42 protein-coding genes and 4 pseudogenes are annotated in these 51792 nt (G+C 64.9%); 21 read left to right on the top strand and 25 right to left on the bottom strand.

Going from position 1 to position 51792, the window contains the following annotated elements; translation table 11 throughout:
- Positions 1-1648, bottom strand: a 1648-nt coding sequence (gene cydD / locus ACVBD7_RS25895) for a thiol reductant ABC exporter subunit CydD (protein ID WP_458098348.1), incomplete at its 3' end; no start/stop codon positions are given.
- A 138-nt stretch (positions 1649-1786) separates the two neighbouring features.
- Between cydD and ACVBD7_RS25890 the strand changes: the two genes are divergently transcribed.
- The 5 genes from ACVBD7_RS25890 to hemN all read left to right on the top strand — a co-directional run bounded on the left by ACVBD7_RS25890 (position 1787) and on the right by hemN (position 6906).
- Entirely contained in the window at positions 1787-3358 is a 1572-nt protein-coding gene (locus ACVBD7_RS25890; protein ID WP_458098347.1) for a cytochrome ubiquinol oxidase subunit I, read from the top strand.
- A gap of 14 nt (positions 3359-3372) precedes the next feature.
- Entirely contained in the window at positions 3373-4521 is a 1149-nt protein-coding gene (gene cydB, locus ACVBD7_RS25885) for a cytochrome d ubiquinol oxidase subunit II (RefSeq protein ID WP_458098346.1), read from the top strand.
- Between the two features lie 16 nt (positions 4522-4537).
- A complete protein-coding gene (gene cydX, locus ACVBD7_RS25880) occupies positions 4538-4654 on the top strand; it encodes a cytochrome bd-I oxidase subunit CydX (protein WP_257718981.1) in 117 nt (38 codons plus the stop codon).
- Between the two features lie 141 nt (positions 4655-4795).
- A complete protein-coding gene (locus ACVBD7_RS25875) occupies positions 4796-5470 on the top strand; it encodes a Crp/Fnr family transcriptional regulator (protein ID WP_458098345.1) in 675 nt (224 codons plus the stop codon).
- A gap of 74 nt (positions 5471-5544) precedes the next feature.
- Entirely contained in the window at positions 5545-6906 is a 1362-nt protein-coding gene (gene hemN, locus ACVBD7_RS25870; protein ID WP_458098344.1) for an oxygen-independent coproporphyrinogen III oxidase, read from the top strand.
- Between the two features lie 313 nt (positions 6907-7219).
- Here the strand turns inward: hemN and ACVBD7_RS25865 are convergent, their stop codons facing one another.
- Together ACVBD7_RS25865 and ACVBD7_RS25860 are read right to left on the bottom strand one after the other, a co-directional pair.
- Complete coding sequence (locus tag ACVBD7_RS25865) at positions 7220-9655, bottom strand: diguanylate cyclase (RefSeq protein WP_458098343.1); 2436 nt, start codon at positions 9653-9655, stop codon at positions 7220-7222.
- A 492-nt stretch (positions 9656-10147) separates the two neighbouring features.
- Positions 10148-10258 (bottom strand): annotated as a pseudogene (locus ACVBD7_RS25860) (IS6 family transposase); the annotation flags it as partial.
- Here ACVBD7_RS25860 and ACVBD7_RS25855 point away from each other — a divergent pair.
- The 3 genes from ACVBD7_RS25855 (at position 10236) to ACVBD7_RS25845 (ending at position 13249) form a co-directional block, all read left to right on the top strand.
- Positions 10236-10415, top strand: a complete 180-nt coding sequence (locus ACVBD7_RS25855) for a hypothetical protein (protein ID WP_458098399.1) — start codon at positions 10236-10238, stop codon at positions 10413-10415. The pseudogene ACVBD7_RS25860 and the gene ACVBD7_RS25855 overlap by 23 nt on opposite strands.
- Positions 10416-10564: 149 nt before the next feature.
- Entirely contained in the window at positions 10565-12223 is a 1659-nt protein-coding gene (locus ACVBD7_RS25850) for a hypothetical protein (RefSeq protein ID WP_458098342.1), read from the top strand.
- A gap of 12 nt (positions 12224-12235) precedes the next feature.
- Positions 12236-13249, top strand: a complete 1014-nt coding sequence (locus tag ACVBD7_RS25845; protein ID WP_458098341.1) for a TAXI family TRAP transporter solute-binding subunit — start codon at positions 12236-12238, stop codon at positions 13247-13249.
- Between the two features lie 9 nt (positions 13250-13258).
- Here ACVBD7_RS25845 and ACVBD7_RS25840 read toward each other — a convergent pair whose 3' ends face one another.
- Positions 13259-13438: a hypothetical protein gene (locus tag ACVBD7_RS25840; RefSeq protein WP_458098340.1), complete on the bottom strand. Its 180-nt coding sequence runs from the start codon at positions 13436-13438 to the stop codon at positions 13259-13261.
- Between ACVBD7_RS25840 and ACVBD7_RS25835 the strand changes: the two are divergent.
- Positions 13422-14018: pseudogene (locus tag ACVBD7_RS25835) on the top strand (IS6 family transposase); the annotation flags it as partial. The gene ACVBD7_RS25840 and the pseudogene ACVBD7_RS25835 sit on opposite strands and share 17 nt — an antisense overlap.
- A gap of 184 nt (positions 14019-14202) precedes the next feature.
- Here the strand turns inward: ACVBD7_RS25835 and ACVBD7_RS25830 are convergent.
- Positions 14203-14787, bottom strand: a complete 585-nt coding sequence (locus ACVBD7_RS25830) for a glutathione binding-like protein (RefSeq protein ID WP_458098339.1) — start codon at positions 14785-14787, stop codon at positions 14203-14205.
- Positions 14788-15685: 898 nt separating this feature from the next.
- On the opposite strand from ACVBD7_RS25830, the gene ACVBD7_RS25825 reads away from it, so the two are divergent.
- From ACVBD7_RS25825 to ACVBD7_RS25810, 4 genes are all read left to right on the top strand, one after another.
- Positions 15686-17215: an nSTAND3 domain-containing NTPase gene (locus ACVBD7_RS25825; RefSeq protein WP_458098338.1), complete on the top strand. Its 1530-nt coding sequence runs from the start codon at positions 15686-15688 to the stop codon at positions 17213-17215.
- Between the two features lie 855 nt (positions 17216-18070).
- Positions 18071-18397, top strand: a complete 327-nt coding sequence (tnpB, locus tag ACVBD7_RS25820; RefSeq protein ID WP_458098337.1) for an IS66 family insertion sequence element accessory protein TnpB — start codon at positions 18071-18073, stop codon at positions 18395-18397.
- Positions 18398-18609: 212 nt separating this feature from the next.
- Positions 18610-19263: a PEP-CTERM sorting domain-containing protein gene (locus ACVBD7_RS25815; RefSeq protein WP_458098336.1), complete on the top strand. Its 654-nt coding sequence runs from the start codon at positions 18610-18612 to the stop codon at positions 19261-19263.
- 506 nt (positions 19264-19769) lie between these two features.
- The gene (locus ACVBD7_RS25810) at positions 19770-20651 is read left to right on the top strand and encodes a DUF305 domain-containing protein (protein WP_458098335.1); all 882 of its coding nucleotides are present in this window, start codon (positions 19770-19772) and stop codon (positions 20649-20651) included.
- Positions 20652-20821: 170 nt separating this feature from the next.
- Here ACVBD7_RS25810 and ACVBD7_RS25805 read toward each other — a convergent pair whose 3' ends face one another.
- From ACVBD7_RS25805 to ACVBD7_RS25780, 6 genes are all read right to left on the bottom strand, one after another.
- On the bottom strand, positions 20822-21814 hold the full coding sequence (locus tag ACVBD7_RS25805) for an alpha/beta hydrolase (RefSeq protein WP_458098394.1): 993 nt from the start codon (positions 21812-21814) through the stop codon (positions 20822-20824).
- A 165-nt stretch (positions 21815-21979) separates the two neighbouring features.
- On the bottom strand, positions 21980-22348 hold the full coding sequence (locus ACVBD7_RS25800) for a c-type cytochrome (protein ID WP_458098334.1): 369 nt from the start codon (positions 22346-22348) through the stop codon (positions 21980-21982).
- Positions 22349-22407: 59 nt separating this feature from the next.
- Positions 22408-24531: a molybdopterin cofactor-binding domain-containing protein gene (locus tag ACVBD7_RS25795; protein ID WP_458098333.1), complete on the bottom strand. Its 2124-nt coding sequence runs from the start codon at positions 24529-24531 to the stop codon at positions 22408-22410.
- 8 nt (positions 24532-24539) lie between these two features.
- Positions 24540-25019 carry a (2Fe-2S)-binding protein gene (locus ACVBD7_RS25790; RefSeq protein ID WP_458098332.1) on the bottom strand — a complete coding sequence of 160 codons (480 nt, stop codon included), beginning with the start codon at positions 25017-25019 and terminating at the stop codon, positions 24540-24542.
- A gap of 553 nt (positions 25020-25572) precedes the next feature.
- On the bottom strand, positions 25573-26649 hold the full coding sequence (locus tag ACVBD7_RS25785; RefSeq protein ID WP_458098331.1) for an alkene reductase: 1077 nt from the start codon (positions 26647-26649) through the stop codon (positions 25573-25575).
- 37 nt (positions 26650-26686) lie between these two features.
- The gene (locus ACVBD7_RS25780) at positions 26687-27448 is read right to left on the bottom strand and encodes an SDR family oxidoreductase (RefSeq protein ID WP_458098330.1); all 762 of its coding nucleotides are present in this window, start codon (positions 27446-27448) and stop codon (positions 26687-26689) included.
- 102 nt (positions 27449-27550) lie between these two features.
- Between ACVBD7_RS25780 and ACVBD7_RS25775 the strand changes: the two genes are divergently transcribed.
- From ACVBD7_RS25775 to ACVBD7_RS25760, 4 genes are all read left to right on the top strand, one after another.
- Positions 27551-28495 carry a LysR substrate-binding domain-containing protein gene (locus ACVBD7_RS25775; protein ID WP_458098329.1) on the top strand — a complete coding sequence of 315 codons (945 nt, stop codon included), beginning with the start codon at positions 27551-27553 and terminating at the stop codon, positions 28493-28495.
- 662 nt (positions 28496-29157) lie between these two features.
- The gene (locus ACVBD7_RS25770) at positions 29158-29823 is read left to right on the top strand and encodes a hydrolase (RefSeq protein ID WP_458098328.1); all 666 of its coding nucleotides are present in this window, start codon (positions 29158-29160) and stop codon (positions 29821-29823) included.
- Positions 29824-29906: 83 nt separating this feature from the next.
- Positions 29907-30635 (top strand): isochorismatase family protein, encoded by a 729-nt coding sequence (locus ACVBD7_RS25765; RefSeq protein ID WP_458098327.1) that lies wholly within the window; start codon positions 29907-29909, stop codon positions 30633-30635.
- Between the two features lie 165 nt (positions 30636-30800).
- Positions 30801-31166 (top strand): nuclear transport factor 2 family protein, encoded by a 366-nt coding sequence (locus ACVBD7_RS25760; RefSeq protein ID WP_458098326.1) that lies wholly within the window; start codon positions 30801-30803, stop codon positions 31164-31166.
- Between the two features lie 108 nt (positions 31167-31274).
- Here ACVBD7_RS25760 and ACVBD7_RS25755 read toward each other — a convergent pair whose 3' ends face one another.
- The 3 genes from ACVBD7_RS25755 to ACVBD7_RS25745 all read right to left on the bottom strand — a co-directional run bounded on the left by ACVBD7_RS25755 (position 31275) and on the right by ACVBD7_RS25745 (position 34349).
- Positions 31275-31964: a MarC family protein gene (locus ACVBD7_RS25755; RefSeq protein WP_458098325.1), complete on the bottom strand. Its 690-nt coding sequence runs from the start codon at positions 31962-31964 to the stop codon at positions 31275-31277.
- Positions 31965-32802: 838 nt separating this feature from the next.
- Entirely contained in the window at positions 32803-33441 is a 639-nt protein-coding gene (locus tag ACVBD7_RS25750; RefSeq protein ID WP_458098324.1) for a response regulator transcription factor, read from the bottom strand.
- On the bottom strand, positions 33438-34349 hold the full coding sequence (locus tag ACVBD7_RS25745) for a helix-turn-helix domain-containing protein (protein WP_458098323.1): 912 nt from the start codon (positions 34347-34349) through the stop codon (positions 33438-33440). The genes ACVBD7_RS25750 and ACVBD7_RS25745 overlap by 4 nt, the downstream gene beginning before the upstream one ends.
- A gap of 359 nt (positions 34350-34708) precedes the next feature.
- On the opposite strand from ACVBD7_RS25745, the gene ACVBD7_RS25740 reads away from it, so the two are divergent.
- Positions 34709-36385 carry a PAS domain-containing sensor histidine kinase gene (locus ACVBD7_RS25740; protein ID WP_458098322.1) on the top strand — a complete coding sequence of 559 codons (1677 nt, stop codon included), beginning with the start codon at positions 34709-34711 and terminating at the stop codon, positions 36383-36385.
- Here ACVBD7_RS25740 and ACVBD7_RS25735 read toward each other — a convergent pair.
- From ACVBD7_RS25735 to ACVBD7_RS25725, 3 genes are all read right to left on the bottom strand, one after another.
- Positions 36369-37961, bottom strand: coding sequence for an ABC transporter substrate-binding protein (locus ACVBD7_RS25735; RefSeq protein WP_458098321.1), 1593 nt, complete (start codon positions 37959-37961; stop codon positions 36369-36371). The two genes, ACVBD7_RS25740 and ACVBD7_RS25735, sit on opposite strands and share 17 nt — an antisense overlap.
- 124 nt (positions 37962-38085) lie before the next feature.
- On the bottom strand, positions 38086-38688 hold the full coding sequence (locus ACVBD7_RS25730; RefSeq protein ID WP_458098393.1) for an NADPH-dependent F420 reductase: 603 nt from the start codon (positions 38686-38688) through the stop codon (positions 38086-38088).
- A 29-nt stretch (positions 38689-38717) separates the two neighbouring features.
- On the bottom strand, positions 38718-39476 hold the full coding sequence (locus tag ACVBD7_RS25725) for an SDR family oxidoreductase (protein ID WP_458098392.1): 759 nt from the start codon (positions 39474-39476) through the stop codon (positions 38718-38720).
- 107 nt (positions 39477-39583) lie between these two features.
- Between ACVBD7_RS25725 and ACVBD7_RS25720 the strand changes: the two genes are divergently transcribed.
- Positions 39584-40513 (top strand): LysR family transcriptional regulator, encoded by a 930-nt coding sequence (locus tag ACVBD7_RS25720; RefSeq protein WP_458098320.1) that lies wholly within the window; start codon positions 39584-39586, stop codon positions 40511-40513.
- A 252-nt stretch (positions 40514-40765) separates the two neighbouring features.
- A complete protein-coding gene (locus tag ACVBD7_RS25715; RefSeq protein WP_458098319.1) occupies positions 40766-41134 on the top strand; it encodes a response regulator transcription factor in 369 nt (122 codons plus the stop codon).
- 54 nt (positions 41135-41188) lie between these two features.
- On the opposite strand, the gene ACVBD7_RS25710 is transcribed toward ACVBD7_RS25715, so the two are convergent.
- The 7 genes from ACVBD7_RS25710 to ACVBD7_RS25680 all read right to left on the bottom strand — a co-directional run bounded on the left by ACVBD7_RS25710 (position 41189) and on the right by ACVBD7_RS25680 (position 49545).
- Complete coding sequence (locus tag ACVBD7_RS25710) at positions 41189-42442, bottom strand: epoxide hydrolase family protein (protein ID WP_458098318.1); 1254 nt, start codon at positions 42440-42442, stop codon at positions 41189-41191.
- 90 nt (positions 42443-42532) lie between these two features.
- Positions 42533-43108, bottom strand: coding sequence for a hypothetical protein (locus ACVBD7_RS25705; protein WP_458098317.1), 576 nt, complete (start codon positions 43106-43108; stop codon positions 42533-42535).
- 58 nt (positions 43109-43166) lie between these two features.
- Complete coding sequence (locus ACVBD7_RS25700; RefSeq protein ID WP_458098316.1) at positions 43167-44612, bottom strand: YncE family protein; 1446 nt, start codon at positions 44610-44612, stop codon at positions 43167-43169.
- Between the two features lie 10 nt (positions 44613-44622).
- Positions 44623-45012: a DUF305 domain-containing protein gene (locus ACVBD7_RS25695; protein WP_458098391.1), complete on the bottom strand. Its 390-nt coding sequence runs from the start codon at positions 45010-45012 to the stop codon at positions 44623-44625.
- Between the two features lie 223 nt (positions 45013-45235).
- Positions 45236-46069 carry an alpha/beta fold hydrolase gene (locus tag ACVBD7_RS25690; protein ID WP_458098315.1) on the bottom strand — a complete coding sequence of 278 codons (834 nt, stop codon included), beginning with the start codon at positions 46067-46069 and terminating at the stop codon, positions 45236-45238.
- 362 nt (positions 46070-46431) lie between these two features.
- The gene (locus ACVBD7_RS25685) at positions 46432-47718 is read right to left on the bottom strand and encodes an epoxide hydrolase family protein (protein ID WP_458098314.1); all 1287 of its coding nucleotides are present in this window, start codon (positions 47716-47718) and stop codon (positions 46432-46434) included.
- Between the two features lie 381 nt (positions 47719-48099).
- Positions 48100-49545, bottom strand: a complete 1446-nt coding sequence (locus ACVBD7_RS25680) for an MATE family efflux transporter (protein WP_458098313.1) — start codon at positions 49543-49545, stop codon at positions 48100-48102.
- Between the two features lie 428 nt (positions 49546-49973).
- Here ACVBD7_RS25680 and ACVBD7_RS25675 point away from each other — a divergent pair.
- A pseudogene (locus ACVBD7_RS25675) lies at positions 49974-50234 on the top strand (DUF3489 domain-containing protein); the annotation flags it as partial.
- A gap of 430 nt (positions 50235-50664) precedes the next feature.
- Here the strand turns inward: ACVBD7_RS25675 and ACVBD7_RS25670 are convergent.
- A pseudogene (locus tag ACVBD7_RS25670) lies at positions 50665-51645 on the bottom strand (IS3 family transposase); the annotation flags it as partial.
- Positions 51646-51792: the final 147 nt, after the last annotated feature.

Raw genomic sequence — 51792 nt, 5'->3', positions numbered from 1 at the left:
TGACGCGGTCGGCCATCGCGGCCAGCCGCTCGGAATGGGTGGCGATGATTGTGGTGCGGCTCCTTGCACCCTCACGGATCACCCCAATCAGCGCCGCTTCCGCCGCCTCGTCGAGATGAGCGGTCGGTTCGTCCAGCAGCAGGATTGGCGCGTCCTTCAGCAGGGCACGGGCCAGGGCGACGCGGCGGCGCTCACCGCCCGACAGACCGCCTCCGCGCTCGTTCACCAGGGCGTCCATCCCGCTAGGCCGCGCGCGTAACACGGCATCCAGCCCGGCTTGGGCGGCTGCCCGCGCGAGTTCCCCCACCGGCGCGTCCCTGCGGGAAAGCGCGATGTTGTCGGCGATGCTGCCGGGCATGATCAGCGGCGCCTGCCCCAGCCAGGCGATGGAGGGCGCGAAGGAACCGGCCTCCGACAGCGCAAGGCCGTCGACCAGCACGTCGCCCCCACTCAGCGGCGCCAGGCCGAGCAGGACGTTCAGAAGGCTCGTCTTGCCCGAGCCGCTGGGCCCGAGAAGAGCCACCATCTCGCCCGGGGCAACATCCAGCCAGAAGCCCTCCACTGCTGCGCGGTCTTCGCCGGGGTAGCGGATGGCTACGCCCTGAAAGCGGATGGCAGGGGATTGGGAGATGAGCCGGGCGGCGCCCGCCGGCACACGCGCCATGGCCTCCAGGGCCCCCAGCCGGTCCGCGGCGGTCTCGGCGGCCTGCTTGTCATGGTAGGCGGCGGCCAGGCGCCGCATCGGAGCGTAGAATTCGGGCGCCAGGGCCAGCACAAAGAATGCACACGATAGGTCCAGCGTCTCCGGCGCTGGGAAGGGCAGTAGGCCCAGCAGGCTGAAACCGGCATAGGCGGCCACGAGCGCCACCGAGAGCGCCGCGAAGAACTCCAGCGCGCCGGAGGACAGGAAGGCAACACGCAGCACGCTCAAAGTACGGCGGCGCAGCTCGTCGGCCGCCCCGGCCAGCCGCGCGGTCTCCGTCTCCTCGGCCTGGAAGGCGAGGACCGTGGGAAGGCTTCGCACGCGGTCTGCGAAGAGGGCAGAAAGACGGGACAGAGCGCTGAACTGCCGCTGCGCGCCGTCCGCCGCTGCCCCGCCTGCCAAGGCGAGCGCCAGGACGAAGGGAATGAAGGTGAAGGCCAGGATGCCCGCACTGAACGGGCTAGCGATGGCCGTGGCGCCCAGGACCAGGAAGGGCACCAGCGCCGCAGCCCGACGTGCTGGCAGAAACCGGGCAATGTAGCCGTCCAGAGCCTCGACCTCGTCAACGGCAGAGGTCATCAGGCTGCCCACGGGAGGCCTCTCCCCGGCGGGAATGGCCAGGCTGGCCACCACCACGCGGCGGCGTAGCGCCGCCTTGGCCAGGCTGGCGGCCTCGCCGCCCGCGCGTAGGGAGAGGCTGCTGAACACCCCGCGCCCGGTAGCTGCTACCACGCCAAGCGCCAGCATGGGCCAGGCCGCGCCCACTCCCTGCCCGTGGGAGGTCAGCCCACCCGCCAGCGCGGCTGCGAAGCCGATGGCGGCTACGCCGTCGAGGCACAGGAGGCCGGTGGCCGCGCTGTTCCAACGGCCGCCGGGGCGAGTGGCCTCCAAGAGCCAGGCCGTGCGGCTGGCCTTGTGTTGATTGTCCGGCGAGAGGTTCGACATGCCCCTTCTTCGCCCGGGCGTTCCTTCGCTTCGTTGATCGAGATCAAAGCGCCACAAATGGCGCTGTGGCTTCTGGAGCCATCCCCGGGCCGAGCCGCACCCGCGATGTGCGGCGGCCCGGATGGGCGGAGCAAACCAATGGACCCCGGTGTCGTCGACCTGTCGCGGCTGCAATTTGCGCTGACCGCGCTGTACCACTTCCTCTTCGTGCCGCTGACCCTCGGCCTTTCCTTCATGCTTGTCATCATGGAGAGCGTGTACGTGATGACCGGGCGCCCGATCTGGCGCCAGATCACCCAGTTCTGGGGCCTCATCTTCGGCATCAACTTCGTGCTGGGTGTCGCCACCGGGCTGACCATGGAATTCCAGTTCGGCACGAACTGGTCCTACTTCTCCCACTACGTGGGCGACATCTTCGGCGCGCCGCTGGCCATCGAGGGCCTGATGGCCTTCTTCCTGGAGGCCACCTTCGTCGGACTGATGTTCTTCGGATGGGAGAGGCTTTCCAAGCACGGCCACCTCTTCGCGACCTTCATGGTGGCGCTGGGCACGAACCTCTCCGCGCTCTGGATCCTGATCGCCAACGGCTGGATGCAGAACCCCGTAGGCGCAGCGTTCAACCCGGACACGATGCGCATGGAGGTGACCGACTTCGCCGCTGTGCTGTTCAATCCGATTGCGCAGGCGAAGTCCGTCCACACCGTTTCGGCGGGCTACGTCATCGCTTCCGTGCTCGTGCTGGGCATCTCCGCATTGTATTTGCTGCAGGGCAGGTGGCAGGGCTTCGCGCGCCGCTCCATGACGGTGGCGGCCGCATTCGGCCTTGCTGCCTCTCTCTCCGTCGTCGTGCTGGGCGACGAGAGCGGCTACGCCTTGACCGACAACCAGAAGATGAAGCTCGCCGCCATCGAGGCCGCCTGGCACACCGAGGCAGCGCCCGCCGGGCTGACGCTGTTCGGCCTACCCAACAGCACGACACGCGAGACCGAATACGCCGTGAACATCCCCTGGGTGCTCGGCGTCATCGCCACCCGCAGCCTCGACAAGCAAGTGACGGGCATGTCGGAGCTGGTGCTGCTCGCGCAGGAACGCATCGAGAGCGGCCGGATTGCCTTCGGCGCGCTGGAAGCCCTGAAGGCCGATCCACAGGACGCCGCCGCTCGTGAGGTCTTCGCCCGTCACGGCCGTGACCTCGGCTACGGGCTGCTGCTGACCCGCTACGTCGCCGACCCCCGGAACGCCACGCCGGAGCAGATTCAGCAGGCGGCATGGGACACCGTCCCGAATGTGCCCCTGATGTTCTGGAGCTTCCGCATCATGGCCTCAATTGGCTTCGCCATGATCGCGCTCTTCGCCACAGCTTTCCTGCTCTGTAGCCTGCGCAGATTTGACCAACGCTGGTTCCTGCGCCTGGCCGTCCTCGCCATCCCCCTTCCATGGATCGCGACAGAGCTGGGCTGGGTGCTGGCGGAAATGGGCCGCCAGCCCTGGGCGATCGAGGGCGTGCTGCCGACCTTTCTCGGCGTCTCTTCGCTCAGCCGCACCGAGCTCTGGCTGACGCTGGCGGGCTTCACCCTCGTCTACGGCGTGCTCGCGGTGATCGAGGTAGGGCTGATCGTCCGCACTGTGAAGAAGGGCCCCTTCGCCGGGCACGAGGATCCCAACCCTGTCCCCGGTCCGCTGCCCGCCAGCGCCGCGATGGCCGGCTAGAGAGGAGAAAGGTCATGGATCTCGCATACGACTACGCCACCCTCAGGGTGGTCTGGTGGGGCCTGATGGGTTTGCTGCTCATCGGCTTCGCCCTTACCGACGGATGGGATCTCGGCGTCGCGGCCATGCTGCCCTTCGTCGGCAAAACCGATCTGGAGCGGCGGATGGTGATCAACGCCATCGGCCCGACCTGGGAGGGAAACCAGGTTTGGTTTATCCTCGGCGGCGGCGCGATCTTCGCCGCCTGGCCTTTTGTTTACGCCGTCAGCTTCTCCGGCTTCTACCTCGCCATGTTCGTGGTGCTGGCCTCGCTGATACTGCGCCCGGTAGGCTTCAAGTACCGTTCCAAGAAGCCCGATCCGGCTTGGCGCACGCGCTGGGACTGGGCTCTGTTCGTCGGCGGCTTCGTGCCTTCCCTCGTTTTCGGCGTGGCGGTGGGCAACGTCCTCCAGGGCGTGCCCTTTCGGCTGGATGGCAACCTGCGCGCCTTCTACGAGGGGAGCTTCTTCGGTCTCTTCACGCCCTTCAGCCTGCTCTGCGGCCTGCTCTCGGTATCGATGGTCGTGCTGCACGGCGCGGCCTTCCTCTCGGTGCGGATCGAGCGCGGGCCGGTGCTTGATCGTGCCAGGCGCTTCGGCACCTGGGCGGCGCTCGCCTCCCTGGCGCTGTTCGCGCTGGGCTGGGCATACGTGGCCTGGGGCGGGATCGGCTTCCGGATCACCAGCGCCATCGATCAAGTTGGCCCTTCCAACCCGCTGCGCACCACCTCCGTGCAGGAGGCAGGAGCCTGGCTGGCGAACTACAGGGCTCATCCCTGGATGATGATCGCCCCCGCTTTAGGCCTCCTGGGCGCGGCCCTTGCCCTGCTGGGCATACGGGCGAAGTGGGAGGTTCCAGCCTTCACGGGCTCGGCCCTCTCGGGGTTTGGCATCATCGCGACCGTTGGCCTGTCAATGTTCCCCTACATCCTGCCCAGCTCCATCGACCCGACCTCCAGCCTGACCGTCTGGAACGCCTCCTCCTCGCAGAGGACGCTGTTCATCATGGTCGTCGTGACCGTCGTCCTCCTGCCCCTCGTCCTCACCTACACCGCCTGGGTCTACAGGGTCCTCTGGGGCCGGGTGACCACCGAGGATGTGGGTCGCAACCCCCACTTCTACTGAGAGAGGGATCCCCGCCATGTGGTATTTCGCCTGGGTCCTCGGCCTCGGTCTGGCCGTCGCCTTCGGGGTGCTGAACGGTATCTGGCACGAGTTCCACCTGCCCACCGACGACCGGGATCACCCAGCCGCCTGACCCCGTCGCCGCGCCGCCTGCTATTCCGGCGGCGCGACCCCTCCATCCTGTCAGAGCGATCCCCTTCCCGGGCCGGGCAACCTATACTCGCAGCCTGTCACGGGGAGGGTCGTCGCCATCACCCAGGTCTGTTCCGACTGCATGGTTCGCGATCGCACGCTCTGCGGCAGCCTCACCGACAACGAGCTGGCCAGCCTCAACCGCCTGGGCCGGAAGCGACACCTGGCGCGTGGCGAGACCCTCGCCTGGGCCGGGGACGAGGCCGTGCTCTGTGCCAACCTCCTCTCCGGTGTGCTGAAGCTCAGCGCCTCCACTGCGGACGGGCGGGAGCAGATCGTCGGCTTGCTCTACCCCTCCGACTTCGTCGGCCGGCCCTTCGCGCAGGAGGTGGAGCATAGCGTCACAGCGCTGACCGACGCCGAGCTATGCGTCTTCCCGCGCAAGCCCTTCGAGGATGTGCTGGAGAACCACGTCCGCATGGAGCGCCTTCTGTTACGCCGCACCCTCGCCGCGCTCGACGAGGCCCGGGCACGTATGCTGATGCTCGGTCGCAAGACGGCCGAGGAGAAGGTGGCGAGCTTCCTGCTCGACATGGCCGGGCACCTCGCGGGACGGGCCCTCCGCTCCACGGACGAAGTCACCTTCGACCTGCCCCTGACTCGCATGCAGATCGCCGATGTCCTCGGGCTGACCATCGAGACGGTCAGCCGCCAGATGACGAAGCTCAAGCGAGAAGGACTGATCAATCTGCCCTCCGGCCGCACGGTGACGATCCGGAACCGCGGGAGCCTGCAGGACCGCACCGAGGCGGCCTGAGCCTCGCCACCGCGTCCAGCGGGCTTTGACCCTGATCAAGGCTGGGCTCCCGGGCTCAAGGCGAGGATGACGGCATGACGAACCAGGCCGCCCCTTTGTCCCGCACCATGCTCGCGCTCGCTGAGGCTCGAGTGCCGCGCTACACCAGCTACCCCACCGCGGCACAGTTCGGCCCGGTGAACGAGGCCACCTATCGCGGCTGGCTTCGCGAGGGGGTCCGTCCGTCCGACCCCCTGTCCCTCTACGTCCACGTTCCTTTCTGCCGCGATCTCTGCTGGTACTGCGCCTGCCACGCCAGGCCCACGCGCTCGGCGGAGCGGGTGCGCGATTATGCCGCCGCCCTGCACACTGAGGCTGCGCTGCTGGCAGCTGCCCTGCCTGCCCATGCCGGGGTCTCCCACCTGCATCTCGGCGGTGGCACGCCCTCCATCCTCGGCCCGGACGGGCTGCGGGATCTGATCGGTGTCCTGCGCCGCGAGTTCACCATCCGCCCAGGCGCCGAGATCGCGATCGAGTTGGACCCGCGCGTGCTTGACGAGGTGACGGCGGAGGCACTCGGCGAGCTCGGCTTCACCCGGGCCAGCCTCGGTGTGCAGGACATCGACCCGGCCGTGCAGGCCCGCATCGGCCGCCCGCAGCCCGCGGCCTTGGTGGAATTGTCGTTCGAACGCCTGCGCCGGGCCGGGATAGGCGGCATCAACATCGACCTGATGTACGGGCTGCCCACCCAGACCGCCGCGCATGCGGCGGCCAGCGCGCGCTTTGCAGCCGGGCTCGGCGCCGACCGCCTGGCGGTGTTCGGCTTCGCCCACGTCCCGTTGATGAAGCCGCACCAGAAGGTCATCAACACCTCCACCCTGCCCGATGCCGTGGCACGGCTTGAGCAAGCCGAGGCCGCCGAAGAGGTGCTGGCTGGCATGGGTTACGTGGCGCTCGGCCTGCACCACTTTGCGCGGCCGGGCGACCCGCTGGCCCGGGCGGCCGCAGCGGGTCGGCTGCGGCGTAACTTCCAGGGCTACACGACGGATGAGGCCCCGGTGCTTCTCGGCCTCGGCGCTTCCTCCATCGGCAGCCTGCCGGGCGGCCACGCCGGGAACGCGGTGGACGAGAGGCGCTACGCCGAGGCCGTCATGTCAGGGCACCTGCCCGTGGTGCGGGGTATCGCCGTCACCGAGGAGGACAGGCTCCGCGCCCGACTGATCGAACGGCTAATGTGTGACTTCTCGCTGGACATGAGCGTCACGGATCCGATGGTACAGCATGTCCTGCGGCAGGCGCTCGTCCGGATGGCACCCCTGGAACGGGCGGGGCTGGTGCGGCGGGATGCTGGACGCCTGCGCGTCAACCCGGAGGGCCGCCGCTTCGTGCGGCAGGTCGCGGCCTGCTTCGACGTGCACCAGTACTCATTGGCTGGCCAGCGAACCGCAAAACCGTGACCAGACCACAGTGACACGTGCATGCACGTTGTGACAAAGCTCTTCGCTAAAGAAGCTTTCGCTCGCTGGATTAAGGAAGTGATCGACACGCGCCAGTACTAGGGAGCGGCTGGTCACCTGAGCTGGCTGGGGACGCCGCTCGAAGATCCACTCGGCGATTACCCGCTTTGCAGGTCGGCCTTCCTGCCCGGCAGGTGTCGAGCAGGAATGCGCCGTTGACGTTCATCAGTACCGGCAACAGCATTCAAACATCGCGAAGAAGGTGCTCGTGCTTCGTTAACGAACAACCACTGACGCGGTGGTGAACTCGGCATCACGCGTTCTGGACCGACGTCCGGCGGCGCTGCTCAATGCGACTTATGGCAAGCGCGGCCAAGTCCTTGAGCACCTCTTCCTGGAGCACATCCAGGCCTGTGCGCGGCTTCCGGTCGATCAGACAAAGCATCCCAAGCCGATGGTCCGTTCCAGGAGCCGTAAGCGGCGCTCCGGCATAGAAGCGGACGCCCGTCGCTCCGGTCACCAGCGGGTTAGCTGCGAAACGCGCATCCGCCGCAGCGTCCGGTACAATGAAGAGGTCGTCGCTGGAGTGCAGGGCATGAGCACAGAAGGAAGTGTCGCGAGATGTCTCCTGAGCCTCCAGGCCGACTCTCGAAACGAAGGTCTGATGATCCCGTCCGACGAGCGAGAGGAGGGCAACAGGGACATCAAACATCCGCGCGGCCAGGCGCGTGATACGGTCGAGCTCGGGGTCGTCCGGTTGCAGGGCGCCGGATGTCTCGTATGCATGGAGCACGGCGAGCCGCGCCTCCTCGTTCGCATGCGCCGGAGCCGGTTGTGCAGGCGGGGGCACCGCGGCCGCGAGGATGACCCGGTTGCGCCCCTTGCTCTTGGCCGCGTAGAGCGCACTGTCAGCCGCGGCCACCAAGGCCTCTGCACCGAAGTCGAGGTCGACCCTGGGCGTGATGCCCGCGACGCCGGTGCTCGCCGTCACGACGCGTAAGGGAGGGTTTCCTTGATGCGGAATCTGCTTGGCTTCCAGGGCGGCCCGTAGCGCCTCCGCTATGTCCATCGCACCAGCAGTGGTCGTATTCGGCAGCAACAAGGCGAGTTCCTCGCCACCGTAGCGAGCTGCCAGGTCGGCAGGCCGCCGCGCCGCGGACTTCGCCACCTCAGCGACGGCTCTCAGGCAGCTATCGCCTCCCTGGTGTCCATAGGTGTCGTTGAAGACCTTGAACCGGTCGATATCAAGCAGGAGGAGGCAGAGCGGCTCCCCACTCCTCACGGCCCGTCTCCATTCCTTCTCAAGGGTCTCGTCGAAGACGCGCCGGTTTGCGAGGCCGGTCAGTCCGTCCTGGGTTGCGAGGATTGCCATTTTCTCCTCGCTTCGGCGCCGTTCCGTCACGTCTCGAGTCACGGCCACGACGCCGTTGCGCTCACCACTTTCCGGGTCGTGCGTCACTCGAACCGAGCTCTCCAGCCAGACCTCCTGCCCGTTTGGCCCGACGGCACGGTAGGTCACCGTCACCTCCTGCGCCTCGCCCGCACTTAGTCGGGCGATCGCTGCCTGCATGCCGGGCCGATCCTGGGTATGGACATCCTCATCGGCCGGGCGACCCACGAGTTCGGAGGGGGCACGGCCGAGCAGACGCTCCGCTGCCGGAGAGACATAACGACGAATGCCGTCCAGTCCGATGCGCGTGACCATGTCGCTGGAATTTTCAGCCAGCAGGCGGAAGTTTGCCTCACTGTCAGTCAATGCTCGCTCAGCGCTGTGACGTCGCTGAGCGTGGCGCGCGAGCCGCAATCCCAGGACAGCCAAAAGACCCGCCAGGATGAGAGCGACGGCAAGACGGACCGCAACCTCACGATACCACGGCGCGAGAGCTTCCCGCTCGCTTACCGCTGCGGCGATGACGATCGGGTAACGGCTCGCCCTCTGGTAGGACGTGCGCCGCACCACACCGTCGAATGGAGAGGTGACACGATAGCTGCCCACGTCGGAGCTTGGGAGCCAGAACTGGAAGAGCTGCTGATCGGCAAAGCTCTGACCGGCCTGGCTCTCGCTGAATGGCTGGCGAGCGAGGAGGACCCCGTCGGTGCGGAACAGCGCTGCGGCGCCTTGGTCGCCCAAATTGAAGCCCGCGAAGTACCGCGCGAAATACGTGGCATCGATTGTCGCAAGCGCCACGCCTGCGAAGCGGCCATCGCCAGCCTCTAACCGCCGCGAAATCGTTACGATCCAGGCGTTCCGGCTGCGGCTGCGGACGAGGGGGCCGACAAATGGGCCGAGGTCCGCGCTCTGCCGGTGATGCCGGAAATAATCCCGATCGGCATTGTTCATGCTGTTCGGTGTCTGAGGTAGCGAACTGGCCAGCCATCGCCCATCCGCGTCATAGACGAAGAACGCCGTGGCTCCTGGTGGGCGGGTCGCTTCACCTCGCAATAGCCTGTTGAGCCGGTCCAGGGCAGCAGAACCCTTGCCGTCTGTGTTCACTCGCTCGGCCAACTCGCCAAGGACAGTGTCAGCCCGATCCAGCATGTCTTCGGTGTGCTGGACCAAGCTTCTTGTTGTGTTGGTCGTTACCGCCTCGATGGTCTGGAGGCGGGCATTCCGGTCCGCCCAGATATTCCAGCCCTCAAGGCCAAGAAGGGCAGCGCATGCCACCCCAGCGTACACGGCCGAACGAAACCCGAGAGATGATAAGGCGCCATCGGAACGTGCTCTCAGCCTCCTCCTCAGGTCACGCATACCCTGCTCCCGTTACCCAAGATCGCCTGTCGATCTTTTCAGACACTAAAGCTGTTTTCGCACTGAGGTTGCAATACGATCCACCAACTCTCCTTTTGGGAGAAAGATCCCGGCGATGCTCGCCTCAGCTTTCTGACAATGTCCCTAGTGGCACACTTCCTCATCGGCTTTCTCGCCAAGTCGATTAGCCGATCCCGAAGATGAGGTGTTGCTCGGCACCGTCAACTTCTCGTCCGTGCCGCGACGAGCCTTACTCGTCGAAAGCGGGATCAACGGCCATCAAGCCCGTGCGGCGAAACTGCTCATAACGGACCAGACCTTGAAAGCGCGTGCCCGTGCGGCGCGGTACTCCCTGGCAGTGACGTGGTCGCGGCGGAGATGAAAGAGGTTGTTGATCCCTTCATGGGCGGAGAGGAGGCGCTACGCTTGGTCTGCTGACTTGTACCGCTGCATCTGCCGCTCTCGTCACCGCGTCGGCTGATGCGAGTTCTACCTACAGTTGTTCAGCCCCTTGTGCTGCAGGTGCTCGACAGAAGGCATCACGTCCTTCCTCGCGGCGCCGTAGTGCGCCAGCTTGTCGGTGCTTATAACCCGCGGTGGCAGCACGCCGGATCAGATGGTGGAGGCGGTGCGCGCGGCGGATGGGGCGGTGGTCGGCTCGTCGCTGCTCGACATTTTGGTGGGGACGCTGGATGCGGAAGGGTGCGCGACCAAAGGGAGCTTGCGCGCAATGCTGGACGGCGTGCGGGCCTTGGCTTAAGGGGGTGCGTGGCGCGCAGGGCTGAACTTCCGCTGTATTAACATGAATTAGAGGCCTTCTAGTTGCGGCATGATTAAGTTCTGCATCGGCACTCGTGACTCCCTCCGCCGTTCGATCGGTCCGCCAACCCTGTCGGATGATGAGCGCTCATGATCGCTGTCCACCCCCGACCGGAGACGCCACCCGACGCGCTTCTCGAAGAGTGGGGTGGTGAGATTTTTCGGCGAGTCCTCCTGCCGAGTGAGCGGGCCTACTCGGCCGGGATCATCGCCTTCGGCTTGCTGCACCGGGATTACGGCGTCGCGCTGATCGATCTGGCGCCGGATGAGATGCCGGATGCCGTAGCCCGCTTCCGGAGCACGTACCGGCTGCTGGACCCGGCACGGTCAGTGCCGCCGCCCGTGGTGTACCTATCCCTCTCCGTCGCGGATTTCTGGCGGCTGACCATCCTGCTTGATTCGGCTTTTGCGCTGGAAGCTTCGCCAGATGCGGGCAGCGATGACTGGGTTGGGCGAGCGCGGGCGTTGCTGCTGTGCCAGCCGGACGAGCTGCAACGGCTGGACGGGGTGGCACCGAGCCCGCCCGAGGTCGTGGCAAGCGCGCCCGAGGTGACGCCGCCGCTGCCGGTTGCCCCGGCCGCAGCGCTGGAGGTGATGGCGGAAACAAGTGAGGCTGAGAGGCCGTCTGGTGCTCGACGTCGCGCCCCCTGGTTGCTCCTGCCGCTCGTGCTTGCTGGTGCCGCCGTGCTCCTGATGCAGCCGGGGGTGCTTGGTCCGTGGTTGGCCTCGTCGGGGCCGGTTCCGGTTACCGGGTTAGATCAGGCCCCGCTCGCAAGGGCGGGCGAGGCGGAAACGGCTCCGGCCCTCATACAGACAGGGGCGGAGCAGCCCCCGCCGGAGCTTCCGGCGCAGTCCCCCGACATGGCTATGGTGGAGGCGGATGACGCTGCCCCCGGCACCGCCCCGCCCGCCTTTGTCCCGCCGCCGCCCCTGCAGTCCGGCGAGCCGACGGTCGCGCTCGCCCTTCCCCTGCCCGGCCCGATCCTGCCGCCGTCGGAGCCCTCTCCGCCTCAGTTGGTGCCAGCGCTGGCCGAGAGGCCGGCTTCGGCACCGCAGCCGGAAGCCCCGCCTGCACCGCCGGACCTAGCGCTGCGGACACCGCCCCCTTTACCTTCTCTCGCTGAGGCGCCGGTGGGTCTGCCGCCCGCCGATCCTGTCCCGCTTGCGGCGGGGCCGCCGGTGCCCTTGGCGTTATCCTGGCTGCTTGGTCCTGTGCCGACCCGTCCGCCGCTGCCGCCGGAGATGGCCAGCCTGCCGCTGCCACAGGGCCTGTCCCGGCCGGAGGCACCGCCCTTGGCCGAACCGGCCGAGGTGCCCGACGCGCCGACGGCTGGGACGGCCCCGGCTGCGCCGCTCGCGGTAGCCAACACACCGCCAGATGAGCCGTTGCGGGCCGAGGCGCCGGTTGAGCCCCCGCCGGCGCCTGTTGCGGTAGCCTCACCCGGCGTGGCACCGGAGATGCTGCAGGCGCTGGTGCGGCGCGGCCACGCCATGCTGGCCATCGGCGATGTCTCCGCTGCGCGTCTTCTCTATGAGCGTGCCGCATCCGCGGGTAGCGGCGCGGCGGCGACGGCGATGGGCCGCACCTATGATCCGGCGATCTTGGCCGGGCTCGGCGTGCGCGGGCTGCGCCCCGATCCGGTGCTTGCAGGCTCTTGGTACCGGCGGGGCGAGGCGCTGGGCGATGCGGAAGCGAAGGTTTCGCTCCAGCGGCTCCTGCCGGGAAGCCGTCAGCACGCGGCTGATTAGGGAGACGAGGACATGATGGGCAAGCCATCCACGCGGCGCGGGCTGCTGCTCGCGGGAGCGCTCGTCGCGGCATCCCGGCACGCGGGGGCGCAAGGGGCCGAGCGATGGCAGGCACCCGCCTCCTCGGGCAACGGCCTCGCCGCTATGGCGTCACGGGCGAATGCCGGGACTGTCGGTGTCGTCTCGGGTGGTGTGGACGGGACCTATGTGCGCATCGCGGCCGATCTTGCTGCGGTGCTGGACGATGGCGAGCGGCTGCGCGTGCTGCCGATGATCGGGCGCGGCTCCGTGCAGAATATCGCGGACATCATGTTCCTGCGCGGCGTCGACATCGGCATCGTGCAATCGGATGCTCTGGCCTATGTGCGCGCGCGGCGCCTGTTCCCGGGCATGGGGCAGATGATTCAGTACATCGCCAAGCTATACGACGAGGAGGTGCATGTGCTCGCGCGCGCGGAGATCTCGCGGGTGCAGGATCTCGCCGGGCAGGTGGTGAATGTGGATGGGGCGGGAAGCGGCACGGCGATGACGGCCTCGCTTCTCTTCGAGGCGTTCGGTATCGCGCCGCGCCTGACGAATGATGCGCAGGATGTCGCGCTGGAGAAGCTGCGGCGGGGCGAGATCGCTGCGCTGGTCTATGTTGCGGGGAAACCGGCGCGGCTATTTTCCGGCGTGCCGGCTGATGCCGGGCTACACTTCCTGTCGCTGCCGATGACACCCGCGCTGGTGGAAACCTACCTGCCATCGCGGCTTGGGCACGAGCAGTATCCCAACCTCGTGCCGGCCGATGCGCCGGTGGAGACGCTGGGGGTGGGTGCGGTAATGGCCGTCTATGCTTGGGCGCCGGGCACCGAGCGCTTCCGCAAGGTGACGGGCTTCGTGGACGCTTTCCGTGCGCGCTTCGACCAGTTTTTGCGCCCCCCCCGCCATCCGAAATGGCGTGAGGTGAATCTTGAGGCGCAGGTGCCGGGCTGGGTGCGTTTCAACCCGGCGCAGGAACCGCCACCCGCGCGCTATCCGAGATGAGGACGCGGTTCAGTCCACGATGAACAGCTTCGCGCCCGTCTCGGTGGAGGAGGGGTGCGGGGCATCGCCGAAGTCGGACACGGTATAGCCGGCATCGTCAATTTGGCCGACCGCCAGCTTGCTCGAGCCGCTTGCCGCCGGGTTGTCGGGTGGGATGACCGCCCCAGCTTCGTTGAGTCCCCGCGACATCGTGGTCGGCCACGAAACACTGCTGCAGTGGGGCCGCAAGTTCGGCCAAGGCTTTCGCCAAACAGATCCGATGCCGGCTGCCTCGGTTGTGCGACCAGTGGCACCTGGATGAGGTCGTCCTCAACATCAACGGCGTGACGCATTGGCGTTGGCGCACTGTCGACCAGACCGGGATGGTGCTTGACCTGCCGGTGCAGAGCCGAGGGGACTAGCTAGCTATCAGGTGGCTACTCAGGAAGCTGCTGGAGCGGCAGACACGGGCACCACGGGCCATGATCACCGCCAAGCTGGCGAGCTACGGCGCCGCGAAGAAGGATGTAATGCCTCTGTCGAGTACCGGCAGCAGAAGGAGCTGAACAACCGTGCGGTGAACTCGCATCAGCCGAGGCGACGTCGAGAGCGGGAGATGAAGCGGTTCAAGTCAGCATGCCAGGCGCGGCGCTTCCTCTCCGCCCATGACGGGATCAACAACCTCTTTCATCCCCACCGCGACCACGTCACTGCTAGGGAGCACCGCGCTGCACGGGCGCGCGCGCTTGCGGTCTGGTCCAATATCAGCAGGGGCACCGCGCCGGCTTGATCGCCACTACTCCCGCTGCCGATCACTCAACCTCGCTGCCCTAGGGCCAGCAAGCTGACGGTACCCGAACGCGGGTCGTGGAACGCGGCGTGATCAAGCCTCTAATTGCGGGCCAACGAAGCGAAGGCGAAGAGAGTCGTCGAGCAGCATGGCCGCTCCGTGCCGCTCGACGACGGGTACATTGTTAGATCAGGCCCTCGTGCGTCATCGCTTTCTGGACGGACGGCAATGCCAACATCCGCTCACGGAAGGCAGCCAACTTCGCGGGCACCTCAAGATCGTTCTTGCTAGCCCAGAGGAGCATGACGAACAGGTAGCAATCAGCAACGCTGACATCTTCGCCGAACAGGAATTCGCCCTTCATTGTCTGGGCAAGGTGGCCCATCCGCTTCAGGATCAGTTCACCCGCCTTCTTCTTCTCCTCGTCGCCAGCGCCGGCGAAGAACGGCTTGAAGCTTTTGTGGATCTCGGTCGAGATGAAGGCGAGGGCCTCGATCAGGCGAGAGTGGCCCATGGCGCCCGAGGGCCTGAGTGCCTCGTTCTGATGAGCGACCCAGTCGAGGATTGCTATGTTCTCGGTGAGGTTCTCGCCAGAGTCCAGCGTCAGCACTGGGACGTAGCCTTTAGGATTGATCGTGGTGAAGTCGGCGCCGCCCGCCGTGCGCTTCGCCTTCAGGTCCACCTTCTCGTGCTCGAAGGAAAAACCTGCCTGATGCAGGGCGATATGATCGGCCAGGCTACACGCACCGGGTGAGTAATAGAGCTTCATCGTGGTTCTCTCCCTTCGGGCCAAGCGCACCGCGCCCGGCGCGGGTTCCACCGATACTGCCAGATCAGCTCGGGCGGTAGCTGCCGACATCATTCCGAACCGGGGCTATCACCAGACGGCCCTGAAACATCTCTGGCGTTCAAGACAAACGTCTGCACCTGTTCAACGCTCACCAATGACCGTTGCTGGGTGCTGAATGTCGCTCCAGGCGAGCGGGAGCTCTCTGGGCAGGTCCGTTTTGCGCCCGTTTTTCATCTGCCAGACCAAGTCGCTTTTCTGAAAGCAGATTTAATCACCGGGGCGGCGGGCTGTGGACGACCACTGCGCCGGGCTGGGGAAAGTGGCTCTGTAATTGTCGGGTCCCTAGTTGGACCCGGTAATCGGGTCCTACAACCCGGAGCCCTGCCGAGGGGTCGTCAGGGTGGCGAGGGAGGATGCTCATCCTGCGCTCCTAACGCGTTTCTCCGTCCCGAGCCGGAGCCAAACGTCTCCGCTGCCAGGCTGGTGGAAGAGTGTCGTCGTTCGCTCAAACGTGGTGAAACTTCCGGGTTCGACATCTTGGCTTCGAAGAAGCACTAACATGCCTGTGCTTGGGGCGGAAGCCGATGGTGGATTGCATGCATAGCGTCGCATGCTCATCGCCCTACTCGCCTTGCCGGCATTCGCGCTGTTCCTGGATGAACTCAAGTCAGAGTAAGAGCGACTCAACCGCGGACCCGAGATCAAGCTCGGTTAGACCCGCCCGGGCTGCAAATGCTGAAATCCACACCCCACTAACGCTGCCCGGGAGCGTTAACGAGGCCATGTTCTTAAATCCCATAGGGCCCGAGCTACTGCCGGGGCGGCCTTCCACCGGCAGTTGTACAGCGGACCAAACTGAATAACGGGAGGGAGTTGCATGAAGGAGAGTTCCACACAATCAGTTGACGACAGTCTTTTTCGTCTGAGCGTATCTGCCAAGCAGGCCTTCGCACATCCGCAATGGCGGCGAGCGCGGCGTAACGCTCTCGAGGCACTACAAAGAGGTAGATCGGTCGTGCTGGTCGGTTTGCCGGGTACTGGCAAGACGCTCTTGCTGCGAGATCTGGCACAGAGCCTTCGAAAGGCAGGTCTGAGCGTACGATTGACCGAGCCCAGCGACCTGTTGAACAAGGCAAAGAAGCGCGAGATTTTGCTGCTGGACGAAGCCGCATCCATGCAGACGGAGCAATTGGCATGCGTCTGTAACCGAGCCGATCTTTCTATCTTGGTGGCCCTTCCAGATTTCGCCGAGCAGCTTGCCAAGCTGGATTGTGCATTTGTCGAGGTGGCGCTGGAGCCGCTACAACCGGAGGATGTGGCGCTCTACGTTGCTGCGAGCCTCGAAACGGCAAATCAGCCCACAGATTTGCTAGAGCCCGATGCTATCCAGGCTTTGGCAGACCGCTCCCAGGGACTGCTCCGCATCGTCAACGCTCTTGGCGCCGGCGCTGTGTTTCTCCGTAACATGGAGGGTGCCGCGCACGTCACTCAGCGCCATGTTGAGGAAGCTTACTTGCTGCGCCAAGGAGCGGGCGCGCAGTTGGAGCCAGCAAGTACCCCCATAGATCGGAGGACTGTCCTTTCCGGCTCGAAGATCGAGCCATCATCGTCGGATGAATTGTCAGCGGCAGCGACAGCGACACCGCGCCCCGTTCCGCGGGCCGACGCCACCGTCCAAGTTGCTCTGGCCTCATCCCTAACCAGGAGCAATGCCGCGAGCCAGCGCAGGGCCAAACTTCTGGGCTCTCTGTCGGCCGGCCTCGCGGTAGCTCTGCTCGGTGGGTTGGTACTCCAGAAAACGCCTCGGCAGGAGGGATGGGTACAACCGGACGGCAGCGATTCGACCTTGGGGCCTGCCACACCGGGCACCCTCGATACGACACAAACTCCGCCAAACGGTCCCGACCCATTGTCGGTACAAAGCCAAGGACCGTCTGCGGCTGGTGACGCCCCAACGGTATCTCCCGAAACATCGCCACCCCGGCAAGACCGTGCCATGGCTGCGCAATCCGGCTCTCGCACCCTAGGTAGCCCTGCCGAGACCCGCCCTCCCAGGAGAGCTTTGCGGACTGACGCGGAAGGTATCGTCAGCTTCCGAGGTACTGTGTTTAACGAGACAATGGGCCAAGGAGGCAGGCTCACATTGACAGTTCGTCAGGGTCCCGGGCGCACAGTCTTCATCAGCTTCGAAGCCTCAAATGGGCTTGTCGGCGCTGGCGAGCTTGCCGGCAGCTTGGCTCAGGACGGTAGGATTACAGCATCTGGAACTCTCATGATGGGGAGAAACCGCCACGAGTGTGAACTCACTGGTGTTATGACCGGCACCAGTCTCACCGGAGCGGCAACATTCCAACGCAGTGCCTCTAACACCAAAGCGCGCAGCACCTTCAACCTCATCCGCTCCTAACCTGGTCAGGCAAGTAGAGTTGGACTACTTCTGTTCAGCGCCATTTGTGTTAACTGGGCGCAGCTTGGACATGTGGCTATGTGCTCTCAGGTTGGGCGGCGGTGAGGCGGATGTCACGGCCACCAACACCCGCTCAACACAGTAGTCCCGTCTCCCACAGCTCCCCCTTCGCGGCCCGGCGCCTCCTCAACTCGGGTAGCATCCGCCCGCCGGGTGACCCGCCGCGGCAAGCCGGACTGGTGGACGGCAAGAGTGCGGGTGGAACCCCCGTGCTAGGGCTAGGCGGGATTCAGGCCTTGAACTCGTGTGATGGTCCAGAGCGAGACGAATTTGGCCACGACGAGTTTCCGGTTCCGCTGAGGCTGTAGTTTATCGACAAACTCCAAAGCAGCCTCAATCAGCGTAACTATCCGCAAATGCCCGCCTTGTCTGAGGGGCGATGTTTGCTGACCGTAGTAACGCTCGTAGGAGCGGCGCAAAGGACGGGGGAGATGGAGATCATTGCCGGGGTGATGCGGCGCCGACGCTGACGTGCCTAGGACAGGCTGGGCGTGCTGGCGGAGGCAGTACAGCCTGGAGCGCGAATGTCCGAGGTGGCGCGGGACATGAAATCAGCCGCGACCTGATGTGGTCCTGACGGCGTCAGTTGCGGCAGAGGCGGCTGGCGGTGGCCGATCCTAAGGTATCGGTGTTTCTGCCCCTGCATGTGAGCGACGCGATGCCGCCCGGAACTGTGGCGCCCGCGGCGGCGACAGGCTCGCAGATCGAGATTGCGCGGCCGTAAGCGACCCTTGTTCGAGGCGGCGCTGGCGTGGACGCAGTGGCGCTGCGACGCATGCTGTCGGTCCGGCGGCGGTGATCCCTGTCCCCTCCGGTGTGCAGGTCTGGCTGGCAGTGGTCCACACCGACATGCGCCGCGGCATGAGCGGACTGGCATTTCAGATACACAAAGCACTTGGGCGCGATCCGCATGCCGGCGGTTGCCACGCTCTTCGCGACAGACGAGGCAACCTGGTCAAAATGATCTGGCATGACGGGCTCGGCATGTCGGGCTACGCCAAGCGGCTGGAGCGGGACGCTTCCTGCGGCCCCCGCCCGCGGGTGGCGCCGCCAACCGCGGCACTCGCCGAATTGGTACAATGGTGTCGCATGAAATCCACTAAGACCAGACCACGCCAGTGAGGCTTCCGTCCCGGTTTCGGTAGCTCCCAAACGGGGCCGTTCGAAACGGCTGTAGTAGGCGAAGTCGGTGGAAAGATCTTTTACACATCCTGAATCATTTTAGAACGCAATCGAGTTTTCTAAACCTTTTCCGTGCCTTAGAGACTGGCACAGCAATTGCTGCTCCTACAGAAAGCGAAGCCATTTGGCGGCGCCAGGAGATAGAGAAATTCATGCTTAAGAACCTTCTTCTCGGTTCGGTGATGTCCGTCGCGATGGCGAGCGCCGCCTTCGCAGCCCCGATCGTCGGCGTCTTCAGCGCCACCGGCGACGGTCAGTACCTCAACAACAGCAACACGGGTGTGCGCGTTGCCGACGCCACGCGCCTCGACTTCGGCAATGCTGGCAGCAACCTGGCCGGCAACGGCTTCGGCAATGCCGGGTCGCTCAACATCGAGAGCGGTGAGGGCTCCTTCGCCGCCTACGAGGGCACCACTGCGGTCATCAATGACCTTCAGTTCTCGGGCCCGGCGCGCCTCGCTGGGCAGACTGCCGTGACCGTGCCCGCGGGCTCGCCGCTGATCATCTTCAGCAGCCCGTTCCTGTCGCTGACGATCCTCTCGAGCGATGTCAGCCTGAACAACCTGGTCCCTGCCAACGCCACCAGCGTCACCGTCTCCGGCACCGCACGGTTCACGACGGCCGAAGGTTCCGCGATTGGCACCTACAGCCTGTCCACCAACAGCCGTGCCGGCGTTGCTTCGTCCACGCTCTTCTCCTTCACGACCAATGCGGGCGTGGCGGTTCCGGAGCCGGCGTCGATGGCTCTGCTCGGCGCCGGCCTGCTCGGCCTCGCCGGTCTGCGCCGCACGCGTCGCTCGGCCTAATCCAAGGCTGACACCGGCGGGGAAGTGTCTATGGCACTCCCCGCCGGATAAGCGGCGTAGCGCAGCGTAACGCGCACGACGCCCTGCTTCGAGCACTTCTGCGCGCTGTGTGGTGCCGGCGTCGCCGTCAGGATTGCTGGGTATTTCATACGCGGTGAACCCGGGCTGTGGGCCTGTCGCGAGTACCGTCCCAGGGTTCACCTAAACTGGAGGCCAGCCTAGGCTGAGGGGGCTTTCCCTTCTGCCGTTTGACTGGCGTTTCCTCCCTTAACTCGGCCGCCCCCTCAGGGGCGCCCTTTTGTATGACTTGGCGGGCTACTATTTGCGCTCGGGGACGCAGTACAGCCTGGTCTCACAAGGCATCCGCTCGGCTATCGCCACTTTACAGCCGGGCACCATTGCATTGCCTCGTAGAACTCAGCGGTCGATGCCGAGACGCTCTTGACCTTCCCACAATGGTAAGCCCCACGTCCTGCGTAGTTCGAAGCTACGAAGAGAATGAAGCGATGCCCCGACATGGAATCCGCAGCGCCGTGCTGGCCGGTGCAGCCGCGCTCCTGATCTTTTCTCATCCCGTGCTCGCGATGGTCGGAGAAGGCGCCGACGAGGGCATCAAGCCCGTCACCTCACCAAGCTATACGCTTGTTCCGGAAGGCCGTCTCGCCGCCGCGCGCAAGGCCGATCTGGACTATGTCACGGGTATGCGCCCCCATCATGCCGGCGCCCTCACCATGTCAGAGGAGTACCTTGCCGACCCAGAGGCCCGTAGCCCCATCCTGCGCATGCTGGCTCAGGCCATAATCCACAACCAGCGTTTCGAGATCGCGCTGCTTGATGAAGTAGCACGCAAGCTCGCCCAGCCGGCGCAGATACTCGACCTAGGCTTCGGCGCAATGGCCGTGCAGCCCGCCGGCACCGAAGGCATGGCTTTGCCTCTCCGATTCACGCGGTTCCCCGTTCCAGGTCCGCTCGTAGCACGAGGTCCGATGGCTGTTCGGGATGTGCAGTTCGCAAAGGGGATGATCACTCACCACCAGGCCGCCCTGACGATGGCCTTAGACTACCAAGCCGGTCCTGACGCCCGGAACAGCTTCCTCCGCCTTTTCAATGTAGACATCATCACTGATCAGACGCAGGAAATTGGGCTTATGCGGCGTATCCTCGAGACCTACCCAGGGGATACGGATGCCGTCACTGTGCCGGCATCAATGATCCATGGGATGGAAGGGATGTCGCACGGCAGCCATGCTGCACAACAAGATCGGGCTACCTTCACACCCGCCAACCGCGGTGCGCCACCGAGTGCACACACGGGTCATTCATCGGCTCCCGTGAACAATGCGCCGAGGCGTCGCGCGGTTGGACAGCAGGAGCGACATGCCCATTAGTGCGGAGAAGGCAGATCAGCTGAATTCCCCGGAAGCACGCGCCTGCCAGCCGCCACTCAGCCCCATGACCTGGCGCCGCCCCGCAAGGGCGATGATCGAACCCTGCACGCTTTCACGTGTGCCATCCACGTCAGCAGCACCGCCCTAAGATGATTCAATAAATTCTGTGCTTAACGTGCGAGATGCCCGCAAATGCCCTCGCTTGCTTGCCGAAGCGCTGCCTCGGTGGAGGGTACGTGCCGCAGTCCGTTCAACAGCATGAAGTCATGGATGGTACCGTTGAAGCGCGTCGCAACGACCTCCACCCCCGCCTCCTTCAACTTCCGCGCGTAAGCCTCCCCTTCATCGCGCAACGGATCATTCTCCGCGGTTATCACCATGGCAGGCGGCAGACCGGTGAGCTGCTGCGTTGTCGCCCGCAGCGGCGAGACAAAACGGTTGCTGCGGCTCGCCTCATCGGGTGCGTACCGGTCCCAGCCATACCTCATGAAGTCGCGGGTTAAGAAGCGGTCGGTGCCAAAGGCTTGGTAGGAAACGCTGTCGACACTCGCATCCGTAGCCGGATTGAGGAGAACTTGATAACGAATTTGCGGGCCATTGCGATCTACGGTCATCAGGGTCAGAGCCGCGGTCATGTTGCCGCCTACAGAGTTGCCGGCGACGGCGATCCGGCTGCCATCGGCGCCGATCTCACCCGCGTGCTGGGAGACCCATTTGAGAGCGGCGTAGCTCTCCTCCAGCTGCGTTGGAAATCGGGCAGCAGGGAGAGGTGTGTATTCCACGAAGACGCCGACTTGGCCGGACTGCACGACTAGGTCGCGCAGCAGCCGCTGGTGGTTCTGGAAATTGCCGACGATCCAGACGCCGCCGTGCACGAAGAACAGTACACCAGGCATGCCGGTCGTTTGTTCGGGCGTCATGATGTAGAGCTTTACGGATTGCCCATCTTGGGCGATCGTGCGTTCGGAAATGGACACGCCGGACATGTCGACAGGTGTCTGGTTCTGTAGGTTTGTAATGGCCTTCTGCGGCTGGGGCTGCGGAAGCTCCCAGATGGGGCTGGCGCTCTTGTTGAGCTCTACGAGAAAGGAGCGAACCTGCGGATCAAGTTGAGGGTCGTTGGCAACATCAGGGGCGGCCGAGGCAGGCGGGATCATCATCATGGCTCCAACAAGGATCGAAACAACATCGAGATTTCGCTTCATGCTTAGTCTCTCTCATCCGGCGTCTTCGACCGGTGCTAACCTGCTCGCTGTCCCACTCGCATCGATGCTGGCGTTCGATTGCTTTCGCCGAACATGAGGAAGGCGGACACCACTGAATGGGGATCATCTGCTTAAATACGCGATGACGTCCGAGCGCTGCTTTGTGTCGATCAGTGCGACGTTCATCCGAGTCCCTGGAACCAACCGACTTGGTGCAGCCAGGAAGCGGTCGAGCGTGTCAGCACTCCAGGTTAGCCCGGAGTTCTTCATCGCCGTTGAATAATTGTATTCAAGCGAGCCGGCAGGTCGGTTGACTACGTCCGCGAGGTTCGGCCCCAACGGGGAGCGTTGGCCAGGCTCAATCGTGTGGCAACTCTGGCAGCGTTGCCGGAACAATCGGCCTCCAGCGTCCGCGTCCTGAGCCAGCGCAGGAACCGTACCGGCGAGAGAGGCCTGTAGCGCGAGAACAACCCGCAGCGAGATTCTGGACAAGTTCTATGCTCCTCTTTCCGTCGTGTAGATCTCGGGTCATCACGACTAACGGAGAAAGTTCAGACGAGATGGGGCATGACGGGCAGGTGCCGTATCCGCCTGCCCGTGAGCCGGTAAAGCGCATTGCAAACGGCGGGCGCGACCCCTGGCGCACCACCCTCACCGATCCCTTCCATCGGGGCGCCGCTTTCGAGGAAGACCGTCTCGAAGTCCGGCGTCTCGGCAAGGCGGACCATTTGGTAGGTGTCAAAGTTGGTCTCTTGAACCCGCCCGTTTGCGATGGTGATCTTGCCGAACAGCGCGGCTGTCAGTCCCCAAATAGCAGCGCCTTCGATCTGCGATCGCGCTATATCGGGCGCGATGGTCCTGCCCGCATCCGCAACCGTCCAGATTTTGCGTACCTTTATTCCGTCTCCCTGGCGCACGACCTCTGCGGCCTGTGCTACCAAACAGTCCTCATTCTTGTGGCTGACAGCCAAGCCAACCGCCCGCCCTTCAGCAGTGGCTTTCGGCCAATCGCAAATCTCAGCAAGGCGGTCCAGAGCTGCTATGGCGCGCGCATCATGCAAGAGATGCCGCCTGCGAAAGGCGAGAGCATCCTCGCCGACTGCCTCGGCCAGCTCGTCGACGAAGCTCTCGATCGCGAAGATTGTGTGTGACGCACCGACGGACCGCCACATGCCCGTCGGCACGGGCGTTTCGCTTCTAATCCAGTGGGCGTCCTGGGAGGGAAATCGATAAATTGGGTAGACGCCATCGGAAACCGTGATGTCATAGGGCACGACTGCCGCGACAGTGGGAAAGGCGCGCGGCAATACAGAGGGCGTAGCCTGACGGTGACGAACAGAGGTGACTATTCCGCCGGAAATGGAGGCTGTGAGTTCGGAGACTCCAGCCGGGCGATAGTAATCATGTTGGACGTCCTCCTCCCGGGACCACAGAAGCTTGACCGGCCATCCGCGCACAGATTTGGCGATTGCGACCGCCTGTACGATGACATCGAACTCCTGCCGGCGCCCAAACCCACCACCACCAAGCACCGGGTGAATCGTGATGGCGGATTGCGGCATACCCAGCTGCTCGGCCACTGCCTCGCGCGCGGATTCGGGCCGTTGCGCAGACACCCAAATCTCGCAGCGGTTTGCGTCAACCCGAGCCACGCAGCTCATCGGTTCCATGGTGGTGTGAGCAAGGAAGGGAACTTCGTATTCGCGCCTCAGCAATCTCTCGGCCGTAGCAACGGCCTGAGCAGGTTCGCCCGCACTTCCCGCAAGCGCGCCTTGCTCAGTACGAAGATCCCGCCACAATTGGGAACTGATCAGTTGGTCGGATAAATCGACGTTGGTGCCAGCCGTCCACTCCGGCGCGAGTGTCTCGATTGCGCTATGTGCCGTCCACCACCGGTCCGCCACCACCGCGACGGCATTGGGCAGGTCGACAACAGAATGGACGCCAAGGCTTCTTAGGACCTCCGCTCGATTGTCTCGCGCGAGAGTTCCGCCGAAAATCGGGCACGCAGTAACGGATGCGTACAGCATGCCGGGAAGGCGGACGTCGATAGCGTATTGTGCAGTACCATCAACTTTGCTCGGAGTATCGAGGCGAGGGACCGCCCTGCCTACGAACTGCAGCGCCCTTCCGGACGTCTCGGACAGGGTTGCTGGGGGTGCTTCGCGAGCAGCTGCAATGGCCAGCTCACCATAGCTGTTGCTCCGTCGCCCGCCCTTCAACAGCACGCGGCCTGCGGACGTTTCGCAGCCCTCAGGAGACACTCTCCAACGCCTCGCCGCTGCACTGATCAGCATCGCGCGAGCGGTCGCGCCGGCGAGCCTGTACAAGTCGTGAAAGCCACTCGTTCCTGTACTTGCTCCAGTGAACTGCATTTTGAAGGTTGGATGCCGGAACTGCGGTGCCAAGGGCGCAAGCTCGAAGCGGATATCTTTCCATTCCGCATCGAGAGCATCTGCGAGAACCATGGCAAGAGCCGTCGACGTCCCTTGCCCGATCTCCGCGACTGGGGAAATCACCACGACACTGTTGTCAGTGCCGATCCTTAAATAGCTCTGCTGGAATGAAACCGCAGCATCAGCCTGAACTACTGACGGCCCAATCGCGAGTACGAGCGCTCCTGCCGAGGTCGCCGCTGCCGAAAGCCGCAGCAGGTTGCGGCGGTTCATCGCCATGCCGGCCATTATCGAGTTCCCTCGGTCGCCGACGCAACTGCGGCCTGGATAGCCGCCTTGATGCGTGGGTAGGTCCCACATCGACAGATATTCGTCATGGCGGCATCGATGTCGTCTTCGCTTGGTGCAGGATTTTCGGCAAGCAGTGCCGCAGCGGCCATGATCATTCCAGACTGGCAGTATCCGCATTGCGGAACCTGATAGTCCACCCAGAGGCGCTGGAGGGGATGGCGGCCGCTAAACGATAAAGCCGGCGCTGCCAGGCCTTCGATCGTCGTGATCTTGGTGCCGGCGACTGCCCCGATGGGAAGAACGCAACTGCGTGTCGCGACGCCGTCCATATGGATTGTGCAAGCACCGCATTGAGCCACGCCGCAGCCAAACTTGGTTCCGGTCATTCCAAGATCATCGCGTAGCACCCAAAGAAGCGGCGTCTCGTCCGCAACATCTATCTCGACTGAACGTCCATTAAGTTCAAAACGGGTCATGATGGCTTCCCGAAACTTAGAGCAAGCAGCCGAGCCAAGGATCGCCAAGTCAAAAAACCGACGGCAATGTGCATGCGGCTGGGTGACATTGCTTGTGAGATCGACGTTTAGTGGCAGCTGAGGTGTGCGCCTGCGCCGGTCATCACCGGCCCTGGCGAGTGACGGCTTAGCCGTCTGACAGCAAGTTAGCGCTCGTCCCGATCAGAGATAATGGGCCTCAATGTCTTTTCTGTTGTGCCGACGTGGCACAGATGACTCCGTGGATGCTCACATGAGTGAAGGCACGCTACCGACCGCAACCGGAGTTCTGTGTCGTCGATGGATCCCAGGTCGGGAGCGGTCCCAAGATCTTGCACCCGTGCGGAAACGGCGGATGCGGGACTTGGGGTACGTGGGAGCCCTTCCGCAGTCGGATAACCTGGCTCGGCGCAGGAATGGAGCGGAGCAATGGCGCATCCATGGCCATTCGCATGGCGCTATCTTGTCCTGCTGCGTGAAGATATTCTGCTGCAACAGACGGTAAGTCCATTGCTGCAGGGCCGCGAAGCAGGCTTCAAGTAGCCGCTAGGTAGTCCAGGTAACCCTCCGGCCCTTGCGTGAACCACGTTGCCGCATCGTCGACGGTAAGCGTCAGGCCGCGCGCAATCCGTGAGGGGAGATCTGGGTTAGCGATGAATGGTCTTCCGAAGGTGATGGCATCGCAGACCCCCTCATCCAGGGCTTGCTGCGCTCGCTCGGCGTCGTAGTCCGAGTTGGCGATCAGCACGCCTTTGAAAGCGGGGCGCAGCTTCGACGCGAGAGGTGGCATCTCACCGACACCGAATGTGCCTTCGATGGGAGGCTCCCTCAATTCGACATGCCCGACGCCGAGGGCGGACAGCGTCTCCAGGACCATAGTGAAGAGCGAGAGGGGATCGCTGTCGCGCACACCCTGTGTTTCGCCGTTTGGGGACAGCCGAACACCCGTGCGATCCGCACCGACGGCATCAATGACACCCTGAGTGACTTCCCGCAGCAGCCTGACGCGGTTCAGCGTAGTGCCGCCGTAGATGTCGTCGCGGCGGTTCGTACCGTCACGTAAAAATTCATCGATCAGGTAGCCGTTCGCCGCGTGAATTTGCACGCCGTCGAAGCCGGCCGCCATCGCGTTGCGCGCCGCCGCGCGGAAGTCCTCGACCACACGGGGGATCTCGTCTCGGTGCAGCGGGCGGCCAGCTTCGTAGCGCTGCTTGCCAGCATAGGTGTGAGCGTGGCCGGGCGCGGTGGTGCCAGAGGCAGAGACGGGCTGTGCTCCACCCAAGAAGCTCGGATGTACGGTGCGCCCCATATGCCAGAGCTGGGCCAGGATCCGGCCGCCCGCAACGTGAACGGCCTCCGTTACTGCACGCCAGCCGACAACCTGCTCGGGCGTCCAAAGGCCAGTAGCATAGGGCCAACCCATGCCTTCTCGCGAGATGCCGATTGCCTCGGAGATGATCACTCCGGCCGTGGCGCGTTGAGCGTAGTAGCGCACCATCATCGGGGTCGCCACGTGTTCCCGCGTTCCACGGGCTCGGGTCATAGGCGCCATCAGAATGCGGTTTGGGACCTCCAGGGCGCCAATGCGAACGGGATCGAACAGCGAGGGCATGGGATGAGCTCCGAAATCCGGGCTGGACGATGCGACGTCAAACGAGCCGGGAGCCGCCGTCCACGTGCAGCGTTTCGCCGTTCATGAACCCGTTGCTCATGAGAAAGACGACGGCGGCTCCCACCTCTTCGGCTGTTCCGAGCCGGCGAAGCGGCAGCCTCTCCTTGAGAGCTGCTACGTAGCCGTCCCGGTTGGTCCCGAGTGTACGGGCTAGGAGAGGCGTGTCGGTCGTACCCGGAGACAGCACGTTCACCCGGCGCGGTGCCAGCTCAAGGGCAAGGCCACGGGCGAGAGCCTCCATGGCAGCGGATGCCGCGGCGAGCACGGCTGTTCCCTGGCTGGTGGGGCGATCAGCGAGAGCACCGGAGATGAAGGTCACCGACGCTTCCGGGGCGAGCCGGTCGCCGAGTGCGCGCAGGATATGGATCGCCGCCCAGACCCGTTCCTCGAAAGCACGGCGGAGATGGTCGACCTCTACCTCCAGCACCTTGCCGGCCACAAAGGTGCCGGCGAGCAGGACGAGGTGATCAACATGCGCGATATCGGTCAGCGCCTTCATGATCGTTTCGGGCTTTGTCACGTCTGCGGCCCGCCAGCCTTTGAATCCCTGGTCGACCGCGGTGCGCTCCGCACCTGCCGGGTCGAAACCGATCACGATGACCGAAGCTCCTGCCGCCTGGGCCTGTCGCGCGGCGGCGAGGCCGATTCCGGACGTGCCTCCGAAGATCAGCACCGTGCGGTCCCGCAGGTTGCCCGCCAGGGATGAGGGTGAGGGACTGGGAATGGCTGGCTGACCCATAGGATATCCTCTGCTCGGAGGCTGTCTAGCCATCCATGGATGTTATGGTGTGCAAGCCCTTGGCTTGATAATCCGCCTTGGCGTCGTATCAGTTGTGCCGGCATGGAACATATCAGCCTCGACAGACTCACTGGCATTGTGGCATTTGCCCGCTCGGCCTCGGTTGGCAGTTACACGGCCGCAGCACGGGCTCTGGGCATCTCGCCTTCCGCCGTCAGCAAGAGCGTGCAGCGATTGGAGGAACGCCTTGGGCTCAGGCTTTTCACCCGGACGACGCGTTCTCTGACACTTACCCCGGAAGGGCGCGACCTTTACGAGCGAGCACTGCGATTGCTCCGGGAGGCCGAGGAGATCGAGCAGGCGGCAGTCGCGGCGCGCTCCGACCCGGCTGGTGTGCTGAAGGTAGCGGCTTCTCTGCCCATGGGCGCACATCTGCTTGGCCCGGCCCTGCCGCGCTTCCGAGAGCGCTATCCTAGGCTGTCAGTGGACCTGCGTCTGAGTGATCGAGTGGTGGACCTCATAGAGGAGGGCGTCGACGTTGCGATCCGCGTCGGAGAACTTGCCGACTCTCGGCTCATCTCGCGACCGCTCGCACCACACATGGTCGCTGCCTTCGCCTCGCCGGACTACCTCCGGCGCAGAGGCACGCCACGGCATCCAAACGAACTTGTCGAGCATGACTGTGTCAACTTTCGCTATCAGAGTTCCGGGCAGGCGCTGCGCTGGCCCTTTCGCATTGGAGAAAGGGTCGTCGAAGTCACGCCGGAGCCTGGAATCATCGCCGACGCCAGTGAGGCTGTCGCAGCCGTCCTCGTGGCCGGCGGCGGCATCGGGATCTCTCCAACTTATTTGGCCGCCTCCTACGTCCGGCGGGGAGAGCTTGTCCCGGTGTTGCACACCTTTGCTGTGAAGCGATCGACGATTTCAGCCCTCTGGCCGGAGAGCCGACACAGCAGCCCGAATGTCCGAGCGTTTCTGACCTTCCTCGAGGAGGTGATCCCGTCTCCAGCTCCTTGGGACACCTTAATGACCAGTATGGCGAGTTGAAGAGTGCTCACTGGACTTCTGAGTAGTCGGCGTAATCGGGGCTACATTGTCGGAACAGGGGCTCAACGGAATTCAAACGGAGGCCTAGCTTTGCTTGGGATACCGTTCGCTAGGTTCAGGCCTCATTGATCCATAAGAGGATGGCGCTGGCGAGAGGGGTGACGAAGAAGGTGTGGGCGCTTCGGTCGTAGCGCATGGCGATACAACGCTAGTCCTTCAGGCGGCTGAACAGTTCTCGATGCGGTGCCCTTGGCGGTAGAGCGGCTTGTCGTAGGGGTTCGAGACCTTGCGGCTGCACGGTATGCACGGCGCAATCTCGTGGGTGATGAGCGCTTGGCAAAAGCGGTTGCTGTCGTAGCCCTTGCCGGCGAGCAGCTCCGTGACCCCGGGGAAGGCTCGTCCGCGGGAGTACCGCTGTGAGGGTCAGATCAGCGCAGAGGCTCCGGAGCAGGCAATCGTACTCGGTGCGCCGTAGCTGTCCGGCTTCGCAAAAAATGCCAAAAACTGTTGGCGTCCGCTATCTTGCTTCAAGATTACGGCCGGCCGCCCTGGTTCATCGGCGATATACATAGGTATGAAGCGCCATGCCCGTCGTATAGCAGCTATTCCAGCTTGTTCCCTGCATCTTCCGAAAGCCACAAGCGCCCGAGGAGGATGCGACCATGCCCAACCAAACCGGCCTCTCCGCCCTACTCCGTCCGGAGGATTCGGTCCTGGTGCTCATCGACCACCAGCCCTTTCAGCTCGCTAATCTGAATAGCCATGAGCCGATGATGGTGATCAACAACACCGTCGGCCTCGCGAAGGTCGCGAAGGCGTTCGGCATCCCGACGATTCTCACGAGCGTCGTCGCAGCACGGGGCGGTGCCATCTTCCCCCAAATCACCTCGGTTTTCCCGGAGCAGGAGCCGATCGATCGAACCCTAATCAACACCTGGCAGGATGGGCGGGTCGTCGATGCGATCAAGGCGACCGGGCGGAAGCAGCTGCTCATGTGCGGCCTCTGGACCGAAATCTGCCTGGCGATGCCCACCATCCAGGCCATAGGGGAGGGCTGGGACGTCACCATCGTGACCGACGCGTCCGGTGGGGTCAGCGTCGAGGCGCATCAGATGGCCATCCAGCGGATGATCATGGTGGGCGCAAACCCGATGACGTGGATGGCGGTCGCCGGCGAGTGGCAGCGCGACTGGGCCCGCACGGAGCATGTCGCCGCGCTCGCTGCCGCGCTTGCTGAGCATGGCGGCGCCACCGGTGTGGTCAGTCTGTGGGAGCAGCAGCTGCTCAACACTCCCGTGCCACAAGGCAGCGGGGCGGTTCCGGCCTGAGCCGGACTTCGTTGGGCACGAGAGCGACATCGCACGCGCTCGAAGCTCAATCTCCAGCACGTTCTCAGACGCCGGACAGGATAATGACAATGATATCGACCGAGACACATCGCCGGGGGCTGATGTCGGGCCTGGCAGCGGGAGCGTTGCTGGCGGCGCCAGCCCTTGCTCAGTCCGCGGCCGGGTCCGCGCGGACACAGCGGGCCTCGCCGCAGAACGCCGTCTGGAATCACGATCAGGTCGCTCTGCTCATCATCGACTATCAGCCGGAGATGCTTGCAGCCATCCGGTCGGAAACCTCCGCGGAGCTGATCGAGCTCAACACCATCTACATGATCCGCGTGGCGAAGGCGTTGAACATCCCCGTCGTGCTGACATCCGTCGGTGTCGAGCTCGGCATCAACAGCCCGACCAAGCCCTCGATCGCCGCGGAGCTTCCCGCCGTCACTGTCATCGACCGAAGCACGATGAACGCCTGGGAAGACCCCAACTTCGTCGGCCCGGTGAAGGCGCTGGGTCGGAAACGGCTTATCTTCGGGGCGCTCTTTACGGAGGTCTGCCTTGCCTTCCCGGTTGTCGATGCGTTGAAAGACGGGTTCGAGGTCACCTTCGTCGAGGACATGGTGGGCGGCCAGTCTCCCGTCTCCCACAAGGCGGCGATCTCACGCATCACTCAGGCGGGTGCGGTACCGAATTCCGTGCTCGGTCTGAGCGCCGAACTCTTCCGGGAATGGAAGTCCGCCGAGGGCGAGAAGGCGAAGCCCGTAATCATCTGGTACCTGAACGAGTTGAAAGCCCGACGGCTGGGGTGACCCGCCGAATGGTAAGGGGCGCCCGACCGATGCCCTTTACCTGCGCGGACGGCGTGCTCCGGCAGACCGGAGCACGCAGTCGACGCTCATCTGCAGCACTCACCTGGGCGCCGCTTGCGGCGAGGTCACGAGCCAGAGTCGAACCAAATAGGCACGAGGACAATCATGTCGATGTTGACGGGTGTTGAGCTTCTTGAAGGTTGCATCAGGCGAGTCTGGAGCGAGCACGATGATGCTCGGCGCCGTGCTGCGATGGAAGAACTCTACCGGCCGGATGCAGTCATCTATGAGCCCTCCAGATCCGTGTCGGGCCACCAGGAGATCTCGGATGTTGTCCAAGGAGTCCTGAAAGATATGCCCGAGGGCTTCCGGTTCGAGATCGTCGGTCCAAGCCTTGAGCACCACGGCATAGCAATCACGCGCTGGACCGGCATGGTCGGCAGTGTGGTAACGGTCAGCGGTAGCGACGTGGCACGGATCACCGATGGCCAGATCTCCGAGCATTACTTCTTCTTCGATCCTGAGCCGTGATCGCACGGCACTCAGGGAATTGCGCGGGCGGCCGCGGGCGGCGCACTTTCAGATGTCTCCCGCCCTGCGGACGGGCAGTGTTAGTCACCACGCCCACCGCTGGGCCATTCAGCGGGCCACCCCTCCTCTGACCAGCGGTTCGAGGAGATCCAGCACGCCGGTGCCAAGGATCTGCACTCCGACGCAGAGGAGCAGGAAGGCAGCCAGCCGCGTCACCACCCGGGCGCCGGTCTGGCCGATCAGCGCGATCAGCCGGTCGGCCGAAGCGTAGGCGATCCAAACGCTGAGGGAGACAAGCGCGGCCGCGAGCACCATGCCGACGAAGAAGGCTCCAAATCCAAAGCCGCTGGCCGGCCGTGCGGAAGCAAGGGCGATCGCGACGGAGATTGTGCCGGGCCCTGTGGTGAAGGGCATGGTCAGCGGGAAGAAGGCGGCGTCCTCGGCATTGCTCGCGGGGGCGGCCTGCTCCTCCTTGCGCGCCTCATGGACCTCGGGAGCGTTCAGCAGGCTCCAGGCTCGGCTCGCCACCACGAGACCACCTGCGACGCGCAGGGCCCCGAGCGTGATTCCGAAGAAGTTCAATACATAGGCGCCGACCCCGAAAGAGACGAGCAGGACGAGGAACGAATAGGCCCCGACCTGCCGCGCCAGCATGGACCGCTCCCGATGCGTGCGGTCCGCCAACACCTGGCTGAAGATCAATGCTCCACCGATCGGGTTGACGATGGAGAAGAGGGCCGGAAAGCCCAAAAGGAAGGCCCCCAGAGCACCGCCGAATGGCAGGAAGCTAACGTCCACAGCACGCTCCTTGCGACCCCCTGCCCTACCTGCGGAGGCTGCTGGTATGTTTATCACAGTGGGGCGGCATGCCGGCCAGAGCGCCGGGATGCCAGCCCACCCGGAGGCGGGCACGGCGGCGCATTCAGCTCATCTAAGGATGGTAGCACTGCCGGCCCAAGCCCCCGCGCAGCGGCATATTCGCGGCCGGGGGGGATCAGGGCAACTCAGACGATGGTATGATCAAGTCCGACATTTGTTAGCGATGCAGGTGAATATCTGAGCAGAGGCCTCAATGGCAGGGCCGGCGGATCATCACGGGAAGCACACCAGGGATGAGACGGCCCCATACAAACGTATGCTTGCGATACACGCGTGTCCGATGTCGGCGCTCACCAGGCCGCATCATCCTTTCGGCATCCGGGGTGGCTACCGCCCGCAAGCCAGGATGGTGTTATGCCTAGCCTCTCAGTCCTTGCTGCTCTGCTCCTTGCTCTCGGCACAGCCTGCGCCACCGCGCCCCCAGCCGCTGCAGCCTCAGCACGTGAAGAACGTAACGCCAGGCCGGACGCGCAGAGCGTGGGAGGGCGTCCGGCATCGCCGGCGGATCGCACGGCGCGCCCCAGCGCAGGTCCCGAAGGACGAGGCTGCACAACCGGCTTTCGCGTCCTGCTATTCTTCCGACCGGCCTGGTCACCTCCTGCCGCACTCGCATCCGCACCGGCAGCCGCCTCGCGCATCTCCGCTCACGCGCGAAAGGTCGATCGCCTCTCGGCATACCGATGCAAAATTCGGGAGACGTTGCAGTGGACCTAGGGCGCTGCGTCTCGCGACGTCCCACGATGGCGTCGTGGGGGCGCTAGGCCTTCAACTTCAAAGCCTCCGCCATCTTCACAAAGTCGGCGAGTGTCCGGGCTCCCATCTTTCGCATGGCGTTGCCGCGGTGGATCTTGACCGTGATCTCGCTGAGCTCAAGGTCGAAGGCGATCTGCTTGTTCATCTTCCCAGCGGCGACCCGCGCCATCACCTCTCGTTCCCGCGGAGAGAGGGTGGCGAAACTGCTTCGCAGCTCGTTGAACCGGCCGCGCTCGGTCCGCGCGGCGGCATCCCGGGCGAGGGCAGAGGCGACAGCATCCAGCATGTCCTGGTCGCGAAAGGGCTTGGGCAGGAAGTCCACGGCGCCTGCTTTCATGCCCTGCACCGTCATGGGAATGTCGCCATGCCCGGTCATCAGAACCACCGGCATGGTCACGCCGGCTTCGTTCAGCTGCCCCTGAAGGTCGAGCCCGCTGAGCCCGGGAAGGCGAACATCGAGCACGAGGCAGCCCGCCGCACGCGCATCGCCGGAATCGAGGAACTCGGCCGCTGAGCCATAAAGCCGCGTCCTGTAGCCGACCGAGCGAAAAAGGCTGTCCAGAGCTTGGCGGAGCCCCAAGTCATCGTCAACGACATGGACGGCCTGGACACCCTCCGGAGAGGGAGGGGCGGGCTTGATCATGGTCCGCGGGGTGACTTTCCGTTCCGCCAACTCGCTGGCGGCACCCCGACCTGGCGGGAGAACACGCGCGAAAGGTGGCTCTGGTCGGAGAAGCCCGTGGCCGCGGCCACCTCTGCCACCGTCACTCGCGGGTTCGCCAGCAATGCCTTGGCCTGGTCGATCCGCCTCTCCAGCAGCCAGCGATGGGGCGGAACCCCGATCGTCGCCCGGAAGGCTCTGGCGAAGTGACTGACGGAAAGCCCACAGGCCGCCGCCAGGTCCGCGAGGCGGACCTCGCCGTCTAGCCGGGCCGCGATCGTGTCCTTTGCCACACGCTCCTGCCACGGGCTCAGGCGCGGGCCACCCTTCGGCCTGATGGGCCGGTAGGCGCCGTAGGTTTTCCCGAAATGGGCAACGGCCGCCCAGCACAGATGGTCGATGAACAGCGTGTTGGTGGCTTCGGGCGAGAGGAATGCCGGCTCCAGCAGATTGGCCAGTTGCAGTGCCACAGGGTCTTCGATGCTGCTCGCCTCAGGAACCGAAAGCTCGGAGAACAATGTCCCGGGTTGGTCGGGCTCGAGCGCCTCGAAGACGGACCGGGGAATGTGCCAGTTCACCTGATCGAAATCGTCCATCAGGACGCAGGTCCAGTCATGGCGGTAGTCGTAGGCGCGGATCTGTCCGGGTCTCGCGAGCCGCACCGGCATAGAGCGGCCATCGCAGGTCATGTCTGCGCGGCAGGGCACGCGCGCCAGGCAGAAGAGAAAGGCGTCTTCCACCACGTGTCGGCTCAGCGGCTTGTCGTCTGCCGCGCCACGAACCCGCCCAATTGCGATCGGCGCCGGGCGCCCGCCGCGCGTCGTGAGAATGGAGGCCTGCTTCGGGCGGAAGTATTCCATGGCGACATTGTTCTTTCTTAGTCCCGCCACGCATAAACCTCCCTTTGCACCTGTCCCACGATCAGGAATCAGGTAGCCCGCGCACTTAGTTTGGCCCGAACTTTTGGCTGCGTCGACGGGTTTGCGCCCCGGCGCCGCCCCTCGTTCCCCAGAGCAAGAACGTCCATCCGGCCGCGCAGGAACGTGCTAGCCGCGGCCGCAAGTTTGACCGCTAATCCCGGCGCTTCGCGGCGATAACCTCGTCGGCACACAGGACCGAGACGTCGCAAGTGGGCGTACCCCCGGCGGAACCGGACACGACGCATGATGAACTCCCAATGCGCACAGGATGATGAGCTGGACCTCGACCAAATGAGGACGGTGTATGCCAGCAGCTTGGGCGGCGTGGCATGAGGCACCGTCTCCGTGCCGATCTGGATACCTCGACCTATGGCACCGCCGCCGACTACCGGGCGATGGCCGACGCCATCCCTGCCCTGCTTTCCTTCTTCGACGCGGAGCTGATCTGCCGCTACGCAAACGCGTACCACCGCCGATGGTACGGGCGGTCGCCGGACGAGATTGTCGGCCTGCACATCAGAGACCTCCTGGGCGAGCAAACCTACACCGAGCGCGCCCCGTTCTTGCGGCGCGCGCTGGCCGGCGATGAGGTCTCCTTCGACGCAACGGTCCTGCACTCCGACGGAACATGGAGGGACGCCGCGATCCGGTACATCCCCCGCTTTGGCCCGCGCGGCCTCGTCGGCTTTCACGTGCTCGTTTTCGACACGGCCGCCCACCAGCACCGGTTCCACAGCCTGTTCGACGGCAAGGGCATCGCCTTCGTCGAACTCGATCTGTCGAGGTTCGCCAGGACCCTGCGCCGGCCGCGTGATGGCAGTCTGAAGACGGTTTCCGCTGCAATTGCGTCCGACCCGACCTTCATACGCCGCATCATCGACCGCACGCATCTCGCGAGCATGAACGAGACTGCGGCATCTTTCTTCGGTCTCGACCGCAGCGCCTCCACCGGTACGCCATTCGGGGCCCTGTGCCCCCCGGCCGCGGAACCGGTTCTCGCGGCCAACCTGCTGGCCTATCTCGGCGGCCAGAAGAGCTTCGAGGCTGAGACGGTGATGCTGCGGGTCGGGGGTCAGCAGATCAACGTCCGTCTGACCAGCGCCTTCCCGCAGCATGGAGACCGGCAGGACCGGGTCTTCCTCGGCGTGATCGATATAGGTGAACGCGTTCGGCAAGAGCGCAAGCTCGCGAAGCTCGAGGCGGAGCTCGCCCATGCCGGCCGGATTGCAACGCTGGGGGAACTCACCGCCTCTATCGCGCATGAGGTCAACCAGCCCCTCGCGGCTGTGATAGCCAATGGTGACGCGGCACTGCGCTGGCTTCGCAGGCCGGTGCCTGATCTGGCTGAGGCCGAGGCGGCGATCAGGCGCATCATCGATGAAGGGAGAAGGGCGTCCGAGATCATTGCCCGCACGCGGGCGCTGGCAACAAGGGGAACGACGAAGCGTACCTGGTTCGATCCGAACGGTATGATCGAGGACGCTGCCGCGCTGGTGCGCCGCCAGGTGGTGTCGTTGGGCGCGGAACTCCGCCTCGACCTTGCCTCCCACCTTCCGCCGGTCTTCGCCGATCGGGTGCAACTGCAGCAGGTAGTCATCAACCTCGTGGTGAATGCCGCGCAGGCCATGCTGCATCAACCGGGCACTTCTCGCCTCGTCACGCTCAGTTCCCACGAGCGGGCCGCCACGATCATCATCGAGGTCAGCGACACCGGCCCGGGTATTGACGATGAGACCATACCGCGTCTGTTCGATGCCTTCTACACCACTAAGGCATCGGGTATGGGCATGGGGCTCTCGGTGTCGAAAACCATCGTCGAGGCCCATGAGGGTTGGATCTCCGTGCAGGGCGGGCCTGCAGGCGGTGCTGTCTTCGCGTTCGGCGTACCGGTTGCAGACGCTTCGCGAGCCTCGGACAGTCCGGAGTACGCGAGTGCCGCCAGGACAGCACAGCCTATTCATGGCGGGCTGTTGAACCTCGCCCGCTCGGCTAGCCGACCCGCCTGACACCCATGGCCGTGGTGTATTCATCGGCCCGCACCTCATAGGTCAGCCCACCGCGCATCGCCCAGACGTTCTTCTGCATGTGCAGCGGAATCACGGCCACCTCCTCCATGCCGATGCGCATGGCTTGCTTGAAGACGATTTCACGCCTCTCATCATCCGCGGTGCGCAACCCTTCCTCGACCAGGGCATCGACCCTGGCGCTGGAGTAACCGCTGAAGTTGACTGTGCCCAAGCCCTTCTCGAGATTCCGCGTCGTCAGGTTCCCTCGCAATGCGGTCGAGGGCTCGCCGGTGGTGGCCCAACCAAACAGCATTGCCGACATGTTGTTGCGGGCCTGGCGGTGCACGAGCACGGCAAAGGGCATCGCCTCCACCCGTGTTCGCACACCGATACGCTGCCACATTTGCCCGACAGCCTGGATGATTTGCACGTCGTTCACATAGCGGTTGTTCGGCCCGATGAGCCCGATCTGGAAGCCGTTCGGGTATCCGGCGGCCGACAGCAAGGCCCGGGCACGCTCGGGATCGAACGGGGGGAGTGGCAGGTCAGCCAGATAGCCAGTGGTGCCAGGCGGCATCATCTGCCCACTAGGTACGCCCGCGCCCTGCATCACCCGATCAACGATCGCCTGGCGGTTGATGGCGAAGGACAGTGCCTGGCGCACGCGCAAGTCGCGCAGCGGATTCGGATTCAGGCTCTCCCCATTTGGCCCTGCAATACTCGGGGACACTTCGTTCGCCACATCCAGCATCAGAAAAATCGAGCGCAGGCTAGGGATCTCGGCCATGCTAAAGCCGGGCGTACCACGCAGCCGCGGCATATCGGCCGGCGGCACACTGTCGATCATCTGCACGGCACCCGAGAGCAGTGCGGCCACGCGCACACCGTCACTGGGGATAAAGCGATAGGTCACCTGCGACCAGTCCGGCATCTCGCCCCAGTAATCCGCGTTCCGCACCATCGTCACTCGGTCGTCCGGAACGAAGTCTTGAAGCCGGAAGGGGCCGGTGCCGATCACAGCGTGCCCGCTGTTGAAGTCGGCCGTCGTGACCCTGTCGCCGACGGACTTGCAGATGATGTGGACGAGGCTGAGATCTTGCGGCAGCAACGGATAAGTGCCGTTCGTCGTGAAGCGGATCGTGTACGGATCCGGCGCGACCACCGAGACAATGGCCTTGGTGAATGTCGCGAAGGAGCCAGGGCTGTTCAGCACGCTTGGCACGCGTTTGAGGGTGAAGAGCACATCCTCAGCCGTGAAGTCCGCGCCGTTGCTGAACCTCACGCCCCGCCGCAGATTGAACTCCCAGGTTGTGTCGTCCACAAGGCGCCATGCTTCGGCCAGCCCTGGCCGCAACTGCGCCTTCGCATCCCGCCCGATCAGGGGGTCGAAGAAGTGCTCGGCCAGCATGTTGTTGGGCGAGAACGTGTGATAGTGCGGGTCCAGCGATGTCGGCGCGGCAGCGACGGCCACGGCCAGCGACTGGCCCTGAGCCTGTGCGAGACCGCCGGGCGAGGCTCCTGTGGCAGCAATGGCGAACACCGCGCGTCGCGACAGCGGCGCCTGGGTCTTGGACATCGACGTCTCCATCGGGAAGGGTTTGATCTATTCCGCGCTACTGGGGACCGCACAGAATTGGCTCGTTGCTGCTGCCCTGGCTCCCCTGCTCGCGGTCGATGCAGGGGCCGGTCCGCCGGCCGCGCTAACCCATATTCACCAAGTTGAGCCCGGGGAGCGGGCCGCCGGGGAACTGGACAAGCCGGCTGCCCACGGCGAGCGGCCCCAGATCGATGCCGAAGAAGCCCAGCCTATCGATCAGGCCGCTCACCCGCGCCTTCGCCTCCGCATCGTCCCCCGAAAGGAACAGCACACGCTTGCCGCCTTGGCTGGACGGATCGCAGACAAGGAGCTGCGGCTTGAGGTGGTTGAATGCCTTCACGACACGCGCCCCCGGCACCAGCCCGGCGAAGACCTCTGACGAACTGCGGCCACCGAGATCGGCGGGCCTGAAGAGCGGCGCCTCGATCGGGTTGTTCGCATCGATGGCGATCCGGCCGGAGAAGTCTGGCAGTCCTGCAAGGGCTTCCGGCAGCTTGGACCAGTTCACCGCCACGAAGACGATGTCGCGCGACGCAGCCTCCTCGCGCGTGCCGGCGGTGATATCAGGGCCTAGGGCGGCCACGGTCTCTGCCAGGCTTGCCGGGCCGCGGCTGTTGGACAGCGTGGCCGGAAGGGCATTGCGCGCCAGGATGGTCGCGACGGCTCGGCCGATCTGTCCCGCGCCGATGATCCCGATACTGGCCATGGTGCCCCCCGGATGCGTGCTGTTCGGTGTCATGCTGTCTGGCCGCCATCGACGTTCAGGGTGGCTCCTGTAATGTAACCGGCGTCCGGTCCGGCCAGAAAGGCGACGGCTGCTGCGATGTCCTCAGGTTGGCCGTAGCGGCCGAGGGCAGCGAGGCCCTTCAGCGTCTCGGCAAATGGCCCGTCCTCCGGATTCATCTCGGTGTTGATAGCGCCGGGCTGCACCACATTGACCGTAATGTTGCGCGGCCCAAGGTCACGCGACCACCCGCGCGTGTAGGCGGCTACGGCAGCCTTGCTGGCGATGTAGTCCGCCGCGCCGGCGAAGGGCACATGCATCGCGCCCGTGGTGCCGATCGAGATGATCCGTCCGCCATCAACCATGAGAGGCACTGCGGCGCGAACCGCGGCCGCTACGCCCTTCACGTTAATATCGAGCTGCCGGTCGAAGGCGGCGAGATCGGCATTGGGATCGCCGACAACACCGGTCACGAACACGCCGGCCGAGTTGACCAGGATGTCGAGGCGACCCAGGCGAGAGTGAGCGAGGCGCACGAGCTCCGCTACCTCCTTCACTTCTCCCTGATCAGCTTTGACCGCGACCGCGCGACGGCCAAGGGCCTGCACCTCCCGGACGAGCTGTTCGGCGCGCGCGGCAGACGCGGCGTAGCTGAAAGCGACATCGGCGCCGTCGCTGGCCAGGCGCCGGACAATGGCCGCGCCGATCCCGCGGGATCCGCCTGTTATCAGCGCCACCTTGCCAGTCAGTGGCTGGGAAATCTGGGACATGGCCGTTACCCGTCTGCTTTCGATCAGCCGAAGGTAGTCGGGCCGGTTCCTACGAATTAGCCGGGATTTCATTGCAACATTCTCAAGGGTTGCTTTAAGAATTCCTTGTGGAGACTCTTTCGAATCTCGAATCCTTCGTCCGCAGCGCGGATCACGGCAGCTTCTCGGAAGCGGCCCGCCGCATGTTCCTGACCCCGGCGGCCGTCAGCCGGAACGTGGCAATCCTGGAGCGCAACCTCGGCGTTCGCCTGTTTCACCGATCGACGCGCAAGCTCACCCTCACCGAGGCAGGGGAGGCATTCCGCCTGGCCCTCGCCAACAACCTGGAGGGCGTCCAGCAGGCCATCGCAACCGTCACGGCCGGCGAAGGCGAGCCAGCCGGAACGCTGAAGGTCAGCATGGCGCCCACTTTCGGCGTGAGCTTTCTCCTGCCGCTCCTGCCGGGGCTGCTGGCGCGCTACCCCGGCATCAGGCCGGAATGGCACTTCGAGAACCGCCAGGTCGATCTCGTTGCGGAGGGCTACGACGCCGCCATCGGCGGCGGGTTCGACCTGTCACCCGGGATTTTCTCCCGAGCCCTGGCTCCCGCCCACATCATCGCCGTCGCGTCCCCCGCCTATATGCGCGGGCGCTCGCCGCTGACGGATCCCAGTGGTCTCCAGGCTTTGGATGGGGTTGTCATGCGCTCCCTGCAATCCGGGCGCATCAGGCAGTGGACCATGCGCAATGTCGGCGGAACAGAGATGCCGGCGCCGCTTTCAGAGCGCGTGGTCGTCAACGATCCAAGTGCCATGCGCGAAGCGGTGCTTCTCGGCCTCGGCGTGGCGTTGGTCGCGGTTCCGGACGTGCTGCCACTCCTCGAGGCTGGCGCGTTGGTCCGTCTCGTCCCTCACTGGTACTCCGACGCTGGCGCGATTTCGGTTTACTACAGCTCACGCACCCTGATGCCGGCGAAGACCCGTGTCTTCGTCGATTGGATCGTTGACGCCTTCAAAGAACAGCGACTCGCAGAGCGTCTGGCTGGAAGTCTGACCTGAAGACGAGTGGCACCACGCTGCCCCTGAGTACCAGCTCACCGAAAATGCCAAAGCGACGGCCAGATCACCGCATGGTCACTGGCTAGCAGGCCGGGTCGCCAGCACCTCACCCGAACCATCTCCCGCGAGAGCGCAGGCGAGATGATATTCGATGTTTCATCCTCGCGTATAATACCGCTGGATGACTGCGGAATGCATTCTGCTCAAATATTGCAGCCACCACGGCGGCAGGTGGGACGGGGATCGGAAGAGGTGGACGGGATCCCGCTGATTGCGGTGGTGGATGACGATGAAGGCGTGCGGCGTTCGCTGGATGGGCTGGTCCGTAGCCTCGGCTACCGCGTGGCGATCTTCTGCTCGGCCGAAGCTTTCCTCAACTCGGCTGAGCGGGAGGACAGCGCCTGCATCATCAGCGACGTCCAGATGCCCGGGATGAGTGGCCTCGAGCTGGCCGAAGCCATTGCCGCCTCGGGGGCTTGCATCCCGATCATCCTCATGTCCGCCTTCCTCGATGACCGCTTCACGGCCCAGGCGCGTGCGGCGGGCGCGCGCTGGTTTCTGCGGAAGCCTTTCGATGGCGACTGTCTGATCAGTTGCCTCGACCTTGCCCTGACCTCCTGAGCCGAAGCATCCGGCCATCCGCACCGGCAAACCCCGTCCGATGGACCTCACAGCTTAGCCCTTGTTCCGCACAGCCCGGAAGCAGGCGCGCATCTCGGCCGAGAACACGATTGGCTGCTCGAAAGCGGCGAAGTGCCCGCCCCGGTCCACCTCGTTCCAGTAGATCAGGTTCGGGTAAGCCTTCTCACCCCAGCTACGGGGAGCGCGGTACAACTCACCGGGGAACACCGTAACCCCAACCGGGATCTCGACGCCGACCACGAAGAAGGCAAGGTCCGCATTCTCCGCGTAGAAGCGGGCCGACGAGGCCGCGCTGTTCGTGATCCAGTAGAACATGATGTCGTCGAGCATCTCATCTCTCGTGAGAACCCGCTCGGGAACTCCGCCGCTATCAGTCCATGCGATGAACTTCTCGTAGATCCACGCGGCCTGCCCCACAGGTGAGTCCGCGAGCGCATAGCCGATGGTCTGTGGACGGCTCCGCTGAACCGCTGCGTAGCCCGACCCTTCATCGAAGAAGGCCTGCAGCGACTTCATCGCTGCGGCCTCCTCCGGAGACAGGCTCGCCGGCGTTTCCCTGGGGATAACGGCCGGCATGTTGACGTGGATCGCGGCTAGACCCTGCGGGGCCTGACGGCCCATCTCCTGGGTGACGACGGACCCCCAGTCGCCGCCCTGCGCAACGTAGCGATCATATCCGAGCCGTCCCATGAGCCCGTGCCAGGCACGGGCTGTCCGTTGACGGCCCCAGCCCGCATTAATCGGCTTCCCCGAGAAGCCGTAGCCCGGGAGGCTGGGCAGAACGAGGTGAAACGCATCGCTTGCCTCGCCCCCATGTGCCATTGGGTCCGTCAACGGGCCGATGACCTTCAGCAGTTCAACGATCGAACCGGGCCAGCCATGCGTCATGATCAGCGGCAAGGCATCCGCGTGCCTGGACCGGATATGCAGGAAGTGGATATCCAGCCCGTCGATGGTCGTGACGAACTGTGGGATCGCGTTGAGACGGCGCTCCAGGTCGCGCCAGTCGTACCGGTGTCGCCAGTGATCGACCAATGCGCGCATCCGATCCAGTGGCACGCCCTGCGAGAGGTCGCCCACCGTCTCACGCTCGGGCCAGCGGACCGCATCGAGCCGTGCTTGAAGATCCTTGATCGCCTCATCGGCCACGGAGATCCTGAAGGGCCTGATTTCGCGAGAGGCGGGCTGCGCCCCGGCCGGACTGGCCGACCCTGTGATGGCCGAGGATGTGCCACCCGCCAGCACCATCCTGGCCAGGGATCGACGGGAGTGATCCATGCTGATCATAGCGCAGCTCCTGCTTTCTGCGCCGGACCTATACCTCGCGACCACGGGGTTGATCCGTCACCCGTGAGTAGGAGGGGATCATACCTTGGTTTAGGTCGGCCTCGCCCCGAGCTGCCGCCGCACCTCATCGGCCAGCGGGTGCAGCCCGTCGAGTGGAAGAACCCCGGCCAGGCTGTACCCGGTCCCGTTCGTGGCCCAGGTGACGGCCTCGACCGGCCCGCGGGAATGGCGGGCCATGCGGGTGTCCCGCTCAACCGCCATGCCGCGCGTGACCAGCACCAGCCGCGTGCCCTTGTCGTCATCGAACATGAACATCGCGGCCGGGCCCTGGGGCGTGGGCACCACGCGCCCGCCCATGAGCCGGTACCCGGCGGCGGAAAGATCCGGCACCGCAACACGCCGGCCCAGGCGGTCCGAGGCCCAGGCGACCAGCTCCGCGCCGCTGCTCGCGCCCAGTTCCACCGGACGCCGCCTATCCGACGCATAGGCGGCGTAGCTGTCGGCCGCCTGCTGCGCGAGGGCGGCGATGCCATGCGGCGCCTCCACAGGGCCAGCCAGCCCGTCCTGCACCAGGTCGTCCGCGGCGCCCTTGTCCCGCAGCAGTCCCCGCGCGTAGCGGCGGAGCGAGGGGATGAGCGGCTCGATCAGCCGCGCCATGTCGTTCATGGCCAGGGCATCCCTCCGGGATGGCGGACCTGCCCGCTCGCCGGGCAGGCCCTCGGGCTCAAGGCTGCTGGACCTGCACCGGCGCCCCGGGCTGCCCCGCGCCGCCCGGCAGGATGACGAGGTAGCGCCGGGGCAGGTCGGCCGCGCCCTGCACCACCTGCCGGATCGGGCCCACGGCGTTCACGATAGCAGCGCCCGCCGGATTGGTCATGAAGTTCGCCAGCGGCTCCAGGGCGCCCTGCCCGTCCCCGTGCTGGGCCAGGGCAAGAACATAGGGCTTCCCGGGCTGCAGCCCCGTCACGGAGGCCTGCAGCACCTGGGTCAGCCCTTGCTCAAAGAGCGAGACGCTGGTGGGCATGCCTGGCCTACCCGGCTCGCCCAGGGTGATGTGCGCCGCCTGGCCCGCCAAGCCGAGCGGCTGCAGGTTCGCGCGCCCGTCGCCCTCCGGAACCGCGCCCGGCACGTAGTTCACCGCCTGCGGTGCCTGACCAATCGGGACCTGCCCGATCACGCGGTTGGTCGCCGTGTAGATCGCGACGAGCGCGTCCCCGTTCTCCAGCCCGACATAGACCCGGCTGCCATCGCCCGCGGGCCAGATGCCATGCGGCAGCTTGCCAACCGGAATGGTGGCGACCTGCGAGAAGTCGTCCGTGCGGAAGACTTTTACCTCGTTCAACCCGCCGATCGTCACATAGGCAAAGGTCCCGCCAGGGGTGCGGGCGAAGTTGACGTGGTTGGTGATCGGCCCGGTGTCGAAGCTGCGGATCACGTTGAAGGGCGGCCGCGCGTTGAACACCATCGTCCGGCCGACATCCTTCAGCGTCATCCAGACCTGCGTGCCGTCCGGCGTCGCCGCGATGTTCGGGCAGAAGGGGCTGTCCTGCCTCACCCGCCCGACGATCTCGTGGCTGCCCGTGGCGACCACCACCGTCTCGGGATTGAAAGAGGAGCAGACATAGCCGTAGGCCCCGTCGGGCGAAAAGATCGTCATGCCCGGGCCGGCGGGCACGCGGATGCGCGTCTTCTCCTCGAAGCTCCGGGCATCCAGCACGGCAACATAATCCTCCCCGCGCACCGTGACCCACACCTCCGACCCGTCCGGCGTGAAGAAGGCCTCATGCGGGGAGCGGCCGACATAGGTGGTGTGCTTCACCGCGTTGGTCGCAGTGTCGATGAAGGTGACGGAGTTGCTGCCGATCGAGACCACGGCCAGCGTGCGGTGATCGGGCGAGAACCCCATGCCGTGCACCAGCACCTGGCCGCGATAGAGTGGGCTGAAATTGCCGGGCTGCGGATCGCCGAGCCGGATCACGCCCAGCAGCGTGTTGCTCGCGGGATCGGTGACGGAGACCGTGTTGGAGAACTGCTCGGCCGCATAGACGCGGTCCTGGTGCGAGATCGGCTGGTCAGGCGCGGAGGCCGCACCCGGGGCCTGGCCGGCCCAGGCGCCGGCCGCGAGAAGGCTTCCGCCCAGGCAGGCGGTCGCGAGAAGACGTGCTCTCATGGGGGATGTCCTAGCGGGAGGGGGTGGGCGTAGCCTGGGTCGGCGCGGCGGCCGAGGGCGGCGGCGGCTCGCCGAGCGCGAGCTGCATGGCCGCGATCTCCTGCTGCTGCGTGACGATGATCTCCTGCGCCAGCCGCCGGAGCTGCTCGTTCCCCCCGTGGCGGAGCAGGGCCGTCGCCATGTCGATGGCGCCCTGATGGTGCGGCGTCATCATCGCGACGAAGTCCCGGTCGATGTCGCCGGTTGGCCGGACCTCCATCATCGCCATCATCTTCGTCATGGCCGCCTCGTTCTCCGCCAGGAAGGACGCCTCGCCCGCGGGTGCGGCGGCCGCAGGAGCGGGATGGTGGTGGCCCTCATGCGCCAGGGCCGGTTTCGCCAGGAGGGCAGCAAGGAGCATGAGCCCGCCCTGGCCGCTGCGGCAGATCCTGGTGTTCCGAAGCGCGTTCAATGGTTTCTCCTTGCTCGGCCGATCGCGCCGTCTTGGAGAGAGACACCGCCGGCCGCCGGATATTCCACGCGACCGTCGATTTTCCCGCGAAGCCCGGTGGAAGGCCGCATTGACCACCGGAATCCGGTCAAAACGGCCGTCCTGTCTGCCCTTGGCCCAGCGACTTCCCCGCTCAGCCCTTGATGAAGGCGAGCAGGTCGGCGTTGATGACGTCGGCATGGGTCGTGGCCATGCCGTGCGGGTAGCCCGGATAGGTCTTCAGCGTGCCGTGCTTCAGCAGCCCGATCCCGATCCGCGCCGAGTCCGCAATCGGCACGACCTGGTCGTCCTCGCCGTGCAGCCACAGCACGGGCACCTGGATTGCCTTCAGGTCCTCGGTGAAGTCGGTCTCGGAAAAGGCCTTGACGCACTCGTACTGGGCGAACGCCCCGCCGGCCATGCCCTGCCGCCACCAGTTGTCCACCACGCCCGGGATGGTCGCCACCCCAGGCCGGTTGAAGCCGTAGAAGGGGCCCGCCGGGACGTCGCGGTAGAACTGCGCGCGGTTGGCGGCAAGCGCCGTGCGGTAACCATCAAACACGTCGATCGGCTGGCCACCTGGATTGGACGCGCTCCGCAGCATGACCGGGGGCACGGCGCCGAGCAGTGCGAGCTTGGCCACGCGCCCGTTGCTCCCATGCCGTGCCACGTAGCGCGCCGCCTCGCCTCCGCCGGTGGAGTGGCCGATATGGATGGCGTTCTTCAGGTCGAGATGTGCCGCAAGCGCCGCAACGTCCGCGGCGTAGGTGTCCATGTCATTGCCCTTATCCGTCTGGCTGGAACGGCCGTGACCGCGTCGGTCATGCGCGATGACGCGAAAGCCCTTAGCGGCGAAGAACAGCATTTGCACGTCCCAGTCGTCCGCGCTCAGCGGCCAGCCGTGGTGGAATACGATTGGCTGGCCCGAACCCCAGTCCTTGTAAAAGATCTGCGTGCCGTCTGTGGTGGCGATAGTGTTGCTGCTCATGGTCGCATCTCCTGCGGGTTGGTGGAAGGAATTGGGCGTGGCTTGCATGTCGGGGCGAGCTGTGGCGGCATCGCCCGTTGCTGAGAGCACCAGTCCCGCGGCGGTAGCGAAACCGGCGGCCATCAAGTCTCGCCGGCGCAATCCTGCTGCTGTGATGCAGGAACTGCCGTCCGTCGCAGCGCCTTCGGGCGGACCGGGCTGCGAGCAGAATGCCGGTGCAGGAGTCGGAGATCTTCGCATGATGAATGCTCCAGGTTCTTGCTGATGATGTCGCGCCACGTATCCACCGCCGAAGCCGAGACAGAAGGCTTAACCAGGCGAAGCTCACCGCCAACGGCCGAAAACGGCCGGCCGATCCGTGCTCAGCCGCGGCTGTGCCTGAATGCCCTGCGCATCTCCTCCGCGAAGAGCTCCGGCTGTTCGAAGGCCGCGAAGTGACCGCCGCGGTCGACCTCGTTCCAATAGAAGAGGTTCGGCCAATGGGCTTCGGCCCAAGCCCGCGGCGCACGGTAGATCTCACGTGGGAAGATGGTCGCCGCCATGGGGAGCTCGATGCGGCCGGCATTGAAGCCGCCGCCGTCTCGGCCGTTCTCCCAGTAGATGCGGGCCGAGGAGGCCGCGGTGCCCGTGAACCAGTAGAGGGAGATGTTGTCGAGCATCTCGTCCAGCCCCAGCGCGTCCTCCGGCTGACCTCGATTGTCGGTCCATGCCTGGAACTTTTCGTAAATCCACATGGCTTGGCCGGCGGGTGAATCGCTGAGCGCGTAGCCGATCGTCTGCGGCCGCGTCGCCTGCTCCAGAAAATAGCCATAGCCGTCGCTGCCGAAGCGTGCCGCGGCTTCCATCGCGGCCTTCTCGTCCGGCGCAGGGTTCTCCGGAAGCCTCTCCGGGAAGACGAGAGGCCAGTTCACATGGGCAGCGGCCAGCCCGGCCGGACGAAGATGGCCGAGCGCATGGGTGACGCCCGCGCCCCAGTCGCCGCCCTGCGCCACCCAGCGCGTGTAGCCGAGACGCTGCATCAGAGCCGCCCAGGCCCGGGCCGTGCGGGCCAGGTTCCAGCCCGTCTCCTGCGGCCTGTCTGAGAAGCCGAAGCCCGGCAGGGACGGAATGACGACGTGGAACGCGTCCTCCGCCCGGCCGCCATGAGCGGTGGGGTCTGTCAGGGGCCCGATCACCTTCAGGAACTCGACGACCGATCCCGGCCAGCCATGGGTCAGGATAATGGGCAGCGCATCCGCATGCGGCGAGCGGATATGCAGGAAATGGATCCCCAAGCCGTCGATCCGCATCCGGAACTGCGGGAACGCGTTGATCCGCTGCTCGAAGACCCTCCATTCATAACCATCGCGCCAGCGGGCGATAAGCGCCTGCGCCTTGGCGAGCGGCACACCCTGAGACCAATCCTCTACAGTCTCGCGCTCAGGAAGACGGACGAGATGGAGGCGCCGCTTCAGGTCGTCGATCGCAGTCTGGGGCACGGCGACGCGGAAGGGCGACACCTCATCTCCGGCCACCGGCATGAGTGAGGACGACGTGCTGCGCGTTTCAACGGCCCCTGCACTGCGGCCCGTCGAGGTGGCAAGAAGTGCTGCCGACCACTGCATGAACGCGCGCCGATGTGTGGTGCTGAACGGTGGTCTGGTCGTCATCGTCACGCCTTCATGCTCGCCTCCAAAAGCTGCACGACTGCATGCCAATCCGAAATCATACGGAGGTATGAGTATATCCTGCCTGTATGAACTGCGTGTCCAGTCCCAATCCTCCAGCTGGTCCGCGTGGTCTGGCACGGTCGGGCCGACGTGAGCAGACGACTGCGCGCCAGCCGCGAGAACACCTCGCTGGCCGCAGATCTGCTGAGGAGCAACACGGCAAGGCCTCTCCACATGCCGTACCCTGACCTCATCACTTGGTAGTACGCTGGTGGTCGAATGTTTAGCCCGGAGATAACGGCCGGTGAGACGTGGCGGAAATTTTCCGCGCCAGCGTCCCGACTGGCGAAGAGGCCACAGCCAAAACGCTCTTTATGCCCGCTACGAATCTGCGCCTTGTGTAGGAGAAGGCACGTCCGGTGCCGCAATCGCCAACGTACCGGTGGGCGTGGCGACCGACAAGTCGCCGCGCTCCGAGACAGGGGAGCGACCCTCAGGCCCCAATCGCCTCGTCACGGTGAAGGCAACGAAGCACGCTGCTGTTCCGAAGAGCACGGCGCCCAGCGCCTGCCCAACCAGAACGCCTTCGGGACCATAGGTGGCACCAAGTGCGACCAGCGGAATCGTGCCCAGGGTGGCACGGCCCCAATTGAAGGCCGTGGACAGGAGAGGTCGGCCAAGATTGTTGAATGCGGCGTTGGACACGTACAGGGCTCCGACGAACATGAAGCTGCCGGCGACCCAGTCGCAAAACAGCCGCACGATTTCGGCCGTGACACCCTGGGCAGAGAACGCTGCGATGAGCAGATCCTGTCCGAGCCACAGTAAGACCCAGGCCGCCACCACCGCCACGAGGACGAAGATAAGGCTGTCACGCAACGCGCTCCGGACCCGGTCGAACCTCCCGGCCCCGAGGTTCTGCGCAACGACGGGACCGACCGCGCCTGTCAGGGCATAAACAAGCCCGAAGGCCACGGGCGTGATGCGGTCGATGGTCGCCTGACCCGCAACGGCGGCCGGGCCGAACGTCGCCATGCTGCTGGTGACATAAGCAGCACCGACGGGGGTGGCGAGGTTGGCCAGCACGGCCGGGCCGGACACCGCCAGCACGGCGCGCGCGTCGGCAGTGAAAGCCGAGAGCTCGAACGGCCCGAGCAGGTCATGCCGCCGGGCCGCGCCGTGCCAGCCGACAAAGGCCAGCAGCGCCCGGGACAGCACCGTGCTGATGGCCGCGCCTGTCAAGTCGAGCCCCAGCCCGAAGATGAGCAGCGGGTCGAGCACGGCCGTGGCGAACGCGGCCGCCAGCGTCACCATCATGGAGCCGCGCGCATCCCCGACCGCGCGAAGGAGGGCGGCGAAGCCCATGCCCACCGAAACCGCGGGCACCGAAACCGCGGTGACCACGAGGTAGCCCGCCGCGAGGCGGCGTGTCTCGCCCTCGGCCCCGAGCAACTCCAGGATGGGATTGACGGCCGCGACGGTCGCCACCGCCACCAGTGCGGTGAGCAGCGAGACCAGGACGAGGCCGGCCGTCGCCACCCGGCGCGCATCCGCCATCTGCCCAGCACCGACCCGGAGAGAAACGGCGGTGCTCAGCCCGATCGTCAGTCCGATCGTGATCGACACCTGGAAGAACCCCACGGTACCGGCAAACCCCACCGCCGCCGCAACCGTCTGCTGGCCGAGCAGCGAGATGTAAATGAGGTTGATCAGGTCGACGGCGAAGACGGCCACCAGCCCGATAGCACCGGTGCCCGCCATGACAGTGACGTGGCGCATGGTCGAGCCCGTCAGGAAGCGTGCGTCGGGTTCGGAGAGTTTGGCCACGAGGCATCCTGTAAGATTGCAATTGAACGGACTGACTCGCTCATCCCGGGCAGATGCCAGAAGTTGCGCCGATGCTCCGTTACGGGTGGGTCTGTAACACCATGGCCAGCCAAGGTCAGGTGCCGACCGTGCCGTCGGAGCGGGGCCGGGGTGTCACGGCACCCGAGGATCCAGGAAGGTGTAGAGCGCAGCAGTCCGCCGTTCTTGGACGACAACAAAGTCGAGGCCCCTGATGCTCAGTGCGTCGCCGGCAGGTCCGAACCGCTCGGCAGCGCAGGCTGAGGCATTGGTACAACCACACGGCATGCTGCATCACCTCAGCTGGGTAGCGAAAGCCTTGGTGGGCGCTCCAAGAAGTTATGCAATGCAGGCTATAACGGCACTCTGGACCCGCCAACCTGACATGGCCCTAGCAAGGCGCCGTCCTCACGCTCCTGCGCCGAGTGAACGATGCCACCATTGCCCAGGTGATCGAGGACACCGGATGGGTCCAGCACACCAGCCGAGATTTCCTACCCAGGCTGAAGAAGAAGTTCCATACAGCCGAGGTTCTCGAGCGGGTGCGCCAGGTTGGACCCGGGGCTCGGGAGCGAAGGGCAGCTCCTCGATCTGTGGCATCGGTGCAGGAAAGCCTGGCTGATGGGCGTGCGCCGCGGTTCCACCCAGCCCCGGTACGGCGCCCCGTTTGATCGGGTTTCCACCGCCGAACAGGGGCACTCCAGCCTGGAACTCAAGACACGGCAAACGAGAGGCTGGTGATTTAACCGTGGTGTTTACGCCCGATCGGCCGTCTCGTCAGGGCATGACTGAGAACGCCACTGCCTATGACGCCCTATCGACACGGCCGGCAGCCCTACGATGATCGCTGCCGCTATCGTCAGAGCCATTGCGAGCTGCTGACGGTTCACCTTTCCCTAGTTCGGGATCACCCGCAGTCTCACCCTGGACCGCCTCACGCCAAAGACTGTGGCGCGCCGATTGTGGACATCGTGATTGGTGCGAAAGATCTCGCGCCAGCTCAAGTCCAGCAACGAGGGTGCTGGCCAGCGCCGCCGGTAGGCGGACCGCACGGTCAGGTGCATTCGCCGGAAACCTTGGAATGCAGCGCTCCAGCGCCAACAGCTTGCCTTTGAAGTTCTCAACATTGCCGTTCTCCCAGGGACTGCCGGGCTCAATGTAGGCAGCCTCTGCCCCTACGTCGCTGATCCAACCCATCACCGCGGTGCCCGCGATCGCCGGTCCGATGTCGGACCGGGTATGGCCCGGGTTGCTGCGCAGGATGAACAGGTCGGGAGAGGGCATCGATCACGTCTGCCGCCCCGAGCTTGCGCCGCCCAGATGGCTAGGCACTTGCGGGTGAACTCGTCGTCCAGCGGACCTCTTGGTTCGACAACGTTGCGCATTCGGATCTTGCGGCCGTCCTGGGTCAGATCCTCGACGAAGTCGTAGGCCCATACGTGGTTCGGCCTCTTCGGCCGCAGCTGAATACACGCGCCGTCGTTCAGCCAGAGCCACCCGCGCCTGGGTTGCCGAGCTAGGACCCTTAACCCGTTGCGCGGCGCCAGACGCGCTCTACCCTCTTGTCGTTGCAGGATCAGTCCACTGCGCGGAGCAGAGCCGTGATCCGGCGGTGGCCGTACCTCCCATACCGCTGGGCCCGGTCGGCGATGCTCGCCGTCAGTGCCGCCGAGTTATCGTATGAATGCGGAGCCTTGCGCTGCGTCGACCGGTGCTGACCCAGCACTGCGCGGGCCCGGCGCTCGGACACACCAAGTTGCTTCGTTACATGTCCCACCGCCGCCCGGCGGCATGCGGGGCTTGTAGTTTCCCGCTGCTGCCTCCTTCAGGATTATCTTGTCGAGCAACAGGTCCGACACTGCCCGTCGCAGCCGTGCATCCTCCCTGCTTCAGCTTCTTCAGGCGCTTCACTTGATCGAGCTTCGGGCCACCGCACTCTGCTCGCAATTGGAGGTGTGTCGGCTCCGTCACCCCTTTGGACTGCACCGCATCGGACACCGATTTGCCTTGCCGCGTCAGAACCTCAATCTGCCGCAGCTTGGCGACCGTCCCCTCCACCGCGTGCCTCTTCCTCCGGCCCATCATCCACCTATTCGCACTCGACGCCGGACTGCATAAGCGGTGGACTACTCCTAGGGGGCCACTCAAGTTCTGTGCGGGTATTTTGGAAAAACAATGAGGTAGGCACAAATTCAGAGATTCTGACCGAGCAGAAAAAAACTTTGATTA

The sequence above is a fragment of the Roseomonas sp. WA12 genome, assembly GCF_054165765.1.
Note: the sequence above shows the minus strand (reverse complement) of the source record. Positions and strands in the feature narration are given on the sequence as shown.

What these genes read in the sequence shown, in the direction of transcription:
- ACVBD7_RS25730 (WP_458098393.1), bottom strand. Translation starts at nt 38,688, where the DNA reads ATGGCCAGTATCGGGATCATCGGCGCGGGACAGATCGGCCGAGCCGTC.
- ACVBD7_RS25725 (WP_458098392.1), bottom strand. Translation starts at nt 39,476, where the DNA reads ATGTCCCAGATTTCCCAGCCACTGACTGGCAAGGTGGCGCTGATAACA.
- ACVBD7_RS25780 (WP_458098330.1), bottom strand. Translation starts at nt 27,448, where the DNA reads ATGGGTCAGCCAGCCATTCCCAGTCCCTCACCCTCATCCCTGGCGGGC.
- ACVBD7_RS25790 (WP_458098332.1), bottom strand. Translation starts at nt 25,019, where the DNA reads ATGACCCGTTTTGAACTTAATGGACGTTCAGTCGAGATAGATGTTGCG.
- ACVBD7_RS25825 (WP_458098338.1), top strand. Translation starts at nt 15,686, where the DNA reads ATGAAGGAGAGTTCCACACAATCAGTTGACGACAGTCTTTTTCGTCTG.
- ACVBD7_RS25740 (WP_458098322.1), top strand. Translation starts at nt 34,709, where the DNA reads ATGAGGCACCGTCTCCGTGCCGATCTGGATACCTCGACCTATGGCACC.
- ACVBD7_RS25890 (WP_458098347.1), top strand. Translation starts at nt 1,787, where the DNA reads ATGGACCCCGGTGTCGTCGACCTGTCGCGGCTGCAATTTGCGCTGACC.
- ACVBD7_RS25805 (WP_458098394.1), bottom strand. Translation starts at nt 21,814, where the DNA reads ATGATGATGATCCCGCCTGCCTCGGCCGCCCCTGATGTTGCCAACGAC.
- ACVBD7_RS25840 (WP_458098340.1), bottom strand. Translation starts at nt 13,438, where the DNA reads ATGTCGCGGGGACTCAACGAAGCTGGGGCGGTCATCCCACCCGACAAC.
- ACVBD7_RS25765 (WP_458098327.1), top strand. Translation starts at nt 29,907, where the DNA reads ATGACAATGATATCGACCGAGACACATCGCCGGGGGCTGATGTCGGGC.
- ACVBD7_RS25795 (WP_458098333.1), bottom strand. Translation starts at nt 24,531, where the DNA reads ATGGCGATGAACCGCCGCAACCTGCTGCGGCTTTCGGCAGCGGCGACC.
- ACVBD7_RS25695 (WP_458098391.1), bottom strand. Translation starts at nt 45,012, where the DNA reads ATGCTCCTTGCTGCCCTCCTGGCGAAACCGGCCCTGGCGCATGAGGGC.
- ACVBD7_RS25710 (WP_458098318.1), bottom strand. Translation starts at nt 42,442, where the DNA reads ATGATCAGCATGGATCACTCCCGTCGATCCCTGGCCAGGATGGTGCTG.
- cydX (WP_257718981.1), top strand. Translation starts at nt 4,538, where the DNA reads ATGTGGTATTTCGCCTGGGTCCTCGGCCTCGGTCTGGCCGTCGCCTTC.
- ACVBD7_RS25775 (WP_458098329.1), top strand. Translation starts at nt 27,551, where the DNA reads ATGGAACATATCAGCCTCGACAGACTCACTGGCATTGTGGCATTTGCC.
- ACVBD7_RS25750 (WP_458098324.1), bottom strand. Translation starts at nt 33,441, where the DNA reads ATGATCAAGCCCGCCCCTCCCTCTCCGGAGGGTGTCCAGGCCGTCCAT.
- ACVBD7_RS25815 (WP_458098336.1), top strand. Translation starts at nt 18,610, where the DNA reads ATGCTTAAGAACCTTCTTCTCGGTTCGGTGATGTCCGTCGCGATGGCG.
- ACVBD7_RS25875 (WP_458098345.1), top strand. Translation starts at nt 4,796, where the DNA reads ATGGTTCGCGATCGCACGCTCTGCGGCAGCCTCACCGACAACGAGCTG.
- cydB (WP_458098346.1), top strand. Translation starts at nt 3,373, where the DNA reads ATGGATCTCGCATACGACTACGCCACCCTCAGGGTGGTCTGGTGGGGC.
- ACVBD7_RS25850 (WP_458098342.1), top strand. Translation starts at nt 10,565, where the DNA reads ATGATCGCTGTCCACCCCCGACCGGAGACGCCACCCGACGCGCTTCTC.
- ACVBD7_RS25845 (WP_458098341.1), top strand. Translation starts at nt 12,236, where the DNA reads ATGATGGGCAAGCCATCCACGCGGCGCGGGCTGCTGCTCGCGGGAGCG.
- ACVBD7_RS25785 (WP_458098331.1), bottom strand. Translation starts at nt 26,649, where the DNA reads ATGCCCTCGCTGTTCGATCCCGTTCGCATTGGCGCCCTGGAGGTCCCA.
- ACVBD7_RS25735 (WP_458098321.1), bottom strand. Translation starts at nt 37,961, where the DNA reads ATGTCCAAGACCCAGGCGCCGCTGTCGCGACGCGCGGTGTTCGCCATT.
- ACVBD7_RS25830 (WP_458098339.1), bottom strand. Translation starts at nt 14,787, where the DNA reads ATGAAGCTCTATTACTCACCCGGTGCGTGTAGCCTGGCCGATCATATC.
- ACVBD7_RS25705 (WP_458098317.1), bottom strand. Translation starts at nt 43,108, where the DNA reads ATGAACGACATGGCGCGGCTGATCGAGCCGCTCATCCCCTCGCTCCGC.
- ACVBD7_RS25685 (WP_458098314.1), bottom strand. Translation starts at nt 47,718, where the DNA reads ATGACGACCAGACCACCGTTCAGCACCACACATCGGCGCGCGTTCATG.
- ACVBD7_RS25810 (WP_458098335.1), top strand. Translation starts at nt 19,770, where the DNA reads ATGCCCCGACATGGAATCCGCAGCGCCGTGCTGGCCGGTGCAGCCGCG.
- hemN (WP_458098344.1), top strand. Translation starts at nt 5,545, where the DNA reads ATGACGAACCAGGCCGCCCCTTTGTCCCGCACCATGCTCGCGCTCGCT.
- ACVBD7_RS25700 (WP_458098316.1), bottom strand. Translation starts at nt 44,612, where the DNA reads ATGAGAGCACGTCTTCTCGCGACCGCCTGCCTGGGCGGAAGCCTTCTC.
- ACVBD7_RS25865 (WP_458098343.1), bottom strand. Translation starts at nt 9,655, where the DNA reads ATGCGTGACCTGAGGAGGAGGCTGAGAGCACGTTCCGATGGCGCCTTA.
- ACVBD7_RS25760 (WP_458098326.1), top strand. Translation starts at nt 30,801, where the DNA reads ATGTCGATGTTGACGGGTGTTGAGCTTCTTGAAGGTTGCATCAGGCGA.
- ACVBD7_RS25690 (WP_458098315.1), bottom strand. Translation starts at nt 46,069, where the DNA reads ATGAGCAGCAACACTATCGCCACCACAGACGGCACGCAGATCTTTTAC.
- ACVBD7_RS25770 (WP_458098328.1), top strand. Translation starts at nt 29,158, where the DNA reads ATGCCCAACCAAACCGGCCTCTCCGCCCTACTCCGTCCGGAGGATTCG.